At 57.2% G+C, this 57,671-nt stretch carries 46 protein-coding genes, 2 tRNA genes, 1 other RNA gene and 2 pseudogenes (1 of these 51 running past the window's edge); 27 read left to right on the top strand and 24 right to left on the bottom strand.

The genetic code is table 11. The annotated features are described in order from the left end of the window. The 4 genes from NW855_RS03165 to NW855_RS03150 form a co-directional block, all read right to left on the bottom strand. Positions 1-1,134 carry the 5' portion of an ATP-binding protein gene (locus NW855_RS03165; RefSeq protein ID WP_414508338.1) on the bottom strand. Its footprint begins 468 nt before the window's first position, so the window shows 1,134 of its 1,602 coding nt (coding positions 1-1,134); it begins with the start codon at positions 1,132-1,134; the stop codon falls past the left edge of the window. Positions 1,135-2,774: 1,640 nt separating this feature from the next. Further along, positions 2,775-3,470, bottom strand: coding sequence for a hypothetical protein (locus NW855_RS03160; RefSeq protein ID WP_414402658.1), 696 nt, complete (start codon positions 3,468-3,470; stop codon positions 2,775-2,777). Positions 3,471-3,492: 22 nt separating this feature from the next. Next, positions 3,493-4,512: an endonuclease domain-containing protein gene (locus NW855_RS03155; protein WP_414508337.1), complete on the bottom strand. Its 1,020-nt coding sequence runs from the start codon at positions 4,510-4,512 to the stop codon at positions 3,493-3,495. A 68-nt stretch (positions 4,513-4,580) separates the two neighbouring features. Further along, positions 4,581-4,652, bottom strand: a tRNA-Lys gene (locus tag NW855_RS03150). A gap of 104 nt (positions 4,653-4,756) precedes the next feature. On the opposite strand from NW855_RS03150, the gene ssrA reads away from it, so the two are divergent. The 5 genes from ssrA to NW855_RS03125 all read left to right on the top strand — a co-directional run bounded on the left by ssrA (position 4,757) and on the right by NW855_RS03125 (position 8,393). Continuing rightward, positions 4,757-5,152, top strand: a transfer-messenger RNA (tmRNA) gene (ssrA, locus tag NW855_RS03145). 114 nt (positions 5,153-5,266) lie between these two features. Next, on the top strand, positions 5,267-5,833 hold the full coding sequence (locus NW855_RS03140) for a DUF4330 domain-containing protein (protein WP_414508336.1): 567 nt from the start codon (positions 5,267-5,269) through the stop codon (positions 5,831-5,833). 15 nt (positions 5,834-5,848) lie between these two features. Beyond that, positions 5,849-6,880, top strand: a complete 1,032-nt coding sequence (gene lpxD, locus NW855_RS03135; protein ID WP_414508335.1) for a UDP-3-O-(3-hydroxymyristoyl)glucosamine N-acyltransferase — start codon at positions 5,849-5,851, stop codon at positions 6,878-6,880. Positions 6,881-6,930: 50 nt separating this feature from the next. After that, positions 6,931-7,644: a Uma2 family endonuclease gene (locus NW855_RS03130; RefSeq protein ID WP_414508334.1), complete on the top strand. Its 714-nt coding sequence runs from the start codon at positions 6,931-6,933 to the stop codon at positions 7,642-7,644. 23 nt (positions 7,645-7,667) lie between these two features. Next, on the top strand, positions 7,668-8,393 hold the full coding sequence (locus NW855_RS03125) for a Uma2 family endonuclease (RefSeq protein ID WP_414508333.1): 726 nt from the start codon (positions 7,668-7,670) through the stop codon (positions 8,391-8,393). A gap of 66 nt (positions 8,394-8,459) precedes the next feature. On the opposite strand, the gene NW855_RS03120 is transcribed toward NW855_RS03125, so the two are convergent. Beyond that, entirely contained in the window at positions 8,460-11,153 is a 2,694-nt protein-coding gene (locus NW855_RS03120; protein WP_414508332.1) for a class I SAM-dependent methyltransferase, read from the bottom strand. Between the two features lie 36 nt (positions 11,154-11,189). Further along, on the bottom strand, positions 11,190-13,217 hold the full coding sequence (locus tag NW855_RS03115) for a glycosyltransferase (protein ID WP_414508331.1): 2,028 nt from the start codon (positions 13,215-13,217) through the stop codon (positions 11,190-11,192). 390 nt (positions 13,218-13,607) lie between these two features. Here NW855_RS03115 and NW855_RS03110 point away from each other — a divergent pair, with 390 nt between their 5' ends. Further along, positions 13,608-14,927: a 2OG-Fe(II) oxygenase gene (locus NW855_RS03110; protein WP_414508330.1), complete on the top strand. Its 1,320-nt coding sequence runs from the start codon at positions 13,608-13,610 to the stop codon at positions 14,925-14,927. Between the two features lie 57 nt (positions 14,928-14,984). Then, positions 14,985-15,908 (top strand): glycosyltransferase family 2 protein, encoded by a 924-nt coding sequence (locus NW855_RS03105; protein ID WP_414343507.1) that lies wholly within the window; start codon positions 14,985-14,987, stop codon positions 15,906-15,908. A gap of 659 nt (positions 15,909-16,567) precedes the next feature. Here NW855_RS03105 and NW855_RS03100 read toward each other — a convergent pair. Continuing rightward, the gene (locus tag NW855_RS03100; protein WP_414508329.1) at positions 16,568-17,140 is read right to left on the bottom strand and encodes a type IV pilin protein; all 573 of its coding nucleotides are present in this window, start codon (positions 17,138-17,140) and stop codon (positions 16,568-16,570) included. Positions 17,141-17,343: 203 nt separating this feature from the next. Between NW855_RS03100 and NW855_RS03095 the strand changes: the two genes are divergently transcribed. Next, positions 17,344-21,120 (top strand): FkbM family methyltransferase, encoded by a 3,777-nt coding sequence (locus NW855_RS03095; RefSeq protein WP_414508328.1) that lies wholly within the window; start codon positions 17,344-17,346, stop codon positions 21,118-21,120. A gap of 43 nt (positions 21,121-21,163) precedes the next feature. On the opposite strand, the gene NW855_RS03090 is transcribed toward NW855_RS03095, so the two are convergent. Both NW855_RS03090 and NW855_RS03085 read right to left on the bottom strand, forming a co-directional pair. Then, positions 21,164-21,682 (bottom strand): phosphoribosyltransferase, encoded by a 519-nt coding sequence (locus tag NW855_RS03090; RefSeq protein ID WP_414402621.1) that lies wholly within the window; start codon positions 21,680-21,682, stop codon positions 21,164-21,166. 77 nt (positions 21,683-21,759) lie between these two features. Then, a complete protein-coding gene (locus NW855_RS03085; protein WP_414402622.1) occupies positions 21,760-22,680 on the bottom strand; it encodes a branched-chain amino acid transaminase in 921 nt (306 codons plus the stop codon). Positions 22,681-22,945: 265 nt separating this feature from the next. On the opposite strand from NW855_RS03085, the gene NW855_RS03080 reads away from it, so the two are divergent. Together NW855_RS03080 and NW855_RS03075 are read left to right on the top strand one after the other, a co-directional pair. Continuing rightward, complete coding sequence (locus NW855_RS03080; RefSeq protein WP_099812263.1) at positions 22,946-23,302, top strand: PepSY domain-containing protein; 357 nt, start codon at positions 22,946-22,948, stop codon at positions 23,300-23,302. Between the two features lie 202 nt (positions 23,303-23,504). After that, positions 23,505-24,938, top strand: a complete 1,434-nt coding sequence (locus NW855_RS03075; protein WP_414402623.1) for a hemolysin family protein — start codon at positions 23,505-23,507, stop codon at positions 24,936-24,938. Positions 24,939-24,942: 4 nt separating this feature from the next. On the opposite strand, the gene NW855_RS03070 is transcribed toward NW855_RS03075, so the two are convergent. Next, a complete protein-coding gene (locus NW855_RS03070; RefSeq protein WP_414402624.1) occupies positions 24,943-26,478 on the bottom strand; it encodes an aminotransferase class I/II-fold pyridoxal phosphate-dependent enzyme in 1,536 nt (511 codons plus the stop codon). 127 nt (positions 26,479-26,605) lie between these two features. Between NW855_RS03070 and NW855_RS03065 the strand changes: the two genes are divergently transcribed. Then, positions 26,606-27,172, top strand: coding sequence for a DUF2854 domain-containing protein (locus NW855_RS03065; protein WP_011429883.1), 567 nt, complete (start codon positions 26,606-26,608; stop codon positions 27,170-27,172). Positions 27,173-27,557: 385 nt separating this feature from the next. Here the strand turns inward: NW855_RS03065 and NW855_RS03060 are convergent, their stop codons facing one another. From NW855_RS03060 to pilM, 6 genes and pseudogenes are all read right to left on the bottom strand, one after another. Further along, positions 27,558-28,652 carry an Ig-like domain-containing protein gene (locus tag NW855_RS03060; protein WP_414508327.1) on the bottom strand — a complete coding sequence of 365 codons (1,095 nt, stop codon included), beginning with the start codon at positions 28,650-28,652 and terminating at the stop codon, positions 27,558-27,560. Positions 28,653-28,848: 196 nt separating this feature from the next. Further along, entirely contained in the window at positions 28,849-30,117 is a 1,269-nt protein-coding gene (locus NW855_RS03055; protein ID WP_414508347.1) for a type II secretion system protein GspD, read from the bottom strand. A 579-nt stretch (positions 30,118-30,696) separates the two neighbouring features. After that, a pseudogene (locus NW855_RS03050) lies at positions 30,697-30,852 on the bottom strand (AMIN domain-containing protein); the annotation flags it as partial. A gap of 470 nt (positions 30,853-31,322) precedes the next feature. Then, positions 31,323-32,006: a hypothetical protein gene (locus NW855_RS03045; RefSeq protein ID WP_414402627.1), complete on the bottom strand. Its 684-nt coding sequence runs from the start codon at positions 32,004-32,006 to the stop codon at positions 31,323-31,325. Next, a complete protein-coding gene (locus tag NW855_RS03040; protein WP_011429876.1) occupies positions 32,006-32,710 on the bottom strand; it encodes a PilN domain-containing protein in 705 nt (234 codons plus the stop codon). Before NW855_RS03040 ends, NW855_RS03045 begins: the two co-directional genes overlap by 1 nt. Before the next feature lie 63 nt (positions 32,711-32,773). Then, entirely contained in the window at positions 32,774-33,856 is a 1,083-nt protein-coding gene (gene pilM / locus NW855_RS03035) for a type IV pilus biogenesis protein PilM (protein ID WP_240530483.1), read from the bottom strand. 286 nt (positions 33,857-34,142) lie between these two features. On the opposite strand from pilM, the gene NW855_RS03030 reads away from it, so the two are divergent. Next, positions 34,143-35,264, top strand: a complete 1,122-nt coding sequence (locus NW855_RS03030; protein WP_414402628.1) for an iron-containing alcohol dehydrogenase family protein — start codon at positions 34,143-34,145, stop codon at positions 35,262-35,264. 20 nt (positions 35,265-35,284) lie between these two features. Here the strand turns inward: NW855_RS03030 and NW855_RS03025 are convergent, their stop codons facing one another. The 4 genes from NW855_RS03025 to NW855_RS03010 all read right to left on the bottom strand — a co-directional run bounded on the left by NW855_RS03025 (position 35,285) and on the right by NW855_RS03010 (position 38,476). Next, positions 35,285-36,010: a DMT family transporter gene (locus NW855_RS03025; RefSeq protein WP_414402629.1), complete on the bottom strand. Its 726-nt coding sequence runs from the start codon at positions 36,008-36,010 to the stop codon at positions 35,285-35,287. Further along, positions 35,971-36,222 (bottom strand): hypothetical protein, encoded by a 252-nt coding sequence (locus NW855_RS03020; RefSeq protein ID WP_414402630.1) that lies wholly within the window; start codon positions 36,220-36,222, stop codon positions 35,971-35,973. The genes NW855_RS03025 and NW855_RS03020 overlap by 40 nt, the downstream gene beginning before the upstream one ends. Before the next feature lie 249 nt (positions 36,223-36,471). Beyond that, positions 36,472-37,590: a glycosyltransferase family 9 protein gene (locus NW855_RS03015; protein ID WP_414402631.1), complete on the bottom strand. Its 1,119-nt coding sequence runs from the start codon at positions 37,588-37,590 to the stop codon at positions 36,472-36,474. Between the two features lie 112 nt (positions 37,591-37,702). Beyond that, positions 37,703-38,476, bottom strand: a complete 774-nt coding sequence (locus tag NW855_RS03010) for a hypothetical protein (RefSeq protein ID WP_228375449.1) — start codon at positions 38,474-38,476, stop codon at positions 37,703-37,705. A gap of 34 nt (positions 38,477-38,510) precedes the next feature. On the opposite strand from NW855_RS03010, the gene NW855_RS03005 reads away from it, so the two are divergent. Next, a complete protein-coding gene (locus NW855_RS03005) occupies positions 38,511-38,750 on the top strand; it encodes a hypothetical protein (RefSeq protein ID WP_011429871.1) in 240 nt (79 codons plus the stop codon). 203 nt (positions 38,751-38,953) lie between these two features. Beyond that, entirely contained in the window at positions 38,954-40,237 is a 1,284-nt protein-coding gene (locus NW855_RS03000) for a DUF4912 domain-containing protein (protein ID WP_099812268.1), read from the top strand. A 102-nt stretch (positions 40,238-40,339) separates the two neighbouring features. Here NW855_RS03000 and NW855_RS02995 read toward each other — a convergent pair whose 3' ends face one another. Both NW855_RS02995 and NW855_RS02990 read right to left on the bottom strand, forming a co-directional pair. Next, positions 40,340-41,371: an anthranilate phosphoribosyltransferase family protein gene (locus tag NW855_RS02995; protein WP_414402632.1), complete on the bottom strand. Its 1,032-nt coding sequence runs from the start codon at positions 41,369-41,371 to the stop codon at positions 40,340-40,342. 108 nt (positions 41,372-41,479) lie between these two features. Continuing rightward, positions 41,480-42,442, bottom strand: a complete 963-nt coding sequence (locus tag NW855_RS02990; protein ID WP_414387804.1) for a LysR family transcriptional regulator — start codon at positions 42,440-42,442, stop codon at positions 41,480-41,482. Between the two features lie 124 nt (positions 42,443-42,566). Here NW855_RS02990 and NW855_RS02985 point away from each other — a divergent pair, with 124 nt between their 5' ends. From NW855_RS02985 to NW855_RS02965, 5 genes and pseudogenes are all read left to right on the top strand, one after another. Then, a complete protein-coding gene (locus NW855_RS02985; protein WP_414402633.1) occupies positions 42,567-43,718 on the top strand; it encodes a serine hydrolase domain-containing protein in 1,152 nt (383 codons plus the stop codon). Between the two features lie 55 nt (positions 43,719-43,773). Beyond that, the gene (locus tag NW855_RS02980) at positions 43,774-44,670 is read left to right on the top strand and encodes an XdhC family protein (protein ID WP_414508326.1); all 897 of its coding nucleotides are present in this window, start codon (positions 43,774-43,776) and stop codon (positions 44,668-44,670) included. 70 nt (positions 44,671-44,740) lie between these two features. After that, positions 44,741-45,934, top strand: coding sequence for an RNA-guided endonuclease InsQ/TnpB family protein (locus NW855_RS02975; RefSeq protein WP_414508325.1), 1,194 nt, complete (start codon positions 44,741-44,743; stop codon positions 45,932-45,934). A gap of 15 nt (positions 45,935-45,949) precedes the next feature. Then, positions 45,950-46,075 (top strand): annotated as a pseudogene (locus NW855_RS02970) (hypothetical protein); the annotation flags it as partial. Between the two features lie 48 nt (positions 46,076-46,123). Then, positions 46,124-46,197: transfer RNA gene (locus NW855_RS02965), tRNA-Met, on the top strand. A 58-nt stretch (positions 46,198-46,255) separates the two neighbouring features. Here NW855_RS02965 and NW855_RS02960 read toward each other — a convergent pair. Beyond that, the gene (locus NW855_RS02960; protein ID WP_240527422.1) at positions 46,256-46,468 is read right to left on the bottom strand and encodes a hypothetical protein; all 213 of its coding nucleotides are present in this window, start codon (positions 46,466-46,468) and stop codon (positions 46,256-46,258) included. Between NW855_RS02960 and NW855_RS02955 the strand changes: the two genes are divergently transcribed. Continuing rightward, positions 46,406-46,540 carry a BolA/IbaG family iron-sulfur metabolism protein gene (locus NW855_RS02955; RefSeq protein ID WP_240527876.1) on the top strand — a complete coding sequence of 45 codons (135 nt, stop codon included), beginning with the start codon at positions 46,406-46,408 and terminating at the stop codon, positions 46,538-46,540. The two genes, NW855_RS02960 and NW855_RS02955, sit on opposite strands and share 63 nt — an antisense overlap. A gap of 11 nt (positions 46,541-46,551) precedes the next feature. Here NW855_RS02955 and NW855_RS02950 read toward each other — a convergent pair whose 3' ends face one another. After that, the gene (locus NW855_RS02950; protein ID WP_011429861.1) at positions 46,552-47,676 is read right to left on the bottom strand and encodes a PP2C family protein-serine/threonine phosphatase; all 1,125 of its coding nucleotides are present in this window, start codon (positions 47,674-47,676) and stop codon (positions 46,552-46,554) included. A gap of 371 nt (positions 47,677-48,047) precedes the next feature. Here NW855_RS02950 and NW855_RS02945 point away from each other — a divergent pair, with 371 nt between their 5' ends. The 7 genes from NW855_RS02945 to grpE all read left to right on the top strand — a co-directional run bounded on the left by NW855_RS02945 (position 48,048) and on the right by grpE (position 57,623). Then, on the top strand, positions 48,048-49,853 hold the full coding sequence (locus tag NW855_RS02945; protein ID WP_414402861.1) for a hypothetical protein: 1,806 nt from the start codon (positions 48,048-48,050) through the stop codon (positions 49,851-49,853). A gap of 81 nt (positions 49,854-49,934) precedes the next feature. After that, positions 49,935-50,975 (top strand): NADP(H)-dependent aldo-keto reductase, encoded by a 1,041-nt coding sequence (locus tag NW855_RS02940; RefSeq protein WP_011429859.1) that lies wholly within the window; start codon positions 49,935-49,937, stop codon positions 50,973-50,975. A 150-nt stretch (positions 50,976-51,125) separates the two neighbouring features. Beyond that, a complete protein-coding gene (locus NW855_RS02935) occupies positions 51,126-52,649 on the top strand; it encodes an S-layer homology domain-containing protein (RefSeq protein ID WP_414508324.1) in 1,524 nt (507 codons plus the stop codon). A 130-nt stretch (positions 52,650-52,779) separates the two neighbouring features. After that, positions 52,780-53,724: a hypothetical protein gene (locus NW855_RS02930; protein ID WP_168173639.1), complete on the top strand. Its 945-nt coding sequence runs from the start codon at positions 52,780-52,782 to the stop codon at positions 53,722-53,724. A gap of 63 nt (positions 53,725-53,787) precedes the next feature. After that, positions 53,788-55,008, top strand: a complete 1,221-nt coding sequence (locus NW855_RS02925; protein WP_011429856.1) for a DUF445 domain-containing protein — start codon at positions 53,788-53,790, stop codon at positions 55,006-55,008. 63 nt (positions 55,009-55,071) lie between these two features. Beyond that, complete coding sequence (locus NW855_RS02920; RefSeq protein ID WP_414402863.1) at positions 55,072-56,733, top strand: bifunctional metallophosphatase/5'-nucleotidase; 1,662 nt, start codon at positions 55,072-55,074, stop codon at positions 56,731-56,733. A 152-nt stretch (positions 56,734-56,885) separates the two neighbouring features. After that, on the top strand, positions 56,886-57,623 hold the full coding sequence (gene grpE / locus NW855_RS02915) for a nucleotide exchange factor GrpE (RefSeq protein ID WP_228375447.1): 738 nt from the start codon (positions 56,886-56,888) through the stop codon (positions 57,621-57,623). Positions 57,624-57,671 lie beyond the last annotated feature (48 nt).

The following is a 57,671-nucleotide window of genomic DNA, read 5'->3' as shown; positions in this document are numbered from 1 at the left end:
GGCCAGTTGATTGAGAAATTGCTGCTGTTCCCCCAGGGTGGGAAGGCCCACCAAGTTGACAACCGACACCCGGGTTTTGCCGTAGTCTGAGCCCAGCCCCAACAAGATGGCCGGATCCAACGCCATCCCCTGTTGATGGAGCAACTTGTTGTTAACCATGGCAGCCTTGAGGAGATTAGCCATCTGCAGCGCCAGTTGCGGCGCCTTGCTGATACCGGCTCCTGCTTCCGGAGGCAGGTCCGCAAGGAACTCGGCAAAGTCAGCTAGAGATCCCGGCTGGTGGGTGGCAAAGTATTTCAAAGCTGCCTTGAGAACCCCCCGCTTCAGCTCGTCGCTGACGGTCTTGCCGGGGGCCACGATCTCCTGGAGGGCGCCCCAGGCCATGTCGACGGCCTGATCCAGCTCTTCGGGATCACCGGCCAGCGCAGCAAAGTCCGGCAGGGGGGCGAGGGTGAGGGGGTTGCCCGCCGCCAGCCCAGGGGTCCAAACCACCACCTCGGTTTGGGCAAAGTAGCGCTCTGCCTTGGCTTGATCCTCCTCTGTCCAGCCTTCGGGAGCGGCAGGCCAGGGATCCCCCAGCCGGGCCAAGTCGTTGGCTGCATCGATGACGATGGAAGGGATCCCCTGCAAGGCTGCCTCTTCCACCATTCGCCTCAAGAGCACCGTTTTCCCCGAGCCGCTGCCAGCCAAAATCACAGTGTGCCGCACCAGCTCTGGGACGGGCAGAAAGACCGGATCCCCTTCTCGATTGGCCACCCAACGCCGCCCGACCAACAAACCCGTTAGGTGCAGATCCTGCTTGGCTTGAGGGGCCTTGCCGTTCTCTACCCTAGAAAGTGAGAAATCCCCTTTTTTGGCAGGCTCAACTTTTGGAGTTTCCTGCGCAGGGATCCCTTCCTTCAGCCAGGCGAGGAGCTTGGCCAGACCCGAATCCGGCTCGGCGGCTGCCAGTTGGGCAAGGGGCTGCCGCTCGGCCAGCCAGTCCGTAAAACCGGGCCTGGATTGGAGCTGCTCTAGGGCCAGCAGAACCCTGATTTCCTCCTCGCTGGGCCGCCAGTGGATCCCACCCTCCTCAAGGAACTTTTGCCACAGTTTCTGAGTACGTTCGCCTCCTGGTAGGGAGGTAGTGCGCACCACTACCAACTTGCGAAATCGCAGGGCCGCGTCGATCCCGGCTGCCGTTCTAGCAGCTACTAAGCGAGTTTGGAAAGATCTAGGATTAGTTGATTGAATAGCTGTAAAACAAAGGTGCCTTTCCCGCTCGTTTGCCTCGTAGAAGATTAGCCGCAAGCGAGAATGCAGAGGCAAGAAACCTCTGGATCCAGGGAAGTCAGTTTCCACTTGGCTGCCAATACTAGCCGGCAACTTTTCCTGCCCGACGAGAAATTTGCACAGAGAAGCTAGGGGCTCTTTCCATATCTCGTTCTCGTTTTCCTGTAAATACGGGGAAATATCAACCTTTTGCTTGGCCTCCTCAAAGATTCGATCTAGTTCCTTCAGTGGAGGGGGACTTGGAGTGATAGGAGCAGAACTTGGGACACCTAACTCGATAACTATCCCTTTCTGTAGGCATTGCTCCCTGTGCTCATGACATTTCTGGAGGAGCTGCCGAGGATTGTTCCTCTCCGGGAAGGACTGGAAGAACTCCGGCTTAAACGGGTAGGAAGGATAGGGAGGGATAAAGCCCACCTTGTGGTAGGCAGCCTGCAGGCGAGGAACAACAACTGCCTCAGCGACACTGGCCGAAAGAAGATGCGTCAAAGTTAAAGGCTGCTCAAAGCGTCCTGTAAAGGTTTGAACAGCTGTTTTCGTTAGAATTTCCCAAGACTGGTCTAGGCACGAGATGATGACAAGGGATCGGGAGAGGCAGTCCCGTAGCCCAATGAGGCCACCTGCGATGTTATGAATGATGTTTTGGGAAGCTTCTTTTTCTGTCTCTGGCGAGAGCTCCTGCAAGGATGACGAAGGACTAGGACTTGTATGAGATTGCACAACAATGGGATCCAACTGATCCAAAGCAACTACAGTGGGTCCCCTTAGGCTCATCAGCCAAGAAAGCCCTGCAACAACTTGACTAGGATTTAAGCTGGCGTTGGTAAAACCGAATTGTCGGGCAACCTCTGATTCCACACCTAGGCCCTGTATCCAGCTAGTACCTATTGACGCCAGTAAAAAATCATTCGAATTAGCTAGAATGGCAGCTCGTACACAATCTTGGTACTTGATGGTGTGCTTGCGATCTTGAGTGAATAGCCATTGCAGAGTTTGTCTAATGACGTCGAGCAAAGATTCGTGGGAAAAACTGGCGATCTCCTTCGCCTGCTTGGGAGTAGAGAGAGCTCTCAGAAAGACCAGATCGAGAATTTTTTGGAGCTGGCTAGTGCCATCAGGCTCTTCCTGAAGCAGAGAGGTGAGGTAGCCCTGGATTACGGTTTCCCAAAAGTCTTTCACATCGGTCATGTCCACTAGGACAAACCCCACCCTTTTTTCAAAGCAGTGCTGTCTTAAGACCCTGAGAAGGTGGGTTTTGCCAGAGCCACCATTGCCAAGCACAGGGATTCCAAAGGGTGTCTCCATCTGGGGAGATTGGATTAACTTCTCCAGCCGGCTGAATAGCTTCTCCCTGACATCCCGGTTAAGCTCAGGAACGTCAAAATCCGGAGGTTGCCAGATTTTTCTAAGATGAACTGTCCAATCAAAATCAACCTCCTTGAGGGCTTCTAGAGCTTTTTGTTGGTTGATTGAGAAAGAGGTACTTTCCTTGGAAGTCATGGCTAGTTCCTAACACGAAGAACGTGCTTTTTGTAGCCGTACAGGTCAATAGCGGCGGCTTCGATTTCAGGAGTAATGGACAGAGGATCGTCCAGGTTCATCAGCACTATCTTGGCTTGGCGGTTCAAAGTCAGGAGCGCCTGATCCAATAGCCAGGAGGGAACATCGGGAAATCTTTTACGCAAGTCGGATAAGTAGACTAGGTAGTAGCGCCCTCCCATCTCCTCGCAGGTGCGAAAGACCTTCTCGAGGAAGTTAGGATCAACCTCCCCTTCGCTAACTTCCCAGGGCTGCGTTTGCCCAGTAGGAACAGGGGCTGCTCCACCGAGAGAGGGTCTGTTCGCGTCAGCGGGCCGTAGGCCTAGAATCCGCGCCAAGGGAACGTTCTCCCGCTGTGCGTAATCCACTAGGGTTGCCAACGCCTTTTGCAAAACAACTGCTGCCTCTGGCGACTTGGAGCGGGCGATGGCTGTTGGAGGTGTGGTAGAAGCCCAGTCCCAGGCCTTGTCAGTCAGCACAAGCCGGGTTATCCTCCTTCCCTTTTCGACTACAGTCTTGCATTCAATGAGGCCCTTTTCCTCCAACAGCTTGAGCTCTTTGGCCCTATGCTTTGGCTTCACTTGCGACTTGGTCGGTTCTTCCCCTGTTAGCAGGAGCTTCCAGAGCAAAATTTCGCTTTTGGGCAACAAATCGCTCATTTCCTCAACCTCCAGCCCTGCCTCAAAGCCGGCTCTGTTGCAATTGAACCACCTTGCGGATCATCTCCACCGCCCGCTCGCAGTCGGACATCACCAGCTCATTGGGAATCCGCAACACCAAGTAGCCGGAGATGAGCAACTCGTAGTCCCGCAGGCGATCCTGGTAGTAGTGGTTTGGCTCGCGGTGCTCTGGCCCATCCACTTCCACCACCACCTTACCCTCCCGCCAAAGCAGATCCGCTCGGAAAGCGCGTCCGTTAACACTCTGTACAGTTTGGTTGAATTCCAGCAAATTCTTTAACTGCGCATCTGCTGCCACCCGGTCGGCCAGCTTTCTCTCGGCGGGACTGAAGGGGTGAGGGGATCCCTTGCAACCCACCACCACCTGTACCGAGCTGTCGAACTCCTTTAGCCTCTCAGGAAGCGGCAGTCGAATGGCACCGTAGCTCACGGAGGCCAATTCGGGGTGATCAGTCAAAGCGCTCGGCACCACCAGCACCAGCCGTGCCTGACTGTTGTCGGCCAACCAGATAGCTGCCTTGGCCAAGCCGAGTAAGTAGCTGGGCGCCGGCTCTGTCTCATTGGTTGCCAAAGCCAAGGTCAGCTCGCGAGGGGCAATGGCCTTGGCCAGTTGCTGCACCTGGATCGCCCGCTGGATCCCTGGCACCACAGGCAGGCGTTGCTGCTGGCACAAGTGCATTGCTGCCCTAAGCCAGGTACTGGAAATGGCGGGATCCCGTTTTGCGGACAGCTCTCGGGCGCGGAGACGATTGAGAACCTGGGCCTCTGCCGTTCTGCCCGGCTCAAACTTTTCTCCATACCAATAGGGCCAGAGGGATAGGGCTACCCTCGCCAGCACCTGCAGACACTCATCGAGGATGGCATCCTGGGCAGGAATTCGGTGCCAAAGCTTGGAGACAAAGACCGTCTCTCGAGTTTCAGCCTCCTCCGCCAGGCTCGCTAGCGCCTCCTCCACGCACGGCGCCAGTAATAGCTTGACCTCCCCCTCTTTGCCTAGGTCTTGCCACGAAAGAACGGCCACCTCGCCTTTCCCACCTGCCTCCTGGAATCCTAGCCTAGGCCAGGCCGGGGGGAGAGGATATCGCAAGCTGGGTCGGCAGGGATTCGAACCCTGGGCCAATCGGTTAAAAGCCGAGTGCTCTACCGCTGAGCTACCGACCCAAGTTTGCAGCTCTGACAGAATAGCACAACTTCTGTCATATTAGCAGAAGGAAGCTCTAGCCAGATCCCCAAGGATTTTGCTATTCTAGGTTTAGCCAAACCCTGGGGCTGTAACGGTTTCGACGGGGTGGCGAACAAGGGTTCATGATGCAGGTCGGGATTGAGCTTATCCCGTTACCACCAGGCTCAACACAGTACGTGCGAACAACGTCGTACCTTTTGCTCGTAAAGCGGCCGCTCTGGCTGCCTAAGGCTCAGTAAGAGAAGTCTGAGCTCGAGGATCCTCCCACGACCCCGTTAAGTGGGCGGGTCACAACCCCAACGGGTGCAGCTCTCTTCTCCGGCTCCGTCGAGGGAGAGCCTAAGCTTAGGCGGAGAACTCCCATCGCCGGGATCTAAACGGCGATCCCTGCCTTGAGGGTTAGAGAGGCTAAGCCTGTGAAGGAGTGAACCCCCAGTACCCATCTCGGACACGGGTTCGACTCCCGTCAGCTCCATCTCCAGGTCAACCTGAGGTTATTGGCCCAGACCATCCTCGGTCAGGAGGGAGACGGGGCCTTTGAGTCCCTCTAGAGGTGAGTTCCTCAAGCGGCTTTACGGGCGGGGAAGCTGCCATGGCTGTGCCCTACAATCAGGGACAGTGGGTTGGAGAAAAGAGGGCCATGCGGCTCGTCGACCAACAGGGGCGTCTCCTGGGCAAAGTCAGTCTCCTGGATCTGGGGGCGCTGGCAATTGTGGTGGCGGCGATTGTGGCTGTCCTGTTTTTGCCAGGGCGGCAAGCGGGCAGCGTCGTCCAGGTGGGGGGTGGCCCTACCCTGCCGGTGGAAGTAGATATGATCGTGCGGGGGGTTAGCAGCCGATCCCTAGAACCTTTTCAAGCAGGTCAGAAGGCCGATTTGATCATCCGCAACCAACCCTACGGCCAGGTGGAGGTGGTGCGGGTGGAAAACGTCAGCCGCACTGTGCCGGTGGTTTTTCCCGATGGACGGGTTGAGAACTTGCCTGATCCAGAGCCCTACCGCTTTGATCTGGTGTTTACCTTGCGGGGACGGGGCCAGCAGACAGAAAATGGCATTGTCCTAGGCAACAACCGCGTCAAAGTCGGCGTTCCCCTGGAGCTCGAGACCTTTAGCTACAACTTGCGTGGAACCGTGATGGATGTGCGGCTGCTGCAATCGTAGAGGATCTCGAGCCTGATGCAGCTACAGGAGATCGCCCAAAAATTGGGATGCCCCTACGAGGGAGATCCCACCCTCGAGATCCACGGCGTAGCCAGCCTGGCGGAAGCTCGCCCAGGCGAGTTGAGCTTCCTCAGCGAAGACCGCTACCTGCCCCTCCTGGAGCAGACCCAAGCCAGCGCCGTCATTGTGGAGGAATCGCTGGTTCTGCCCCGCCCCATTGCTTGCTTGCGAGGGAAGGATCCCCGTCTGCTCTTTGCCCAGGCCATCGAGCTGTTTTACCAGCCCTATCGCTTGCCTGTTGGGATCCATCCCACCGCTGTGATTGATCCCAGCGTTGAGTTGGGAGAAGGTGTGGCCATTGGGCCGCATGTAGTGGTGATGGAAGGGGTGAAAATTGGCGACTACACCCAAATCCACCCCAACGTAACCATCTACCCCCACGTGCGGATTGGATCCCGCTGTCAGCTTTTCGCCAACTGCGTCATTCACGAGCGCACGGAGATTGGGGATGATTGCCTCATCCACAGCGGTGCTGTCATCGGCGACGACGGCTTTGGCCACATTCCTCTTCCCGACGGCTCCTGGCGGCGCATGCTGCAGGCAGGCCGGGTGGTGCTGGAAGACGGCGTAGAGGTGGGCAGCAACACCACCATCGACCGGGCCGCTGTTGGCGAGACCCGCATTGGCCGCGGCACCAAGATCGACAACCTAGTGCAGATTGGCCACGGCGTGAAGACGGGATCCCACTGCTTGATCGTGGCTCAGGTGGGCATTGCCGGCAGCACCCAATTGGGCCACCACGTCATCTTGGCTGGGCAATGCGGCCTGGCCGGGCACCTGCACATTGGCGATGGCGTACGCGTGGCCGCCCAGACAGGTGTAACCAGCGATATCCCCGCTGGTCAAACCGTGGCCGGCTACCCCCATCAGCCTATTGCCGAATGGCGCAAGAGCATGGCCGTCCAGCGGCACTTGCCTGAGCTGCAACGTACCTTGCGCAAGCTGGAAGCTCGTGTGGCCAAGCTGGAACAGAGCAGTGGGACATAGATGGGGATCCCTGCCGATGGCTAATTCACTTGCTTGCCCCCAACGCAAAGATGCTAGCCCAAGAGAAACTGCAGGAAATCACTCCCCTCACCCGCGAGCAACTGGCAGAGCTCATGCCTTCGGCCCAGGGGCTGCTCAGCGATGAGCCCGAAATGGAACACTCCCTGCATGCTCTGCAGCTTTTGATTCTGGTCAGCTGCCTCGCCCGCCTCTGGCAAGACCGCAACGACTACTTCCTCGCCTGGAACCTCACCGTCTACTACAGCCGAGAGCAACTCAAAAATAAAGACTTCCGCGGGCCAGATCTGTTTTTGGTCAAAGGGGTAGAAAACCGCCCCCGCCCTTCTTGGGTGGTGTGGGAAGAAGGTGGCAAATACCCGGACTTGATCATCGAGCTGCTTTCGGAATCGACTGCCAAAGTGGATCGGGGTGAGAAGCGGGAGCTTTACGAAAGGATTTTCAGGACACCGGAGTACTTTTACTATTCTCCGGAGACGCAGGAGTTTATGGGTTTGCGACTGAGGGGGGAGAAGTACGAGGAGATTGAGCCAACGGAGCAGGGCTGGCGCTGGAGCGAGATGCTGGAGCTGTATCTGGGGATCCATAACCAACAACTGCGCTACTTTTTCCCCAATGGGGAGCTGGTGCCTACTCCTGAAGAAGCTGAGAGAATCGAGCGCCAACGTGCTGAGCAAGAGCGACAGCGAGCAGAGCGCCTGGCCCAGAAGCTGCGGGAGCTGGGGGTGGATCCCGATACCTTGTAAGGGTAAAGAGAGGAGAACTGGCAATGACTAACCCGAACCCAATTACTGAGGTGCCGGATCCGATTTATCTAACCGAATGGCCCCCTACCCAAGACGAGCTCCCCTACGACGACGGCGTACCTATGGAAAGCTGGCGACATAAATGCCAGATGGACTTGCTCATCTCCGTCACCCAAACCTGGCTGCAGCAGCGCCCCGATGGCTTTGTCAGCGGCAACATGTTCCTCTACTACAGCTTGGAGCAGGCCCGCAGCCGCAATTTCCCAGGGCCCGACTATTTCGTGGTGCTGGGAGTGCCCAAGGGCGAGCGCAAAAGCTGGGTGATTTGGGAGCGGGGCAAAGGGCCGGACGTGGTGATTGAGCTTCTTTCTCCCAGCACTGCCCAGGAGGACAAGACAAGCAAAAAGCAACTTTATGAGCAGATTATCCGGGTGCCGGAGTACTTTTGGTTTGACCCGTTTGAGCCAGAGGACTGGGCGGGGTTTCGGCTAAGGGGCGGCCGCTATGAGCCAATTGAATTCGATGCAGAAGGTCGCCTGCCGAGCGAGGTTTTGGGACTGTACCTGGTGAAATGGAAGGGCAGGTTTCGGGACATCGAGACCACATGGATTCGGTGGGCCACTTCTTCTGGTGAACTAGTGCCCACCGAGGCTGAGCTGGAGCGGCAAAGGGCTGAGCAGGAACGGCAACGCGCCGAGCGCCTGGCCCAAAAGCTACGAGAACTAGGGGTGGATCCCGATGCCCTTTAAAAGTAGAGACCTTTCCCCCCAATTAGGTTGGGGATAAAGGGCAGGCAAAGGCAGAGAATGGGGCTCTCACTGGGCAATTAACAAAACGGGCAGCTTCTGCACAGCAGGCCGCAGTCCTTGAGGAAAACGCTCCCGCTTCAGCGGATAGCGATAGTTCATGTGCTGAATCAGCCTCTCCCACTGCCAGGCGTTTAAACCGGAGACCAGAGAACAGAATGGCTCCTCAGATATCTCGCGCCCCTCTTCCATCAACTTGAGAGTTACGTTCCCCGCCGCAATTTCCAGTGTCTCATTAGCTAGCTGTGGGCTTGGATCCCCTAGCAAAATAAGAGCATAATCTTTTGGATTGGGGCTAATCAGGATTTGCTGCAGTAGCTGCTCCAACTCTTGAATAAGTTGCTCTGTCTCCATCTCCCAGTAAGGGAAAAGAACGACGTTAAACTTGCTCAGGCGGATCCCGGCTTGGGGCAAAGTCACTGTTGAGCTATCTCTCACTATTGGCAGGTTCTCAGACAGGCTTACCCAGACCCCTGAGTAGTCAATGCTGTGTAACCGAAAGAAAGCCTGAATTTCTTGCTCAAAGTCGTGAACAGCGTCTCGGCATCCCTGCCAATGTCCATAGTCGTCAATTTGGATAAATCCTTGAGAGTTAACCTGACTGTAGAGATGATGAAAGATATCGACTGTGGACTGATACCAGTCTGCATCTGCATGTAGCAAAGCAATTTCGCCTACCTGGTCGCGGTAAGCTGGCAATGTGTCAGCAAACAATCCCTGCACAGGAACAATGAGATCCCAAACTCCTAGTTCCTTACTGATTACCTCCAAGTTCTCCGAGATAGGAGCACCCAAAGCTCCAGCTCCGTAGGGAGTATTATTGGCGAAAACTCCTCGATAATCTCGGTCTACTTCTGTTGGCTGAGGCATCCCGGCGAAAGTGTCAAAAGCGTAAACTTTCCGCGGTCGGCGGCTGTAGTTTTTGATCACCCAAGCCAGCAATGTAGAGCTGCCTCCTTTGTAAACACCACACTCAACAAAGTTTCCAGGGATGTCCTCTTGGCAGACTCGCTTGGCCAAAAGGTAGAGATTCCAAAGACGCTCAAAGCCCAGCAAGGTAAAAGCCTTAACCTTTTCCAAGACTCTCGATAGCTCGAGGTTGCATACCGGGTACTCCTTCAAATGCTCTGGCAGAGTCCAATCCATATTGGGATCCGGAATATGCTCCACAGGCTGGACGTTGCCTCGCCAAGCCACGCCCATAATCTGCATGGTTTGGTAGATCATCGTGTTCCAGCCTCGATCCCTTAGGTAGTTTAAGCCCTCAGCTACATCTGGTGAGGCAAGGTCGTGAAAGAGAACTAGTGCATCTTCAGCAGCGTAACGCTCTGCCACCTGAGCATCGCGAAGAGGAGCTGGCGCGTCATGATTTCCATCGATGTAGATCAAAGACCAGCGGCGGTCATTTTCCTGAGCAATCTCTTCTACTTTCTCTGGACTGTAGCCGGGATATAGGTTGACATTGGAGCGAACTCCCGCTGAGCGAAGAGACTGATCCACACTTTCATAAATTTGAGGATTAGTTAAAGCAGGATCCACCACATCAAGAACAACTCCTCCTGCAGCAAGGTGAGCAGTTGACCAGCCTAGCCAACACCCAATCTCTAAAGCAGGTTTTCCTTGAAACTTAAGCGCAGTATTGTACAAGATGTGTGCTTCATCTCGGCTAACAAAACCAATAGTTGGCTGACGTAAGTCTGTGTGCCAAAGATGGGGAACCTCTTTCCGCAAGTAGGGCCAGGGGTGACAGTTGGGATCCACTGCAGTCATTAAAGGGAAGCTATAGTCAAGATGTATTCTCCTCTGGTAAGGCGATACATAATCGTATCTTTTGATCGGTAGAGAGTTCTTGTCTGGATATCGCAAGCTAGCTTCAACCTTGAAACCTTCAGTCGTAAGTACAATATGAGTTAGCCTTGTCTTAACATCAGCCGTAAGATGTATAACTCCTATTGGATCATGAGGTGGAAAAGGATCTACCCAGAGCTTCCTTTGAGGATCCCACAAAGGTAGCTGGTAGTGAGCTAACCAGTTGCAACTCAATGGCAGAAGCTCAACTCTATCCAGACCTAAATCTTTATAGATAGAAACATTTAAAGCGAACTGATCTGTCCATAAATCAAGGTGTCTGGACATAGCTTGCTCTATCCTTCTTGCCCATGTTGACCAGTGAATAGACTGTCTAGCCCCGGAGAATACACCAGCGTTCAACAAAGGCTCTATTTCTAGGCGATTAAACTCGGTGTGATGGAAATATTTGTGGTAGTGCCAAGTTATCCAGGTTTGCATCCAGAATCTGTTGACATGCTTAGCTACTAACTCGGGAACTATTGAAAACCCTTTTCTTCTTGCTCCTAGAGTGAGCAGTTCAATTGCAAACCAATCTTGGAGCCAAGCGTCTGCATCAATCCAAATATAAACCTCATAGCCCGGAAAATACTTAGGTAGAAATGGTCTAGATACCAGAGCTTTAAGATAACTGGGTTGGCTACTACTATTTGGAACGTTATAATTCCAACTTGGCTCAACGATATGGTCAACGTACTGACTTATCCACTGCAACTGCTCTGGCGTGCAGCCTGTATCGAGGAATCCAATGTCCAGATAGTATCCCTGCGGCTTCTCTCGGATAGAGAGGATAGTCCCTTGGACTAATTCAAAAAACTTGCTGTCAGCACTCGTAACGATGATAGTTGAGTTCATGACTTTCGCATCTCCTCTCTTTTCAAGATTCTACTTCTAAGCTCTGCGCAGATAGCAGAGGGATCCTTTTTGACCAGCTATGATCTCCCCCTGCCAGATCATGTGAGAGGGATCCAACATCTGGTCAATCTGCTTGCGGTCTTGCTCCGAGCAAAACTCCACATAGATGACCTTGATGTCTTTGAGCCATGGCTCCAAACTGGCCAACACCTCCACCTCCTGCCCACCTGTTGCCACCCGGAGCACATCGATGCGCTCTAGACCTAGATCCCGTAGGGCTGTCCTGGCTTCCCGGAAAACCAGCACCCGCTCCACTCCCCACTCTGTCTGAGAGTCTTCCGGCCACAGACGACGAGTCTTGGAGCTATTCTGCCCCGCTAGGCCCACTGGATGCACATGGCAGTTGCCCAAACTAAGAGCATTCTGCTGCAGCAGGTGCAAAGCCAAGGGATCCGCCTCAAAACAGTGAATAACTGCATCCGGGCAAAATCCGCGAAAACAGACACTGGCAAGTCCTATGCCAGATCCAACGTCAATGACAGTCTTCACTTCGGAAATATCGGAAATAAATGAAGGAAAGTTAAGATAAGTCGCCCCATAAAAAAACGTCTCCTCGTAGAGGCGTATCACACACATAAACTGATTTATGGTAAAACGCTGCAGCCGCGTTTCCATCACCCGACTTGCCTCGGTAAAGAGAAGCTGATGATCTTCTCCCAAGACGAAGGCAAAGTTGGCCTTCACAGGTTGCCCCAGCCTCTGCAGGTCTTCAACCATGCACACAGCTGCATCAAACACAGGCCAGCTTGCTGGCTCCCCTGTTAGCTCGTGCACCCGCTCGGCCACACCCCGCTGCTGCAGCAAAGCACAGGGATCCGCAAAGCCCCCTTCCACATACAGCTCCAGCCGCGGCAAGTCCAGCAAGTCAGCAGCAATCACCCCAGGGCAGTTCCGGCTGAGAAACACCTTCAGCCGCTCTTGCACCCGATGCAGCTCCTGAATCGGCTCGTAAATCCCCAGGCGACTGTCCAGCAGCTCGGCGCTGGAGGTGCTGACAAAATGGCGCACCTCGGAACGGGGCGAGTAGCAAAAGGGCTCCGGCAGCTCTCCGCCAAATACCCAGTCCAGCAGATTCTGGATGCGGTGGCGGGGGTGCCACTGTTCATCGAAGGCGTGGTAGGCGCGGCGGGCAATTTCGATGGCCTCTTGCGGATGGTCGAGGTAGTAGCGAACCTTTTCCAAAAGTTCCCCTTCCGAGTCGTAGGTGTCGCAGTAAACTCCTGGTACCAGCAGCTCGTCGAAGCCGGAGGCAAAAGAAAGACGGTCTGTCAGCAAAAAGCCGCCTACCGAAATCACTTCCAAATTCCGAAGATTCAGATCTCCATTTTGGCTACAGTTAAACGAAATCAGCGAGCTGGCAAAGCGGTCGGCTGCTTCTATGCGATTGGCAGTTTTGATAAGGATAGGGAAATCAGCTTCCTTCAAAGCCTGAACAAGGCGAGAGCGTCTGGGGTGTCGAGAACCTTGCTGGCCAATGAAGACGATTTGGTTTTCTCTCACTTCTACCCACTCGTGGGCAATAGGGCGCATGGATATAAGGGGCAACCAGGCCAGGTTTTCCGCACCCGCTGTGGCAAACCAGTGCAGGTGCTGGCGGTTGTAGGCAGTGGCCACATAATCAAAGCCTTCGGTAGCCCAGTAGGCTAGCAGGTGATTGACGGGAAACTTCCAATGATGGGTATCACCCGCCAGTAAAACAGTTGGGCAGCCAAACTTCTTACTGTTTAAGGGAGTACTCTGGTCAAAGCTAGAAGTCCAAATGATTACTAGATCAAACTCCTTATCAGGAATCTTCTCAGAGTTGCCGACAAAGTCAAACAGGTCATAGTCTCCTTCGGGGCATTCCACCAAGTCTTCGGGGAGGTTGGCAAAGCCAAGGCCAAAACCTTTAGCTCTTGGACAAAGAGTAACCTGCTGGTCTGAAAGCAGAGGGGGCGGGATGTAGTCTGGCGGAGCTGGCCAGTTGAGAAGAACGCGCGGAGCTGTGGTCTTGGTATCCTTCATTTTTTAACCCTCTGCCTGGGCAGTCAGCTCTGGCAACCTCCGTAGGAGCTTAGCAGTCTTAGGTTATGAAACGGTTATAAGACCAACTCTACTCCTCCGGGATCCGTCAAAACCCTTGTTTAGCCTGCCCCTGCAGCTTTCTAGGCCTTGATCGGTAGCCAGCAATCTCAGCTTGCCCTGGAAGTCAGGCCAAATGAGAAGGGATCCTTTGACCCTATATCTAGAACAGGCCGTAGGCAGCCCTGCCGTTGATAGTCGGATCCCGCCTACCTTCCTAGCTGCCGAGGTTGAGCAGGAGCAACGGCGAGCGGAGCGCCTGGCCCAAAAGCTGCGGGAACTAGGGGTGGCTCCGGGTACATTAAGCTAGAGAGAACACCAGGGATCCCTTCCATGCAGTGCCAAAACCTTCAAGGAGATTTTGCCTCGGAACTGGAGCAAGTCCAGAGTCTTGCTCAGCTATTGGATTGGGCTCTGGAGTGCCTGCCTGAGCAGCAGATCTTCTGTCAAATTGGCTGGGAAGACTCAGGGGCCGTGCTAGAAGCAATGCTTCGCCATCCTGGAAAATTGACGATGATTCTACGGGATCCGCTCCAGAATCCGTCCAAAAAATTGGCCAGCACGGAGGATCTCCAAGCGCAAATTGTTCGGCTAGGACTGGAAGGACGGGTTCTACTGCTAGAAGGATCGATCCCTGCTCTTTTGGCAGATTTGGGGGAAGGGTTTCCCGATACCCAGATTGGCGTTTGCTTCTGGGCTGAGCTTGTGGACTATCGTACCCATTTGCTCCAGTCCCTGCTACTGCGGGATTATCTGGCTGAGCCGGCTCTGTACTTGGTCGATCACTGCCGCTACGGATCCCTTGCCCAATCGACCTTAGACTTGATGGGTGTGGATCCCGCTTTTCACCTGCAGAAAGCTTTTCCCAATCTCAGCCAAGGGATCCATCTCTTGAGGTGGGATCCTCAAAACAGAGCCCTAACCGAGCAAGATTTGGCTTATATTCGAGAACTAGGCCCAGGCTTGTTGCTGAATGCCAACCCGGTATCCCTGACCTTTTCGCAGCCGGATCCACGAGAGCCGACACGATTTTATCCGTGCAAGTACGTTAAGCTGGATAATTTCCTGCCTGCTGAGATCAACCAAGCTATCCTTCAGCATGCCATCGCCCATCAAGATAAGTTTATCCCTTCCAGAAGCTACAGCCCAAGCAACACTGAAGCTGAGTCTCTCAAGTTTCGCCGCTCTTTGCGTCTAGATTATGCGTACTTTCAAGAGTATGGATCCCTGTTGAGGGAAAAAATTGCAGCAGTGGCTCCCACAATCTTTGCTGAACTTGGAATTGAAAACTTTGATATCCAGATCTTTGAGATGGAGATGATCGCCAGCTATGATGGCTGCTATTTCGCTCCCCACACTGATAATTCTTATCCCCAAACTGCCTTTCGCCAGGTAAGTTGTGTGTACTACTTCCACAAGGAGCCCAAGCTCTACCGAGGAGGCGAGCTGCGCATCTATGACACGCAGAGGCAAAAGCCGCATCCACCAATCCTGTATGGAACCTACGACGAAGTGATCCCGACCAACAACAGCATTGTCTTCTTCTCCAGCAGTTGTCTACACGAGATCCTGCCGGTGTTCGGCCCCAGCCAAGCCTTTGCCGACAGCCGCTTTACCATCAACACTTGGTTAGGAACCAAGCGACTTGCCTAAAGGCTCGAATTCAACATGGCCAGAGTCTGTATTGCTACTACGGTTCGGGATCCAGGGGTGTGCTTGGAGTCGTTCATTCGCTATCACCTTGCTCTCGGAATCGCCCATATCTATATCTTCTTTGACGATCCGGAGGATCTCGCTGTTCAGGTAGCACTTAAGTTTTCCAATGTAACGGCTATTCCCAACGATGAAGCTTTGCAAGTCCAACAAGCACTGGGAAATGTTCTCTACCCAAAGTATGGCCCTCATGCTGGCTATGAGGTCATGGCTCGCCAGATTCTTAATGTAGAAACCGCCATACAACTCGCTCTTGAGCAAGGTATGGATTGGATTATTCATATTGATGGGGATGAGCTCTTCTATCTCGGCGAGGCGCTTACTTTAGACTGGTTTGACCAACTAGATAACGATATACTGCAAGTTCACTTCTTAAACTACGAGGCAGCTCCTGAAGCGTTTGAGATCGAAGACTACTTCCGCGAGGTCACTTTATTTAAGAAAAACCCTGCTATTTTGGATCCCGGATTCTATGCTGAGTTTCAGAGCATCTCCGGTAAGAGCCAATACTTTTTGGCTTATCAAAATGGAAAGTCAGCAGCTCGGATCCATCTCACTCTTTTGCCCAATAGCGTACACAGCTTTGATATTCCAGAAGATCATACCTTAGTAACATCATCCCCTTCTATTTTGCACTACTTAAACTGCGGATTTCAGAACTACTACAAAAAATACGCCCAACTGGGAAACTTTCCTGACTATTGGTGGCGCTCAAAATCTAATCCCATTCGAGTTCCCTTTCATCTGCTCTCAAGAGATGCCTACTGCTTAGGAAATACAAACGAGCTGGTAGACATTTATCAAAAGTTTATACTTTATGACGATTTCACAATCAACCAAAACCTCACAGAGAAGGGGATCCTCACTCGCATTCACTATCCTTCACAGTTGCTAGCGACTGTATCCACTCTGTCCAGTTGACCTATGGCTTAATCTACTCGTCCTGAGTGCAAAAATGCTGGCCCAAGAGAAAGTCCAAGAAAAGATCTCTTCCCTCACCAGCGAGCAACTAGCAGAGATCATGCTCTCTGCACAGGGGCTGCTCAGCAATGAACTCGAAGCGAGTAGCAATCCTTGCCCAAAGACTGCGAAACTGGGGGTGGATCCGGGTACATTAGAACGAGTAGTTTTGGGCACTAGGAATGAACTTCTCAACCTTGACTAGGTGAGAAGTCAAGCGGTCAGTAATGATACTTTCTACGATGGTCACACTTCCAAAAGAAATCCCTCTGCCTATGCCGGCTTTATGCGTCTCCAGGCTTCTTGATAGCTGTAGTATTTGAGAGCGTTTCTGTTGATCAGTTTAAGGTTTGGTTGATCGACCTCCATCCCTGAACTTCCCAAAGCAGTTTAAAGTTTCCCCTTAATCCGCCCACATCCTGGGTCGAGGTTGTCTGGAGAGGCAATAACTCAAGCCCGCCAACCGCTAGATCATCTTGCGTCAAAACTACAGAGCTGGGAATCTCTCCCGACATCATAGAACACTAAAAAAGCTCCCCGGTATGGGGAGCCAAATAGATGACCAAGTCATATAAAGTTAGCCAAGCAGGCCGCAGAAGCGATCTGCAACAAGGTATTGACTAGTCAGCGTCAAACACGTTGCAGGAGCGACCCACAAAGTATGGACTTTTCTGCTGAACTTCGGTGGCTTGATCCCCAAGACCAATCTCACACTTAATAGGTTTGTTGCCAAGGTTGACGTAGGCAGGCCCTTTACCAGTGTCAGCCTCCGTTGTGATCCTCACACCCGTCTGGCTTCCAGGTTTGTCCGTAAACACAGGCTCTTTGTAGATAGGGGTAATTGCAACCCACGGGTCATTCAGGAACTTGTCACCCTTTACCCCGCAGTAGTCAGGTTTAGCCCTGTCAGTGCTATTGCATTGTTCGGGGTCGATGTTTTTCCAGTCAGGGTAGACACTCGTGTCAAGGCGGTAAGCCTCGGAAGCACGGGAGACAGCCGTCAAGGCTGTTTGACCCTCAGCAGCGCGTGAACGACGGACTTGGTTCAAGAACTGCGGAATAGCGATCGCAGACAGCACGCCCACGATCACAATCACCACCAACAGCTCGATCAGAGTAAAGCCCTTGGCTTTGGAGAGAATTTGCTGAGCCAGTTTGGCCCGAAACAGAGACTGACGAGACTTCGCACTCATGGTACTCGATCCTTTGACAACCTAGAGAGTTAACCGTGCAGGTTACCTGCCGCTATTAACTTACCCCGCTGGCGGGCAGTTCATAACAGTCCCCTCCCACGGAGTGCAATTGCGGATCTCTGCTAGGGGCAGCCCAAAAACCGGTGGTCTAGCTGAGCTGGCTGCAGCGGGGCAAACTAGGACTAGTGATCTCCTTCCCACCCATGAACCCTACACTGCAAGCCCAGATCCTGGAAGCTAGGCAACTGCTTCAGCAGGCTCCCAATGCCTTTGCAGAGTGGCTGGTGGCTTTCTACCGAGAGCAAGACGCAAAGGGTTGGCGGGAGTTTTTGCGGGGCTTCTGTGACCTCCCCTCATCTTCATTGGCTGATGAGTCGGCTTCTCCCTCTGAGCCAGAGGCAATCACCCTATCGGCGCTGGAGCAGGCCCTGGTTGCCAACCGGCTGAACCTTGCCTACCAGCTCTACACACCTTTGGTAGAAGCAGGAATCCTGCCGGCGGAGAAGGTAGTAGAGGTGTTGCTATCCTTGGCAGAAAGCCTGGAAAAAAGCTCCACTGAAGATTCGCAGCAACAACGTTTCCAGGTTTGCCTGAAGCTGCGCGAGCTGGCTTTTGAGCTGGATCCATTCCGGCGGGATAACACCCAAGTTTTGCTGATGCGGGCTCTGCAAGCTCAAGACGAGCTGGCCGTAGGCTTTTACGGGCAGGCTTTGCTAGAGAGCCTGGCCAGTCTGGAAGACGACGAGACCTTGGACATCACCCAAGAGCCACTCCTGACCCAGTTGCTCACCCGACTCTGGGATGACGGCTACTTGGATTTGTTTTTTGAGCTGGCCACAGCCTTACAAGCTCATCTGCCGGGGAGTCAAAAATCAGGATTTGCTGCTTTGCTAGCCCAACTGGCTCATGCGGCAGATCCCGAGCAGGCGGGGCGCTATGAAGGTTTGTGGACGATAGAGAACCTGGTCGACGACTTCTTCCAAAAAGTAGCTTTTGCTCTTTTCGAGCACTCTACCAGCGATGGCTATTCCACCTTGGGGGAAGCTCTTCTCACAGCAGCCGAGAGCCCCCAGGTGCAAGAGAACTTTACCCTACGCCTAGCTCTTCTAGCAGAATCTTTAGGAAAGCTGATCTACGCCGCCCGATCCGAACGTGTAAACTTTGCTATCCAGAAGATCATGGATCTTCTTTCATCGACATTGATTGACTTGAATTCTCTAGAAGTAAGTGACGAAAATCTTCCTGAGAGCTTGACTGCGGCTAAGGTTGTTCTCTTCCGGGTTTGCGTTTGTTGGGGCTACCTAACTGATGATCGATCCCTAATTCGTTATTACCAGCAGCTTGCCGGTAGGATCTTTAGTGATTGTCTAAGCCTAATGGCTTCCCAGCGAGATTTTCTCTGGTCAGAGTATTGGCAGAAGAACCAGAAAGCCTATCAAAGAGCTAACCCAAGCAGTCGCAAACTGCGAGTCGGCTTTCTTGGCAAATGCTTCCAACGACACTCAGTAGGCTTTCTCAGCGAAGCCATTTTGCGAAACTTATCTCGTGAACTGTTAGATGTTGCTTACTACTGCTACCAAGGCCGAGAGAATGAAGAAGTGGCTAGCTATGACAACATGTATCAAAAGTTTCGCTCACATCAAAACCTTTACTTCCGCTTCTTTACTGAAGAAGTTAAACCTCCCCAGGTGGCTGCAAAAGCTCGTGAGGATCGCATCGATATTATGGTTTTCATGGACTCCATTACCAGTCAGGATGCCAACGTTATAGCGGCTTTGCGAACTGCCCCTATACAGATTGGTTGGCTGGGAGGAGATGCTGTTGGTCTGCCGGAGTTTGATTACTTCTTTGCCGACCCCTATATTCTTCCCGGAGATGCTCAGGCCGATTACCATGAGAAAATTATCCGTTTGCCTAGCTACTGCGCTGTCGAGCATCTGGACGTTATCCCTGCCGATGAGATAAACTTCGAAACCGAGCTTAGAATAAGCACGCGAGACGTCGTCTTTCTTACTGCGGCCAGCTCCTATAAGCGCACTGACGATTCTATCAATGCTCACTTGCAAATTCTAAAGGCTGTTCCCAATGGAGTCCTCATTGTCAAAGGCGCAGGGGAAATTGCTACGATTATCAGACACTATCAAGAAAGAGCTAAAGAATTAGGTGTTTTAGATCGCGTCCGGTTCCTGGCTAGAACCAGAAGAGCAGAAGAGCATCGCGGCCAACTGGCTCTGGTGGATCTGGTTTTAGATACCTTCCCCTACACAGGCGCAACCCACACTATGGAAGCTCTCTACATGGGCGTGCCAGTTCTCACCTTGGTAGGTCGCCATTACTACGGCCGCATGAGCTACAGTCTGCTCAAAAATATTGGTCTTGAAGACTGCATTACTTGGTCGGTAGAAGAGTTTATCCAGCGCGGGATCCAACTGGGTAATGATCCAGAGTGGATTAATCGGATCAAAAGGCAAATTAAGGATTCTCGCCGTTGGTCAGTAATTTGGGATCCAAGAGAACATGCTCGCAGCATGGAAGCTGCCTTCTTCCACATTCTAGAAGGTAAATCCCACGAAACTTATACGTTTCACCCCAACGACTTGTACTCAACTCCAGATGAATGGAACCAAGCTGGGATCGAGCTCATTCGATCCCTAAGTGCTGATGCTTCAGTCTCAACACGTCAATCTGCTTGGGAAGAGGCACTATCCCTGTGGCGAAGAAGTTTGGCTAAGGATCCCCGCCATGTTCCCTGCTGGCTAAATCGAATACATGCTCTACTGGTACTGGGCGATCGTCCTCGCGCCTTTGAAGATGCCTACGCTCTCCTGGAGTTTTTGTGCACCGAAGCGCAGGATCTACAACCTTCCCGGTTGACAGATGTTCCCATTTGGGTTCAAAGCAAAGGTTTTGCAAAACACACTTACCTATACTATCTAGCCAAGTGGATGGCCACCCACATTGGGGTTGTATATAGCCCCGAAGCCATGAGATTTTGGAACCTGACTTATTCTATAAACCCAGATGATATCCAAGCTGCCTTGGCAGTAGGAGTTGAGCTCCTCTCGCAGAGAAAGATAGAAGGGCTGATACCTATTAACCGTGTACTTACTCTTGACCCAGATCATCAACTAGCAAGTCTGGCCAAACAAATTGCGATGTGGGAAGTTGTGCCCCAAGTGCGTACAGCTTCTCTGCCTGGCCAACCGGAGCTCTATCTCGACTACGAAGGTTGTAGACTTTCACTGGAACCTTCCTTCTCAAGTATCGTGACCCGCGTCTTGCTGACTCAAGGGGAGTGGTTTGAGGAAGAAATGGATTTCTGCCGTCACTTCCTCAAGGCAGGCATGAATGTTATCGATGTGGGAGCTAACGTTGGGGTGTACACTTTCCTTGCTGCCCGCCGAGTTGGCCCTACAGGCAGTGTGATCGCAGTTGAGCCGACAACTTCCTGTATTCAACACCTGCAAAAGACAATCAGTGCTAGCTCCCTAGAAAATGTTGTTTCCCCTGTCGAGTCTGCCGCTGGAGACCATGAGGGCACCGTGCAGTTTCAGGAAGAAAGGGCTACCGTATTTAACTCCATCAGTGATCCAGGGCCGGTGCCAGAACAGAAATCGAGAGATGAGAAAGTAGTGAATCTTACCACTTTGGATTCTATCTGGCGCTCGAAGGGAAAGCCGCAAATCGATCTCATCAAGATCGATGCAGAAGGTGCCGAAGAGCAGGTCATATCCGGCGCGCTAGAATTGCTCGCTGCCACCCAGTCTATTGTTATCTTTGAGAATATAAGCGGTTCTAAAGTTACGGGATCCGCTACCGCGAAGGTATTGGAGCCGTTGGGATATGGGTTTTACACCTACAACCGTTTCCTGAATAAACTCACCAAGGTCAAGCCGCAGCAATATCCCGTTTCTGCCCTAAATATCATCGCAATCCACCCCTCAAACTTGGAAAAAGTTGCAGATATGATATCGGCTTAGACTTACCAAATTCCTTGATGAAGCAAGCCCTGAGCAAAATTAACTAACCTGAAGAGCGCAGCGCTTGCATCAACTGCTGGGGCGTCATCTGCTCGTAGGGCTCGAAGGGCTGATGGATCCAGGGATTATCCGGCAGGTAGTCCACGTAGTAGTCGGGCTGGTAGACAGAGGCCGCTTTGTACCAAAGTACGCCGGTGCGGATTTCCTCGATGTAGAAGCCGTAGTGGTGTTTGAGCCAGTGGACGGCCCGCTTCAGGGTCATGCCGGAGTCGACTAAGTCGTCCACCAACAACACATGGCTGCCCAGGTTGGCAGTGGTCATGGCCAAATCCCGCGAGAAAATTAGCTGCCCTCGCTGGCGATTGCCAGGGCCGGAGTAGGAAGAAGCGGCAAGAATTGCTAGAGGGAGATCGAATAGGCGGGCCAGAGTGTCGCCAATGCGCAGCCCCCCTTTGGCGATGCAGACAATTTGGTTAAACTCCCAGCCGCTTTCGTAAACTTTGACGGCCAGCTCCTCGATTTTGCGGTGGTAGTCGGCCCAGGTAATGGAAATCTCGTGCAAGGGATCCCTCTCCCGCAGTCTGGATTGGTCAATTCTAATTCTCCCCTTCGGCAGCCTGCCGATGGCAAGCTGAGGGTCTAGCTTTCTTTTAGCGGGATCACCTTCACCCAGTGGGAATAGGCGGGATCCCGATTTTCGGTGATGGCCGTCAGCTTCTGCCGCAGTTGCTCAGTGATGGGGCGAGAGGTGGGCAAGACGTACTGTTCGATCTGGCGGATGGGCGTGATCTTGGCCGCGGTGCCGGTCAGGAAGGCTTCCTCGGCAATGAACAGCTCCGACTTGTCGACGGGCCGCTCTTGGGTGGGGATCCCTAGGTCGCGGGCCAAGGTGAGGACGCTGTCGCGGGTGATCCCTTCTAGGATGTCCTGGTCGAAGCTGGGGGTAATCAGCACGCCGTTGCGCACGATGAAGATGTTCATGCCCGAGGCTTCGCTCACTTTGCCCTGGGAGCTGATTAAGATAGCTTCGTCGAAGCCAGACTGTACTGCCTCGGTCTTGGCCAGGGAGGAGGTAATGTAGGCACCAGTGATCTTGCCCCGCAGCGGTAGGCTGCGATCCTCCTGGCGGGCCCAGGAGCTGATGCGGCAACTTACCCCTTCCGGCGAGAGGTAGTCTCCCAATTCCAACCCGTACACGAAGAAGTCTTTCTCGATGTTGTGCAGCCGCGGTGAGATGCCCAGGTCGGAGGTGTACACCAGGGGGCGGATATAGAAAGAGGTGGAAGGGCGATTTTTCCGGATCAGCTCCACAATGACCTGCTCGATCTTCTCGGCGGGCAGATCGAAGCAGAGCAGGCGAGCACTCTGACTCAGCCGTCGGCAGTGGCGATCGAGGCGAAACACCAGCACCTGATCTGGGTTTTGCGGATCGGGGATCCCGCGTAGGCCGCCGAAGGCTGCCGTCCCGTAGTGCAGAGCATGGGTGGCAATGGAGATCTTCGCCTCGGCAAAGGGGACGATCTGGCCCTGAAAGTAGGCGTAGGGCAGAAAATCGGGCATGGTCGGCACCTACTGCGGTGGGAAAAGATGTAGGAGTAGGAATATTATCACCGATGGAGGCAGCGCCGGCAGCACTCGGGAAGATATATGCACCGCAGGGTTTTTTAGCCAGTCCATTTCTGCGAGGGCTGCGGCGGCAAATAGCTTCTAATCTACGAGGGGCTGACGAACTACACCCTATGACGCAAGGAGCCCACTCCCCTTGCGAAGGCAACAATGCTCTTTTTGGCAAGGCTTCTTTCACCCCGAGGGTGGTAGGGTAAGAATGTGGTTACTCAAACAGTTGGAAATGAAGCTTTCAAAACCTTCTGTTGCTTCCTTGCTTTTGCTGGGCGTTTTGCCCCTCAGCAGCCCGATGCTAGGGGTAGGCGAAAGCACAGAGGCAGCTTTTGCTCAATCTCCTGCTCCAGCCGTCCGCATTGAAGAAGCGATTCAGATTGCTCGATCTGCTGTTCCCAATGCTGTGATCAAAGAAGTTGAGTTGGAGCGCGAAGATGGGCGCTTAGTTTGGGAAGTAAAATTCACCAACGATGTTGAAGTCAAGATCGACGCCACTAGCGGCGATGTTGTCGATATCGATGACTGCACGAACTGGGGTAAGCGTTGCCGGAAAAAGCGGTAGTTGCCACTGCTTGATGAATGCTTGATGAAAAAGTAGCAATCTTGAGAACTGCAAAAGCTGGGGATCCCGTTCATTTGGGCAGGGGGAAGGTGTTCGCATAATAGCCGCCCGATGGCTGAGGCCAGTTTAACTGCTGGCCAGGGGCAGGTGGTCGAGTCGGTCTGGGCTAAAATGCTCTCTATCCGTCTTGCTGCTCCCCCTGATGGACGACCCTCCTTTAGCCTCGGCCCCCAGCCCTGAGTTCTCTTGGGGAGAGGCGTCTCTCAGTCTCCTCTGGGTTATCGCTCTTCTCCTCATCAACGCTTTTTTTGTGGCGGTGGAGTTTTCCTTGGTGTCGGCGCGGCGCTCCCGCATGGTGCAGCTGGCCAGCGAAGGGAACCGCCAGGCGGGGATTGTGCAAAAGGCCCAGGAACAGTTGGAGTATGCCCTCTCCACCACCCAGTTGGGCATTACCCTAGCCAGCGTGCTGCTGGGCTGGATTGGGGCCACCCAGGTTGCGCCGACGCTGTTTTTGGCCTTGAGGCAGTTGGCTTGGCTTCAGAATGTGGATCCCGCCCTTATCCGGGGAGTGGCAGTGGTGGTGGTGTTTTCGCTGCTCACCTATTTCCAAATTGTGGTGGGAGAGCTGATCCCGAAAACTCTGGCCATTCTCTACTCGGAGCCGATTGCGCTGCAACTGGCCTGGCTTAACCGCTTGGTGAGCCGCTTTTTGCACCCTTTCGTGGAGCTGCTCCGGTTCTCCTCCCGCTGCTTGTTGCAGCTTTTTGGCGTCCGCATCCCGGAGGCCACTTCTTTTTACAGCACCATGACAGTGGAGGAGCTGCAACTGCTGATTGCCTCGTCGGTGGAGTCGGGCAACATCGAGGCGGAGGAGCGGGAGCTGTTGAGCAATATTTTCGAGTTCGGCGAGACGGTGGCCAGCGAGGTGATGATCCCGCGCACCAGCATCGATGCGGTGCCGGAGACGGCCACGGTGCAAGAGGTGCTGGCCGAGGTGGCCGAATCGGGGCATTCCCGTTACCCGGTCTATGGCGAGTCTTTGGACGACATCCGGGGGCTGATTCACGTCAAGGAGCTCATTGGCGAGCTGGCCAAGGGATCCTTGGATTTGCACAGCCCCATTGCTCCCTTCATTCGGGAGGTTCACTTTGAGCCGGAAAACAAGCTGATCGCAGAGCTCTTGCCGGAGATGCAGCGGCACCACTGGCCGATGGTGGTGCTAGTGGATGAGTTTGGCGGCACGGCGGGCCTGATTACCATCCAAGACCTGGTGGAGGAGATCGTCGGCAAGCTCTCCGATGGCCCAGATCCCAAGGCGAAGGAGCCGGATATTCAGGAGCTGGACGAAAATACCCTCCTCATCCAGGCCCAGTTGGACATTGAAGAGGTCAACGAGCGCTGCCACCTCAACTTGCCCCTCCACGAGGACTACCAGACCCTGGGGGGCTTTTTGATCTACCACCTGCAGAAGATCCCGCGCGTGGGGGAAAAGTTTACCTACCAAGACATGGAGTTCCAGGTGGTGCGCATGGAAGGGCCGCGGGTGGATCGGGTGAAGGTCGTCCGCCACCGCCGCAGCTCTCCCAACCCCCTGCCTTCCCTGCCCCCTGCTCAGACGGCGCAGCCGGGCACTTGAGGAGCTAGGTTTTGACGACCTTGAGGGTCTGCAGCCGCACGTCTTCGGGGCCGTTGATGAAGCCGCCCGCCTCGTGCACCAGCAGCAGATAGTCCACTGCCTCTTGGGTCACCTCTTCGCCAGGCACCAAAATGGGGATCCCAGGCGGGTAGGGGGAAATGATTTCGGCACAGATGCGGCCCACAGCTTCTTGAAAAGGGATCCGCTCGATGGGGGCAAAAAAGGCCTGCCGCGGCGAGAGCCGTTGGGGCGGGAGGGGGGGGCGTTTCAATTCGGCCAGGCGCCGCAGTTTCTCGGCCATTGCCAGGGAAGGCGGGGATCCCTGGGCATACTTCGACAAAGCCGCAAAGCTCTCCACCAGCCGGTCGATATCCCGCTGGGTGTTGCCGAGGCTAACAATAAAGACCACGTTGTGCAGGGTGGACATCTCCGGCTGCACGTGGAAGTGCTCGTTGACCCAGTCGTGGGCGTCGAAGCCAAAGAGGCCCAGCCCCGACACCGTCACGGTCAAGCGGGTGCGATCCAAATCGAAAAAGCCGGGAGTGGAGCCAATGCGTTCCGGGCCAAAACAGAAGATCCCGGAAATACGGTTGAGGCGGGCGCGGGCCTGATCCGCCAAAGCCAGGGCTTGGCCCAGGAGAACTTCCCCTTCCAGGGCCATCTGCCGCCGCGCCACGTCCAGCGACATCATGAGCACGTAGTTAGGGCTGGTGGACTGCAGCAGCTGCAGGATGTTGCGGACTCGGTTGGGATCGACTCGGGATCCCTTGAGGTGCAGCATCGACGCCTGGGTCATGCCGGAGATGACTTTATGGGTGGACTGCACCACCAGGTCGGCGCCGGCTTCCAAGGCGGAGAGGGGCAGTTCTGGATGAAAGCCCAAGTGGGGCCCGTGGGCTTCGTCCACTAGCAGAGGCAGGTTGTGGGCATGGGCAATGGCTGCCAGCGCTTCTAAGTCGCAGCAAACCCCGTAGTAGGTGGGGCTGACCACCAACACGCCCTTGGCGTCGGGGTGCTGGGCCAGGGCCTGCTCCAGGCCGGCAGGAGTGATGCCGTGGGCAATGCCCAGCTCCGAGTCAAAATCCGGCTCAATGTAGACGGGCACGGCCCCAGAGAGGATCACGCCGGCGATGGCCGACTTGTGACAGTTGCGCGGTAGTAGGATCTTGTCCCCTGGGTCGCACACCGCCATCACCAGGGTTTCTACGCCACAAGTGGAGCCGTTGACCAAAAACCAACTGCGATCGGCGCCGTAGGCCGCTGCCGCCAGCTCTTGCGCTTCCCGGATCACGCCGTCGGGATCGTGGAGGTTGTCCACCTCCGGCAACTCGGTGAGATCGGCCCGGAAGACGTTTTCTCCCAAAAACTCCCGCAAGTCGGCGGCGATCCCGCGTCCCTGCTTATGGCCTGGCGTGTGAAAGGGAGCCTTGTCCAAGCTGCAATAGTGGCGGATGGCCTCAAAAAGAGGGGCCCGCTCTTGGGCTTTGCGGTCCAGCAGGCGCAGACGACGGGACGCTTTGGACAGATGCGACAGAACCATGGACCACTCCCCAACACACCAGCGTCCAGCCATTATCCATCCCCAGCCTAGCCAAGTCCACCCTCAAGGTCGCCTCAGGAAGTGTCTTTCCTGCTAGCCTGGGTTTCAGGTTGCCTTTTCTTCCTGTATGTTTGAAAAACTGCCTCTTCCCCTGAGCACGCTCGTGTTGCTGGCGGGCGTTGCCGCCACAGCTTGGGGCTTTGCCCAGTACAGCGATCCCACCCTCAATCTCATCGGCCTGTTTGTCGGGATCCCTCTGCTGCTGGGGGGGGTGACCATGAAGGTGGTGGAGCTCAAGCCAGTGCCTGCCCTGACGTCCCCTTCGCCAGAAGTGCTCCAAGCCCGCGCTCAGCAGGCCACGGAAATTCAAAAACAAGTCCGCGCCGACATCACCAAATATAGCTATGGGGCCAACGCCCACCTGGAAGAGGCCCTGGAGTTTCTCGGCCTGCGCGGCCCTCTGGAAGCAGACCTACCCAAAATCAAAGGCTACAGAGAAGAATTGCGGGATGGCCGCTACACCCTGGTGCTCCTGTTTGATTCGCCAGCCGTTTCCTTCCAGCAATGGCAGGAAAGCTACCAAAAAAAAATGCAGGGCTTCTTTGGCCGCGACGTGGAGGTGCAACTGGAGCAGCCCCGAGAACATCAGGTGGAGCTGGCGCTCATCGCCCGTCCCGGATCCCAGGCCACCTGAGCAAGACGGCGGGGCTTAGGTCCTTTGATTTCACAGTTTTGTTCTTAAGATTAGAACGACTCACACAGGTGTGTTCAGAACTGAAACACTAGAGGAAGGAGACTTGGGGATCCCTATTTTTTGAATGGTAAAAAGTTAGCAGGATTCCTCTCTGAGCGACACGAAAACAGCGCCAGCAATGACGCTAAGCTCTCGTCCTCAAGCTGGTTGCCAGTCGCTTGCCAAAAGCTTCTACAACCCACCTCATGCAATCCAAGGGATCCCTGGCAGCAGTTGTCACCAGTTGGTCTCGTAGGGTTTTGGTTCCAAGATAAGCAGTTGGTCAAGAAACTTAACATCTAGGTCAACTCATCTTAACTCAATAAAGACTCCCCGAGCCATCGGGTTAACTTTTGTGGGTCTCAGCAGCCCAATCCTGAATAATCCAGGTACGCAAGATCTGGATTTCCTCAGGGCTCAAGTGGCCCAAGCGATCGGTGCCGGTGCCGTTGCGGCGAATATAGGCCAATTCGGGAGATCCGCTGCGTCCAATAAAAGAGCCGGGAAATTCTCCTTGGGGATCACTCACGGGGGGTCTCGGCGTCGGCATGGCTCCTGTCCCAAGCTCCAACAAGGAACCGGGGGCGTCGGCCTCTTTTCCTTCCCCATTCAAGGGGATCCCTGCCGCCCGCTGAATAACAGCATGGCGAGCCAACCAGCGCGGTTTCAGCAACTCGCTATTTTCTGATCCGGGCGTTACGTAACGCATCACCGCGGCATAGCTATCCAAAGGGCTGCGCCGCATCCGACCGGCCTGCTGATGACAACCTACACAACTGGCTTCTAGCAAGGGCTTAATATCTCGCTGGTAGGTGTATTGAGGCTCGGTGCGGAAGGTCAACTCTATGGGATTTTGTAAATCGAGCTCTTTGGCAGCAGGTAAGAACACTCTGTAATCAGTGCTGTAGCTGAGTGGCTGTAAAGGCTGTACAATTAGCTCGTTGCCCTGGATATCAAAGGCTACTTCCAAAGGAGGCTGGATCCCAAAAGCCAAACTCGTTATTCCTGTCGGAAGCTCTCGGTCGAAACGCAGGCGAATGCTTTGACCAACTGGGATCCCTCTTTGGCCATTGGAAGGATTGCTAGAGACCAATGCGACTCCACCTTGAGGAAGAGGAGTAAATTCTACCTGAGCTTTTCGGGCCGGCACTCTTGGTTGTAAAAGAGTCAACGCATTGGGATAGAAAGTGGCATATCGTTCCAGTTGGGTTGGCAATGGGTTTTGCTGCCAAACACTGCGAGGCATTCGCACTGTGAATAGGGGCACCTGTTGTTCGCCGGCTTGCCCCCGTACTTCTAAAGTAAGCTGCTCCGCTTGCGGCTGTGCCTGAAATTGTTGTGCCAAGGTCTGCCAAACCAAAGAGCGCGATTGCTCGACAAGCTGTGAATAGCTCTGCCCCTGCACCCGTAGAGAGAGATGGTAGGTTTGCGGCCAGCCCACCTCACCCAAAGCTAGCACCCAGGCCAGCCCGAAGGCGAGCAACAGGGATCCCAGCTTTAGCCAAAGTCGGCGGCAAGAGTTCGATATCAGCATTAAGCAGCAACGTATCTTAGGTTTTAGCAGTTTCTATGAGTGTCTTCCATCTTTGACAAAGCAACTGATTTGGGAAAATGACAGTCATTGGTGGGGCACTCTTCTAGTCCTCTAGAATAGTTGGGGTAATCAAGGCAACGACTTCACTTCTAGTGTTCGTCGTGTTTTGCCTACGAAAGAGAGAGCCTAGCAGAGGGATCTCAGCAAGAAGTGGAACTTTATCAACAGACACTCGATCCTCCTCTTGTATCAATCCTGCCAAAAATAGTGTTTCCCTGTCTTTAAGTCTGATTTGCAAAGAGCCAACAGAACGCTGATTGAGTAAGCTAATTACGGTTCCGTCTGCTAAAGTAATTTGGCTACCAATAGATGAAACCTGGGGAAGAAGATTCAACGTAACGTAGCCATTGTCATCAATCCTGACGTTTTGAATAATTAAGTTGACTCCTGCGTTTCCTTTTTCAAAAACGACTGTTGACGTACCCGTTGCAGGGTCTGTTACCAACCTCCTATTGGTGATAACTTCTTGACCAACTACAATAGCCGCACCCGTGTTGTTAGCGACGACCACTTTTGGGTCAGCCAGTATCTTGGCTGTTCCTGAAGCAATAGCTGCATCTATGCGGGCCGCAAGAGATTGCTGGAGTCGGTTTAAGGTGTTGAACACAAGTGAGCCTCCAGTTCCTACGGAAGGAACTACGCCAACGTCAGGAACCGAAGACCCTGCGGGCTGGTTGAGGGGAGTTCCACCAAAGTTGGTATTATCTCCAGAGCCCAGTGCAAAGTTTCCGGAAGCACCGCCTAATGCAACTCCTAGATTAGAGTTATTATCGAGGTTAATCTCAATAAACCTAGCACTAACTAAGACCTGACGACTTCTAAGATCAATTTGGGCAAGGTAGGCTGCAATCACATCATGCTGGGCAGGTGTGGCAACAATAGTTAGTGAGTTCGTTCTTGGATCTGCTTGAATGGCTGACTCTTGAGCGAGAGGGATATTCGATGCTTCCAGAATAGCTAAAATTCTACTTCTGATTTCACTTGGAGTGATACTTAGTTGTCTAGCATTGATTTCGACTGTTGCTTGCCCGCCTCCGGCCCCAGCAGCAGTAAGGTTAAAAGTCTGTTCTGTCTCTTCAATTCTCAATTGATTAAGTCTATATGTTTTGACGATCCGCTGGCCGACTCCAGGGAGTGTAGTACCAATAAAAACTGTTTGCCCTACACGGGTTGCTTGCAGTTCCTTCAGGCGCAAGATAAAGTTAAATGTCTCTTGCAAAGGTGAGTCAGCTACATCCAAGGAAATCGTTAAGTCTGGAGGAACATCATTAAGGACTACATTTAGTCCAGCTCGACGCACCAAGAGACTCAACACGTCACCTACGGGAGCATCCCTCAGGGTTAAGGTGATCTTGGCATTTGAGCCCAAGTCAACTGGAGGGGGAGCAGGAATGATGCTGCCGACTGCAAGATCCCCTGCCGGAGGAGCTACTGCTCGACCCTGGAACGGAGAAGTGCTGAGATCAACAGATCCCGGTGGCAGTTGGGGTTGGTTGAGCTGTCCTACAGAGGGCACCTGAGAAATGACCGGCCTAGGAGAAGCTGGCTGAGGAGTAGGAGCTGTCTGAGCTGGCGGGGAAGAGGGGGAGTTTTGGGCAAGAGGCTGAGGAGTAGGAGCTGCCACGCGGGGAGAAGGAGAGTTTTGAGCAGCCGGAGAAGAGGCAGGGGTTGCCGGTGGGGCACCAGGCTGAGCTCGAGTTGGCGAGGCTGGTTGATTGGGCACTACTTCTTGGCTGGGCGCTGCAGCTACAGGAGCTGGCAGGGCAGAGGGCAAGCCCTCAAACTCGAAGACCAACTGCGTTGGGCTACGCTGGGCCAGCAAGCCTTGGGGAGCTGCCGCAACGCCGGCAATTTCTACCCGCACGCTGTCACTACCTATTTGCTTGGCTTCGATGAAGCGCACTCCCGGCAGGGGAGAATCCTGACGATAGCGGCCTTGACCTCTATCCAGTTGGGCATTGGCGATATCCCCAATCCAAGACCGGCCCTGCTGGGTAAAGAACACCTGAGGACGGGCGCCCCCCGTGGTTTGGATCTCCAGTCTCATGCGGTTGCCGTGGGGCACTAGCCGAATATCGGTGATACGGCTGAGGCTTTGCGGATGGGTGGAGGTCAATTGTTGGGCAGCAGCCTCATCAGGCCGGCTTTCTACGGCCAACAGGGGCAGAGAAAGGATCAAGCTCAATGCCCATCCCCAAGCAACTCGACGGCTCATTATCCTCACACCTCACTCCCTTGTCCAAGCGTGTTCCTGCTTGACCTTCAGCACAGGTCTAGGCCGTGCTTCCCTAATCAAAGCCGAAATTTTAGCTTTTGCCACTACCTGTAGAGGCTTTTTTCTCCAATCTTCCCTACAGTCACACCAGATAGATGTCCCTCACCTCTGGGTTGCCCCCTGCGACAGAGCCCGCTGTCAGCCACCAGAGCCTAAGCAGGGTTCAGGCTGACCTATTGACCGGGTGCTGGCTGCTCTGGTTCAGATTGAGTAGGGGCGGGCTGTTCTGGTGCAGGGGAGGGTTATCCTTCGGGCGCAGGGGCAGTACCCAAGGGAATGTCTTTGTTGTAGTAATAGGCGGTCAAGTCGAAGGCGACGTTCAGCTCCCCCCTCCCTTGAACGGGATTGAGGGAGAGGTTGCCCACGCGGAACAGAGCCCGAAAACGCTCGATGTCTCTCATGAGGTTGATGATGTCGGTGTAGGGACCCCGCAGGGTGACGCGGGTTGTCTGCAGTTGGATGGCTGGGGCGATGATGGCAGGCACTTCTGGGTTGTTCGAGGAAGCTGGCGTCAGAGGGGAAGGGCTGAAACTGAGCAACTGAGCATTGGGTTGTCCCCGCACCAGTCGGTTGAGATCGATCAGTTGCGTGTCGGCATTCTCGGGGGTGGCGAGCAAGGCGCTGATCTGTTGCTGCTGCACGCGAGCCCTCTCGATTTGGTTGGGCAGATCCTGTAAGCCGGCAATCTGGCCCTGTACCTCCTGCAACTGGCTGGTTTTTTGGGCTACCTCTCTTTCTAAGGCTTGCACCTCTCTAATCAGAGGACGGAGTTGGGTGAAGGCCAAAAAGCTCGCCGCGCCCAGGCCCAGGATCCCGATCAACAGGCCAATGCGAATAGGGGTCAGCTCGACCCCCAACAATACCGGCGGCCCTGCCGGAGGTGCCACCAGTTGTTCGTCGTGAAAACTTTCCACCGAGCCGGTCATCAGTTCCCCTCCACTTGACGCAAAATGCGGATCTTTTCCACCAAGCCTATCGCTCCCCGCTGCTCCAGCTCGCGGGTCAACTCCGGGTCGGGATCCCCTATGGTTCGAATAGTAACCGTTAGGCCGTAGGTGACGCTGGGTTCAGTTTCAGGGGTGCCCTCCACTCGAGAGGCACTGTTGAGAACGGCACTGGTTACGAAGTTGGAATCCAGCAGAGTGAGCAAAAAGTCGTTCACCAAGGGAAAATCCAGCGCCCCGCCTTGGATGTTCACAGTATCGCCAGAGGCGCTGATGTTGGTTATCCATACCCCTTGCCCAGGGATCCTGCGCCGCAGTTCTTCTAGAATGGCCGACCAGGGCTGGACGGATCCGAGAAAAGAGCGAAACCCTTCCGTCTGGGTGCGAATGGTTTGCAGTTCTTGGCTGAGGCCCTGGAGTCGGGTCAACTCGGCATTGGCTGTGCTGAGTTCACCGTCGAGGCGGGTTCGCTCTGCCCTCAGAGTATTCCGCTGACGGGAAAAGCTGTCTTGGAAATACAAGAAAGCCCCCATGGCCACAGCAGCCACGGCAACCCCCAGACCAATGGCCAAAGCCCAGCTCTCAGCTCCGGCGGCAGTTTCCGGGCCAGCCACCACTCCCCCTGTCTGAACTGTGGTGGGAACCTCCGGTCTTTCTTTCAGAAAGTTGATCTCTGGTGTGTACATCTCACCGCCTCGCTCATGGTTGGGTATTGCGCTTAGGGGATCCTCTTGGGCGGATCCCGAAGACTACTTGCTGGCTTCCCGCATGGCCAGCCCCAGGGCCACTCCCATCGCCGGTCGCTCCTCCAAGGGCACCTCGATTGAATCCGGTATCAGGATGCTGCCGAAGGGATCCGCTAACTCTACGGCCAGGCTCAGCGACTGCGACAAGAAACCATCCATTTGGCCAATAGCCGCCCCCGGCCCAGCCAACAATACCTTCACCACAGGGGAGTTACTCTCTGCGCTGGTAAAGAAATCAATGGAGCGCCTCAGCTCGTCCGCCAAATCGGAAACGACCCGCGCCACGGCTGCCACGCCCGGGTTACTGGGAACCGGTTGCTCTCCCGTGGCCAAAACATCGGCGGGGTTGATCAAGGGTAACCTTAGAGTTCGCAACAGGTCGCCGGTGCGGCTAACCGGCAAATTCAGGGCCTGGGCTAGCACCTGCCGCATGTGAATGGTGCCGATGTTGACGGTGCGGGTAAACTGCGGGATGCCGTTGACCAAGATGCTGATCTCGCTGCTGTCGTAGCCGATGGAGCTGAGCAACACCGCCTCTTGGGGGCTGTACTGGATGAGTTGGTCACGGATGGTGCGAATGAGGGAGAAGCTGGCCAGCTCCACACAGCGCGCCTTCAAGTTGGCCGCCTGCAGCACGGCCAGGTAATTGTCCACCACCTCTTTGGGGATGGCTGCTAGCAGCACCTCGATGCGCTCAATGCCATCCTGGGAAAGGTCTAGGCCCAGGGGCTGGTAGTCCACATCCGCCTGATCCCGGGGGTAGGGGATGTAGAGCTCCGCCTCCTGTTCTAGAACCACCCGCCGCAACTCATCGGCAGGCAGGTCAGCAGGCAGGCGAATGAGACGGACGATCGCCTCTCGCACCGGCACCGCGGTCGCCACTGGCAAGCTGGTGGGCACCTTGTATTCGTTTAGTAAGTTGGCCAATGTCAAGCCAACTGTGCTCGGATCAAGAATGCGCCCCTCGATCACTGCCCCCTCTGGCATTTCCACGCTGTGGTAGTGAACCAGACGATAGCGACCATTGCCCTGCTTCTTGACTTGGGCAACAGCAAGGCGCTCGGGATTGATATCTACCCCAAGCATGGTTTGAGTTTTGGAGCCACCAAGAAAGCCGAACACGCCCTGCCCTCTGCGCCACTGCTAGACGCATACTACCCAATTTGTCTGGGGGTTACCACCATTTGCAGTTGACTGCTGGCAAAGATTTGTGCTAGCTGACCCTCCCCTGCCAGGGATCCCAACCCGTTCCAAGCAAGCGAGGCTTGCCTGTAGCTACACCCTAGATGGGAAAGGCAGAACTTGCGGCTAGAATCGTAGTCTGTATCTATAATATATGGACACTGGGCTGACCCTATCGCCCCTCTTTGAAATGCTGAGAACTTGTGAATTCGACCTGGCCATTCCGGCCCCAGGCCGGCTATACCGCGGCAGCGGCATCCTCGAGGCTGTCCCCCTGACAGCTCTGGGATCCCGCGTGTTGGTGATCGGGGGGGAGCGCTCCCTGGCCGTGGCCGAGCTGCCCCTGAAGCGCAATCTGGGGCGGGATCCCGCCGTTCAGGTTTACTGGAGCACCTATGGTGTCGACTGCAGCGAGTCGGAGCTGGCTCGCCTACAGGCCCTGGCCACGGCAGAGTCCGTAACCGGCATTGTAGGGGTGGGGGGCGGCAAGGCCCTAGACACGGCCAAGTTGGTGGCCCATCGCTTGGGGATCCCGGTGGCGACGGTGCCCACCTCCGCCGCCACCTGTGCCGCCTGGAGCGCCCTGTCCAACATCTACTCTGACACAGGTGCCTTTCAGCGGGATGTGGCTTTGGATCGGGCACCTGCCGCTTTGATTCTGGACTATGAGCTCATCCTGCAGGCCCCGGCGCGCACCCTGGTGGCCGGGATTGGAGATGCCTTGGCCAAGTGGTACGAGTCTTCTGTCAGCAGCGGCGCCTCGGAAGATGCCCTGGTGATCGGAGCTGTGCAGCAGGCCCGCGTTTTGCGGGATTTGCTCTTGCAACAATCGGTGGCGGCCCTGCGGGAGCCGGGTGGCACGGCTTGGAAGCAGGTGGTGGATGCCTGCATTTGCCTGGCGGGGATCGTCGGCGGCATGGGAGGGGCCAAGTGTCGCACCGTGGCCGCCCACGCCGTTCACAACGGCCTAACCCATTTGCCGGGACACCGGGCCACCCTGCACGGGGAGAAAGTGGCCTTTGGCATTTTGGCCCAGCTCCGCCTAGAGGAGATCCTGCAGGGAAGCCAGTTGGCGCTAGCGGCCCGCACTCAGTTGCTGGCGTTCTACCGCCAGGTGGGACTGCCCCTGAACCTGCGGGATCTGCACCTAGGCCACCTGGGATCCGCCGAGCTGCTGCAAGCAGCCCAGGTGGCCTGCCAGCCAGGCTCCGATATCCACCACCTGCCCTTCCCCGTCAGCCCGGAAGCCCTGCTGGTGGCTCTTACCACCACCGACCTGACCAGCTCCAGCCCCGCCTTGCTGCGGCTTTAGGCCCGCCAGCCTCTGCCACCTTAAACTTTGCCGGTACGGGCCTGAGTTTTCCTCACCCGCCGCCGCGCCTCGCCGTAGGCCCCGGAGGTGGCGCCTGCCAAGATCAGGGCTCCGCCCAGCCAGGTCCACCCATCTGGGAGCTCGGCAAATGCCCAGAAACCGATTAGACTGGCCCAGAGCAAGCGGGAAAAATCCAGAGGCAGCAGCATCGTCACCTCAGCCAGCTTGTAGGCTTGGGTGAGGGCCACCTGGCCCAGGCTGCCCAACAGCCCCATCGCTGCCATCCACAGCCACTGCTCCGGCGAAGGCCAGGTCCAAACCCAAACAGCAGCCAAGAAGGAAAGGGGGGTCTGCAACAGGCCCATGTAGGCCGTGATCGTGAGGCTGGACTCGGTGCGGGCGAGGATCTTGAGCACAATGGTTACCCAGGCAAAGAGCGCTGCCGCCGCCAAGGCCAGCCCCGTTCCCAAAGAGAACTCCCGCAAGCCCGGCCTCAACACCACCAAAGCCCCGACAAACCCCAGGCCCAACCCCAGCCAGCGGGAGGGGCGCATCTGTTCGCCCAATACCCAGACCGCCATCATGCCGGCAAACAAAAGCTGGACAAAGCTCAGCGCCGTGGCCTCTGCCAAAGGCAAGAGGCTGGCCGCCCAGAAGGAAAGCAGCATCCCCACCGTGCTGATTGCCGAGCGCAGGAGGTAGAAGCTCATCTTGGCGGTGCGCAGCGAGTGGATCCCTGCTCGCAAAAGCAGCGGTACCAGGGCAAGAAACCCGAATAGGTTGCGAAAAACACAATCTCAAAAGGGTGCAGGGCAGGCGTGTTGAGGCGGATGATCGCCCCCAGGCAGGCAAAGCAGAAGGTGGCCAGCAGCTTCAGGGCAACCCCTTGCCAAGCCCTCTTGTTTCTCCGCTCGGCAAGGTGATCCACCTGGTGGCGATACCCCGTCCCCAAAGTCACAGCTCACACCCAAATGGTTTAGGCACAGAGTTTTCAGCCTCGGGCTCTCAGCTTAACCAGGCTCCTAGGGATCCGGCTGCGCTTCTGGGCACTCCCTGCCGTCCACTGGCCCATCTGATCGGCGGGGCGGGGATCCCTGGGAGCTATGGCCATCTCAAATAGCCATGAACAAGTTGTTCCCTCGCTCCACAGCTCCCCTCTCCCAGAGGGAGAGGGGCTGGGGGTGAGGGGAGAGACGGGCTGGAAGGTCTAGGTCTTCTTCAGGATCTGTCGGAGGTAGGCAATCACTGTCTCTGGCTTGAGGTGGGCCATGCAGGGGTGGCCTTCCACCAGGCAGGCTTCGTTTTTGAACTTGTTTTCTGCACAGACCCGACATTTATAGGGAGTCTGGGTAACGTAAACATGGGGCAAGCGAGGTGCCCACAGTCGCACGGGGCTAGCTCCATCGCCGTCGGCATCGTTGCCAAACAGGGCAATGGTGGGGCAGCCCACGGCCGCCGCAATGTGCATCGGCCCCGCGTCCACGGAAATACAAACCCGCGCCCGCTTCAGGGCCCCGGCCAACTCGAGGAGGCCGGTCTTGCCCCGCAGGTCGATCATCCCCGTCTGGATCAGGAGTTGGTCTTCGCCGTCGCCGTGGTAGAGGGATCGCTGTAGCTCGGGGGCGCTGCCAATGAGCCCCACCTGCAAGCCCTGCCCCTGGCACCATTCGATCACCTGGCGCCAGTACTGCAAGGGCCACATCTTGGCACGGCGGGTGGTGGTGATGTGCACCAAGACTTCCGGTACTGCAAAGTCGGGATCCCGGCTGGGCAGCTCCAGGCGGAAAAAGTCGGTCTCTACGTAAGCCAGGCGGCAGAAGATCTCGGCGATGTAGTTGCTAGTGAGGATATCTTTGTAGCGCTGCAAAAACGCCAGGCTGTTCCAGTCGTCGTCCTGGAGCATGCGCTGCACCGGGTCGGAGCCGGGATCCAACTTGCGGCGAAAATCCAGGGTCAAGCCGGCCCCGGCAATGTACCGGGGTCGCAGGGCCGTCACCGCCACCAGGTTGAGCTCGCTGAACTCGTCGCAGTTGATGGCCAGATCGTAGGGCCCGGCCTGGGCCACCCGATCCCGCACTGCCGCCGTCAGGGCCTCGAGGTAATCGGGGCGGCGGCTGTAGAGGGGGAAGCTGAAGTCGATATAGGGACAGTGGAGCTCAAAGTCGCGGGTGGTCTCGCTGCCGAAAAAATCCAAGACACAGCCGGGGTATTTCTCCTTGAGGCCGCGCAAGAGGGGGACGGTGACCACGAAGTTGCCCACCTTGCTGGAAGAAAATACCGCTAGGTGGGGCCGTTCCCGCAGAGGCTGGTTGGCAAACCGTTGCATAGGGTTGGGATCCCCAAAAAAAGCCGTTTGCGTCGGCGGTGCGGAGCACGTTTGCTAGGCTAGCATCCCCAGATCCCCTTCGCGGCCAGCGCCGGGATCCCTGGGCCAGACTTTAAGGCCGGCTGGCTTGGCTGCCATCCCAGATGACCACCACGGCAAAGCGATCCAGAAAGCCGCTGCTGGCGTTCATCTGGCGCAGGTTGAAGGCGTCTTCGGCGGAGATCACCAGGTCGTAACCCAGCGTGCGCATGGCGCGAAGGCGGTGGGGCCGTTCTCCAATCCGGTTGACCAGCGAGCGGGCCTGCTCTTCCGAGGTGGTGTAGGCGGCGGTGCCCTCGCTGCCCACAAAGGCGGCGTTGAGGTCTTGGCCAAGGTTGATAGGCGGGTAAACTGGGTTGCCGTCGGGATCCAAAAGGCGCATCGACTGGCTGGGCAAAAAGTCCAGGCCCCGCGCATCGACAATTAACCCAGTTACCTGGGGCTCTCGCCGCCGGGATCCCGCCTCTAGGCCAGTTCCACCCCCTGGGCCCATCCCTGAGCCAGGGCTGGAGCCGCGCACCCCGCTCTGGCCGCTGCCGGGCCCGATCACGTCTCCCTGTCCAGAGCCAGAGCCGCCGCCGGGGCTGGTGCCCAACTGCCGCAACAAGTCCAGATCGAAAATCGGCCCTTCCGACCCTGCGTCCTCGACAGGAAACGCCGACTCTACGTTTTCTACCTGGTCGGGAGTGACCGGACGCCAAGGCGTTTCTTCCGGGAGGGGTTGTTTCTCAACCGCTGGGGCAGGGGATCCCCCCTGGAGGCGGTAGAGGGGAGGAAACAGGGTTTGCGCTTCAACAGCTTCCCCCGGCCAGACCAGGATCCCCAGCGCTGCCCAGATCGCTCGCATCCCTGCACCGTGAGTCCTATCTTTCCACCACCTCATGCCCACACCTCTTGGCCTGATAACCTGCGGCTCACCCTTCCCCCATGCTACCCAGGCAAGGCCGGTGCGGCAGGGGATCCCGCGCAGTCCTCTTTTGGACTGGAGAGCAGCGGCTGATGCTTGGCCGCCCATCCGCCGGCAAGGGCGGGCCGCAAGCCCATTTTGGGGATCCCTGACTCGAGATGGCGGGGAAAACGAGGCTTTGATCCCCAGCGATCCCCAAGCTCTTGACCAATAGGCAAAAATACGTGAACATAAGTTCATCATTCCTTTGATCCCCGTTGATCCCGACCTATGGTCATCAGCGGTTGGAAAACGCCAAGCAGGCTGTTACCCCAGTGGGCCAGGGGTTGCCCTTAGCCACAAGCTGGGATCGGCCTTTGGGTTAGCCAGTGGAGTGTGCGCACAAGCCCGATCTGTTGAGGACAGGAGACCCCGACCATGCCACAAGAGCGGATCCCGTTGGAAGAGATGACCATCCGGCAGTTGCGAGAAGAAGCTGCCCGCTACCAGATCCCCAAGTACAGCCGCATGACCAAGGATCAGCTCATCCAGGCTGTCCGGGAGGCCCAGGCCAAAGCTGGCCGCCCCGCCGATACAATGCCGGAGCCGAGCGGCCAAGAAGCGGTGACTGGCACCAAGTTTGTCGGCCCAGGGCGTAGCAATCCCGATCTGGTCGATGTGGACAAGCCGCTGGGGGATTTGCCGGATGGCTATGGCGAAAGCCGCATCGTTTTGCTGCCGCGGGATCCCCAGTGGGCCTACGCCTATTGGGATGTGCCCAACGAGGCCAAAGAAAGCAAGCGCCGCGAGGGAGGGCAGCAGTTGGCGCTGCGCCTCTACGACGTAACCGATATCGATTTCGAACGCCAGCCGGCCCACAGCATGCAGGAGTACCCCTGTGACGAGCTGGCCCGCGAGTGGTACTTGCCGATCCCGGTGAGCGACCGCTCCTATTTGGTGGAGATCGGCTACCGGACCGCAGATGGCCGCTGGCTGATGTTGGCCCGCTCGGCGGCGGTGATGGTGCCGCCGGTCTTCCCCTCCGACTGGTTTGAAGAGCACTTCCTGACGGTGCCCTTTGACATGCCCCTCCAGGGCCGCACCCTCTACCAGCTCACCGAGCCCTACAAGCGCAGCGCCACCGGCATGGGCGTGGTGGCCTACAAAGGCGACGAGCCGCAGCGGCAGAGGACGGCGGATCCCTTCCTGGAGATGGTGGGCGGCTTCGAGGCGATGCGGGTGGCGGGATCCCTGTTTGGCAGCCACCAGATGGGCAGCCGTCAACTGGTGCCCGAGCAGGCCATCAGCTCGTTTATTATCCCGTCGGGCGTGGGCATGATGGGAATGGCTATGGCCATGGCCGAAGTGCCTGCTGCTCCCTGGATGGCTTCCGGGTCGGGACTAGGGCTGTTCTCCGGCGCTTCCGAAGTCCTGCCGCGGCGCTCCCGCAAGTTCTGGCTGGTGGCCGATGCCGAGCTGATTGTCTATGGGGCCACGGAGCCCGATGCCACCGTCACCATCGGCGGGCGCAAGATCCAGCTCAACCCCGATGGCACCTTCCGCTTCCACATGGCTTTCCCGGATGGCAACATCGACTTCCCCATCTTTGCTGTGGCTGCCGACGGCGAGCAAAACCGGGAGATCCACATGACCTTCGACCGCCGCACCCTCTCCCGCCGCACCAACACCAAGGAAGAGGCTATCGAGGAGCTGTTGCCCTAAAGGATCCAACCTTCGGCTTCTCGCCCCCTGGAGCTGGCCGGGGGGCTTTTTTCCCTGGGCTGGAGAGCTTGACTCTAGTCATCGAAACAGGGGATCCCAGCCCTAGGAGAGGTCGATCACCCGGATCAGTTGTTTCAGCTTCTCCATCACCCGTCCAGAGCGAAGCAGGTCTTCCGCCTGTTGGATCCCTTCTGGCAAGGATGGGGCGTGGCCGAGGAGCCACAGATAGCTACCCCCATTCCAGAGAGCGGCTGGGGTGAGTTCACAGGGATCCCCGCTGAGCACCTGCTGCATCTGCCGGAGCAGCTCTTTCTCTCCGGAGAAGGGGATCTCCGGGCCTGCCAAGTGGCAATCTCTGGCCTTCAAGAGCAGCCGTTTGCCGCCCTGGTTGAGAATGGCCGCTCGCTCCCGTGGCAGGTCGCAACTGCCTTCCAGACCTTTGACGGTGGTGAATTGTCGAATCTCCCGCAGGGCAAACAGCTCCAGCATCGTGGCCTCGGTGGGAGGATGCACATAGCCGGCCACCAGGTGAAAGGGGCCTTGGTAGGGCGTCCAGACCAGTTCCAAGGTGGCCAAGGGGGGGCGCTTGCCGATTTGATCCCGGTAGTCCATCAGAGCCTGAGCCTGGGGAAAACAGGTGGGCAAATACAAAAATCCCAGCCCGGTTTGTTCCAGCAGTTGCCCCACCCGCTCCAGGGATAGCCCTCGCCAATCCACCCCCAAGCTCCGCCACACCGCTTCCAAGGGCAGCCCATACTTGGTGGGACAGAAGCCAGAGCCATGCAGCAAAACGGCTGACCCTGCCGCTGCTAGCAGCAAAGCCACCAGCACCCCCAGCGGTGCCGTCCGCGAGCGGCCATCGTAGGGATGGCCAAAGATGATCAAGGGATGGGGCAAATCCCGTTGGGGCAGAAGAGGGCCGTCTTCTGCATAGGCATCCAACATACCGGCCAGCTCCTCGGCAGTGGGGCGCTTGATGCGGTGGGCAATTAAAAAAGCCCCGATCTGGGCGGGAGTGGCCTCCCCCCGCAGGAGCATTCGAGCAGCGCTGGCGGCCTCTGCCCGGCTGAGATCCTGGTGGGTGTGGGTGCCGCTGCCGATTTTTTTCAACAGCTCGCGAAACTCTTGGCTCATAGCATCGGCGGTCGGGAGCGCTGGGCTACTCAGGATAGGGGGAGATAAGGGCGGAACACTTGAAACTACCGATATGGGTATTTGACCAGAAATTTCTACAAAAGGTCTCTACAAAACCGACAACAGCCCAGCAGAGGGCCAATGGGGATCTGCGCCGGAAGCAGGCTCAGCATTACCAGACTGCCTAATCAGCTGGGCGGCCAACTGCAAAAACCGGCGAATGGGAGGGATCCGATAGCGATCGCTGGTGGTAACCATAACCACCTGTCGCCTCAAGAGGGGGGGCTCGGTGGGTCGCACCTGCAAATCCGGATCGGCGCAGCAGTCCACCAGGGCCGACTCCGGCAGGAGGGCAATGAGCTGCCCCTGTCGCACCACCCCCCGAAAGGCATCCAAGGTGTTCAGTTCCAGGGCTGCTTTGAGGGGAAGCCCCTGCCGGGCCAGATGGGATCCCACCAAGGAGCGCATAGCATAGCCATCCTTGAACACAGCCTGGGGATACTCCGCCAGCACCTTCCAGGGGATCCGCTCGTAGCGGCTGAGGGGATGGTTGGCGGGCATCAACACTTGAATCGGCTCGGAGTACAGTGGCTCCACCACCAGCTCTGCCCCCCGGGTCATCAGGGGGTTCTCCATTACCAGGGCCACATCCACCAGCCCATCCCTGAGCACCTTTAAGGCGCGGTCGCTGCCCAGAGCGGTAACCCGCAACTGCACCTCTGGGTACTCCCGGCAAAACTGTTGCAGCACCGGCGGCAGTTGATGGGCGATCAGAGAATGGATCCCGGCAATGCAGAGCTCGGTTTGCTGGCCCTGCAGCCATTCTCGAATGCTTTCCTGAGCCCGCTGCCATTCTTGACAGATGCGACGGGCATGGGGCAAAAGCCGTTCCCCGGCCACAGTTAGGGCCACCGGGCTTTTGCGATGCAACAGCGGAGCGCCCACTGCTTCTTCCAGGGCCTGGATCTGGCGGCTAATGGCCGATTGGGTCAGACCGCTGAGGCGAGCAGCGGCCAAAAAGCTGCCCGTTTCCACCACGTTCAAAAAAGCTTGCAACAACTCCAGCCGCACTCGGGATCCCTTGATGATGTAGCCTGCCGTGGTGGCATCCTAGCTGGGGAAGCGGTAGGCTTTTGTAAACACCGTTACAAGTTGTTTGTTGGACTGGGGATCCCCAAGCCAGGAGGAGAAGCAGATGGGTTGGGATCCAGCCTTGCTGGAGGGGCTGCTCAACTCTGCCATTCCGCACCTTTTCCCCGCTGCCCAGGTGGTCATCCGCCACAAGGGAAGGTGTATCTACTCAAGGGCGGCAGGCCATCTCGACCCTGAGACCCGGCGCCAACCAACAACCTCGGCCACCCGTTTTGACCTGGCCTCGCTGACCAAGCTCTACACCGCCACCGCCTGCATGGCCCTGGTGGAAGCCGGAGCGTTGCTGTTGGATCAACCGGTGAGTCTCCTGTTGCCGGAGTTTCAGGGATCCCGCCCCATTGCCCCCTATGAAGATCCTCTGCAGCCGGGGAAATGGATTGCTGTGGAACCGGAATCCTTAGGCCAGCTTGTTGCAACAGAACAGGTGACGGTGCGACAGTTGCTGGCCCACACCGCCGGTTTGCCCGCCTGGCGGCCCCTGTTTCGACAGCCCGATGCCGAATCGGCCCGGCACATGGCCCTGCACACCTTTTTTGCCTACAGGCCGGGATCCCGCACAGTCTACAGCGATCTTGGATTGATCCTGCTGGGGCTGGCTTTGGAACGTCTGAGCGGAACCCCTCTGGATCAGATCTTGCATGCCCGGATCTTGCAGCCTCTGGGCCTGAGCCAAACTCAGTTTTATCCAGGGGATCCCTTTGACCCATCCTCTGTCTCTGGCTCTTGTGCCCCCACCGAGCTGTGTCCTTGGCGAAAGCGCCGCCTACAGGGGCAGGTTCACGACGAAAATGCCGCCCGCCTGGGCGGGATCGCCGGCCATGCCGGACTATTCGCCACGGCAGAGGAAGTAGCCGCTTTCGGAGAGAGTTTTTTGACGGGATCCCTGTTGCAGCCACAGACGGTGAGGGAAATGACCCGCGAGCAGTTGCCTCAGCAAGGGGATGCCCACCGCTGTCACGAGCGCCGGGGTTTGGGGTTTGCCTTGCGCTCTCCGGATCCCTTGGCCAGCAGCTCCCCGTTCAGCCCCAGCGCCTTCGGCCACACCGGCTTCACCGGAACCTCCCTGTGGATCGATCCAGAGCGGGAGCTGGTGGTGACGCTGCTCACCAACGCCGTCTACCACGGTCGGCAGGAGAACGGATTCCAGGCTTTCCGGGTTGCCTTCCATCAGGCCATCCTAGAGGGGCTTTCTTGATCATTGAGTCCCTGACCGTTCCCGCTAGGGTGCCGTAGGCATAACCGAGGCTGAGGTGGACGAGACCTTTTACCGACAGTTGGCAGACATGCTCTCCCGCGGGCCGCTGGTGGTGGCCACGGTGGTCCGCACCCAGGGATCTGTGCCTCGCCAGGCAGGGGCAAAACTGGCTGTGGGATCCGATGGCACCCTGTTGGGCACCATTGGCGGTGGAGCTGCCGAAGCGGAAGTCATTGCCCGAGCGCAAACCCTTTTGCAGGCTGCCGTTCCCGTTGGCGATGGCGATGGGGAGTCCTCGCCGGCTGGGATGCAAGTTTCCCTTGACCTCAACAGCCCTCCCCTGGGCGTTTGCGGGGGACGGATGCACATTTGGCTACAGCGATGGCAGGGATCCCTTGCCCAAACGTTGGTGGCCCAGATCCTCCAGGCTCTGACCCAAGGGCAAAGGGCTTGGCTGATCACTCCCCTCCATCCTCAGGGGTTCCCCTACCTCAGCCTTAGCGACAGCGGTGCGGAGCACTTTGCCCCCCTGCCATCCCGCCCACAGCTCCTCGCGGGATCCTGGGTCGAGCCCCTCCTCCCTTCCCCCACCCTGCTGATCGTCGGAGCGGGCCACTGCGGCCTGTCCCCGGCCCAGATCGCCCATTTGGCCGGCTTTCGCATTTGGGTTCAGGACGATCGCCCGGACTGGGTAACCCCTCAGCGCTTTCCCGTTGCCGAGCGGCTGTGCTCAGAACCCTTTGCCCAACTTATCCCCCATCTGCACAGGATCCCGCAGCTCTACATCGCTCTTGTGACCCGCAGCTACAGCCTCGATTGCCAAATCCTGCGGGCCATCTACCACTCCGGCCTGACCCCCCACTACCTGGGGATGATCGGCAGCCGCAAGCGGGTACAAACCGTACTGCGAACCCTGGCCCAGGAAGGGATCCCGGAGACCGCCTTCAGCTAGAAATCGCAGGAGCCCCGCACTGTACCCGTAGGGTCAGTGTCGGGAGGAATGCGGAAGTTACGATAGAACCATGACCCAAGTCCTGACCGTCTCCTGTAAGCTCAAGGTGTCCCAGTCGCAGGCCGCAAAGTTGGACGCGACCTTGGATGCCTTTGTGCAGGCGTTGAACTGGGTCAACCAAAACACGCCCGAGAAAGTCACCAACGCCGTTAAACTTCAATCTCTGTGCTACCGCGAAATCCGTGCCCGGTTCGGCTTGTCCAGTAACTTGGCTCAGCAGGTCTGCAGACGGCTGGCCGGTGCCCGCAAGGTTGCCCGACAGAAAAACCGCCCCGTCAAAGCGTTCAAGGGGGGCTTCGCGACCTATGACGCTCGTATCTTTTCGTTCCGCGAGAAAGACTGGACGGTGTCGCTGACCACGGTTGAAGGGAGAGAACGCTTTGAACTGGCCATTGGCCGTTACCAGAGAGAACAGTTGGCGGGCTCCAATCCCAAATCGGCCACTCTGGTCAAGCGCAGAGACGGCTCCTACTACATCCAGATTTGCGTAGAGAAAAACCCGCCCAAGCAACAAGATACCGACAGGGTGATCGGGGTGGACTTGGGCAGGACGGATATCGCCCATACGTCAGAGGGGGACAATTGGAATGGACAGCAGTTGAACCGAGTCCGCGACCACTACTCCAAGCTGAGGGCGGCACTCCAACGTAAAGCCAGTAAGGGCACACGCAGTTCGCGGCGCAGATGCAGAGAACTGTTGCAACGGCTGTCTGGCAAGGAAAGACGCTTTCAAACGTGGGTCAATCATCGCATCTCCAAAGCTATTGTCTCTAGGGCAAAAGCCACAAACAGCGCTCTTGCTCTGGAAGACTTGACAGGGATTCGGGAAAGGGTCAATCAACAGCCACGCAGCAAAGCCGAACGGCGCAGGGCCAACAGTTGGGCGTTTTATCAACTCCGTCAATTTTTGGAGTACAAGGCTCTGCGTGCGGGGGTTGCTCTGATTCTTGTTCCGCCTGCCTACACGTCGCAGACCTGCCACCGGTGTTTGCACATCCATCCCGACCCTGCGCAATCCTATCGCAGTGGGAAGCAGTTCAAGTGTGGGCACTGTGGATGGGAAGGGGATGCGGACTGGAATGGGGCCAACATGATTGCCAAGCTTGGGGCTGTCGTAAACCAGCCTAGAGGCCCGTGGTTGGCTTGCCAACTGCAGGGCTACCGAAAGCCCGCCCTGTACTGCGAAGCAGTCAGGGCCGGGTAGTTTACTCGGCTCTTTGCCCCCATTGGCCTGGAGATCCACGCCGAAACCCCCGCCGAGATTGCCATCAGCATCACCGCCCAGCTCATCCAGGTGCGACGGGGATCCTCGAAGACAATACCCACACAAAAGGGCGAAACTTAGGCGTAGGCTTGCCGGTTAGCCGGAGGACAAGCTAGGCTAGAAAAGCGCCGCGGGGTAGAGCAGCCTGGTAGCTCGTCGGGCTCATAACCCGAAGGTCACTGGTTCAAATCCAGTCCCCGCTATAGGAACTCAACATCTGCAGGCATTGGGAGAGCTTCTCTAAGTTGTCTTGAGCCGAAGCTAGGAAGACGGTGCATGGATCCGCGGGAAATCGAGGCGTTGATACAGGCTGCCCTGCCCGGAGCCAAGGTGCAGGTAGAAGATACAGTTGGCGATGGCAACCATTTTCAGGCTGTCGTCGTAGCTGAGCAATTCCAAGGCCTCCCCCTCATCAAACAGCACCGGCTGGTGAACGAGGCCTTGAAGCCCTACCTTCAGGATGGCCGTCTCCACGCCCTAGCCCTCCGTACCTTTACCCCTAGCCAGTGGGAGCAGCTTCGGAGAGCAGCCCCCGGCTCAGCTTGAGCGGGCTTGCACTAGCCAAAGCTAATACGGAGCAGAGAAAAATCATCCTCAAGATCGGCCTTGCCGCGGAAAGACTGAATGTGCTGCAGAACGTGATCGAGGCCAACGCAGGCATGCTTGCTTAGGAAGGACTTCCAGTTCTCTATCCCCCAGATCCCTTCCGAGCTGGACACTTCGTAAACCCCGTCGCTGAACACGTAGAGACAACTGTTGGCCGGGATCCGGACTTCGTCCCTAGCAAAGTCCTGATCGGGCAAAATGCCAATGGGCAAATTGGGGGTCTTCAGCTCTAGGGGGATGGGGTCTGATTGCGCAACCAACAGAGCGGGGGGGTGGCCAGCGCTGGCAAAAGAAAGCAAGCGAGATCCCGGCTGATAGACCCCATACCAAAGGGTGAAGTACATTTCATGGTGGGATCCCATTGGGAAGGATTGGTTGAGGGCGCGCAACACCGCATCCGGCTGCCGCAGGTCTGTATCGGGCAGGCTCTGGGAACGCAACTGGTTCATCACCGACACCGACAACAACGCGGATCCCACCCCGTGCCCTGACACATCTAGCAGGTAGATGGCCAGGTGATCCTCGTCTAGCCAGTGGTAGTTAAACGAATCCCCCCCCAGCTCCTGGGAGGGCAAAAAGCACCACTCAATCGCTATTTGGTGAGGTGGGAAGTCGGCCGGCTTGGGCAAAAGCGAACGCACATAGCTGGCTGCTTCGGCCAACTCCGCCCGCAGTCGGGCCGTTTGCTGCTGCAGGTCATAGCTGAGCTGGTGCAAGCGCAGCCCAGCCCGCACCCGCGCCCGCAATTCATTGGGATCGATGGGCTTGCTGAGGAACTCATCTGCCCCGGCATCCAGGCCCTGGATGCGGTCTTCGACTTCGGTGCGAGCGGTAAGCAAAATAAAGAAGGTGGTGGAAAACTTGGGATCCGCCTTGATGCGCCGGCAGACCTCCAGCCCATCCATATCCGGCATCATCCAGTCACAGATAATCAGCCCCGGGGTTAGGAGATGAGCTTTCTCCAGCCCTTCCAAGCCACCGCTGGCCATCTCGACGGTGTAGCCCTGCCGCTCCAGGGATCGCTTCAACACCAGCCGAATCGTGGGATCGTCGTCCACAATCAAAATGGCCGTCATGACCACTGCACCTCAATCCCGAATCAACCCGAATTAAAACGCAACTCTAGCCCGTACTGGTAGGCAGACCGTTTATCCTAGCCCAGGAGTTGCGGCAGAAAAACCGGCTTGGAGGGCGGTTAGCGGAAAAGCCTCAGCAACCTCATCCCCCAGAGCTAAAGTTGCGTATCCCTTAGTGGATCCCTAAAACCGTGGTTGCACGCTACCCAAAAGCTGACCGTTTCAAGATACTGGTGGGAATAGATAACAGCGGGGGGGTTTTTGGGCAGATTCTGCTTTAGAGACTTCCATTGGACAAAGAGATACGGATCACATCTTATCCATCCTTTGCCGGTCTAGAGTGAACTTTGAGGTTAAACGGCCTTGGCTGCATGAGCGCGTCTCCTCTACCGTTATCTCCTCCGTCCGTTCGGGATTTGCAGGCGGCTTCAGCCGCGGCACCCCGCCAAGCTCCCAGGGGAGAAATCCGGCTGGAGGATCTGGACGAGAAGCAATTGCTGGCCGGCCTGTCGTCGGTGGTGCTCAACCCGGCAGCTTGGAGTTGCTTTAGCATCAGTGAAACCAGCCGCTTGCTACGCCCCCTGCAAATTTGCCCCGACTTGACCGGAACTCCCGTTCTCTCCCCAGGCGCCACTGCTGAAGTTGTCTATAAGTTCCTGCTGAGCGACGGTCGGATTGGAACCATGAAGGGGCTGATCTCGATCGAAGACTTTCGCAGCAAGCGGCTGCATTCTATTTACGAGGAACTGCGTATTGAAAAAATCATACCGGTTTTTAACGAAGCGGTTGTCGAGCAGATCATCGATCAGTTGAAGCCGATTTTTGCCCGCGACCTGGACGAGCTGCTTTGGCAAGAAAGTTTTTACTTCACCCCTCAAGATCTACGCCAGCCGGAGTTCTTGTTGCGCGGCCTGCGGCCCGAGGCGATCCCACGCCGCTTTCGGCCGCACCTGCAAAGGGTGTACTCCCACATCATAGGGGTGTGTCGCAGCTTGCCCAACATCGCTTTCCAACTGTGTCTGCGGGCCTACCTGGAGTACAACGAGGTCAAAAACAAGCATCTGTTGGCAATTCTGCTCAGCAAGTATTTTTACACGCTCTATCGCATCGGTGGACTGGACGGTTGGAAAAGTCGGGATCCGGTGGAAGTGGGATCCCTCTACTCTTCCAATCGACGGGCTCGGCTGCAGGCTCTTTCTCACCTGCTGACGCTGGACAACGACAGCGACGAACCGCTGGCAAGCCTTGGGGATCCAGGGCCGCGCGGCAGCTATTTCAGTGGAGAGGGGGAGCCTGCTGCTGGCGAGGTGCCGAGCGCAGAAGAGATCGAAAAGCTGCGGCAAGATGTGGAGGCAGCGCGCAGCCAGGCCGCCGAGGCCCAGCAGCTGGTAGCCCAATATCAAGAAGAGAAAAAACAAGAGCTGCTCAACCGCCTGCAGGATCCCAATAAGTTTCTCCTTTTCAGCCTCCATCAATTTTTCGACACTCTCCTCACATCCCTGCCGGTGGAGGTGAAAAGCGAGTACGGAGCCGTCTGGGTGCCCCGCACTTCCCACTTGGACGAAAAAGAGCGGGACAAGCTGACCGAACATTTGCACCAGATTACCAGCGAGGCCTATTTGCTGAGCATCCCCTTTGCCGAGGCGACGATCATTGGCTATTGGCGGGTTTTGGCCGATTCGTTCTACAACCAATGGGTTTTGAATCAGTACAAGCAGTTGCAAAGCTACGGAGTGGATCTAGAGCAGCAGGGCATCCAAATCCTGGAGCGCGAACGATTTTTAGATGAAGTGCAACTGCGCTTTGCTGGCCGCCACCGCGAGATCGTGACTCAAAATGTGGAGAAGATCAGCCAAATTGTGGTAGACAGCCTGGCCAAGCGGGTGGCCCTCAACACCAGCCAACAGAGCTTTCAAGCCATGCGAGCCAAATTGGCCACCGTTTTGGATATGGAGATCTCCCGCAAGGACATGGCGCAGGTACGGCGGCTGATCGACTACTTCACGGATGTGTTTTTGGGCAAGCGGGAGGAGCTGCGCTCGCCCTATCCGGTGGGCACCATCTTGCAAGTAAGGGCAGCCATCGAGCTGCGTCCCCCCGACAGTCGCACCCGCATTGGCCTGGAAATCCTAAACCAGATCTACCGCGAGTACATGCCTGTGCTGCAGCAAGAGTAGGGGCAGGGATCCCAGGGGCTGGCAAGTTTTGGGCACAATGGGGACTGGTGTGCTGTTTAGGGTTGGAGACGGCAAGTTCCCATGCGCTACCGCCAGCTTGGCCACAGTCCTCTGCAGGTTTCGGAGATCTGCCTCGGCACCATGACGTTTGGTGAGCAGAATACCCAGACTGAGGCTTGGGAACAGCTCGATTACGCAGTAGAACACGGGATCAACTTCATCGATACGGCTGAGATGTACCCGGTGCCGGCGCGGGCGGAAACCCAGGGAGCCACAGAACGCTACATCGGCGAGTGGCTGCAGCACCAGCCGCGGGAGCGCCTTGTCATCGCCACCAAGATCACCGGCCCGGGGCGGCCCTGGCACTGGATCCGCGGCGGGTCTCTCTCGATTAGCCGCAACAACCTCAAACAGGCGGTGGCCGGCAGCCTCAAGCGCCTGAAAACCGACTACATCGACCTCTACCAAATCCACTGGCCGGATCGCTATGTGCCCCTGTTTGGGGGCGTGGCCTACGATCCCTCTCAAGAGCGGCCCACGGTTCCCATTGCCGAGCAACTGCAGGGTCTGGCGGAACTGGTGCAGGAGGGCCTGGTGCGCTACATCGGCCTGAGCAACGAAACCCCTTGGGGAGTCTGCGAGTTCTGCCACGTGGCCGAGCAGTTGGGCTTGCCCAGGGTAGTCTCGATTCAAAACGCCTATAGCCTCCTCAACCGCACCTTTGAGATGGGGCTGGCGGAGGTCTGTCGCCACGAACAGGTAGGGCTGCTGGCCTACAGCCCCCTGGCCTTTGGGCTGCTGACGGGCAAATACCTGGGGGGCGCCAAGCCGCCGGGATCCCGTTTGGCCCTGTTCGAGGGCTTTGGCCAGCGCTACCGCAAGCCCAATGTGGAAGAGGCCGTGGCTGCCTACGTGCGCATTGCCCGCCAGCACGGCCTGACCCCTGCCCAGTTGGCTTTGGCCTTTGTGCGCAGCCGTTGGTTTGTCACCAGCACCATCATCGGGGCCACCAACCTGGCCCAGCTCAAGGAAAACCTCAGTTGCCTCGAGGTGGAGCTGTCGCCTGCGATCCTGGCAGAAATTGAGGCGGTGCACCAGCGCTACCCCAATCCCGCCCCGTGAAACTTCGGAAACCGATAGAACTTTTCAGGAGATTTTTTCGTCTAGGGTTACGGAGTGGGTAACTCCATCCGGCTCTTCTTCGATTGTTGATTGTTTGGGCCGATGTCTTTTCTTAGAGCCTTTCTAGCAGGTAGCGAGGAGTTGTAGGGGATGCGTGAGTTTTCTCTTTGGCAAAGTTGGAAGGCGGCAGCCGTGATAGCGAGCTGGGGCAGTTTGTTGCTGGTTGCGGATCCCGTTTGGGCGCAACTTTCCGATATCAGCACCTACTGGGGCGCCCAGTACATCGCCGGGCTCAATGAGCGGCAGATCATCGGCGGCTTCCCAGACGGCACCTTTCGCCCCAACGAGTCGATTACGCGGGCCCAGTTTGCCGTTATCGTCACCAAAGCTTTTGGGCTAGATACCAACGTCCCTGTGCGCCCCTTTGCCGATCCCATTCCCAGTTGGGCAGCTCCCTCCATCGGCGCGGCGGCAGCAGCGGGGTTAGTTTCCGGCTTTCCCGACGGCACCTTCCGTCCCAACGATGTCCTCACCCGCGCCCAGGCCATCACCGTTCTGACCCGCGCCGCCACCAACGGCAGGCTCCTCGAGGATCCCGGTCAAATTGAAGCCATTCTGTCCGGCTTTACCGATGCCAATTTGGTTCCCAATTTTGCCCGCGCCCCCATCGCGACAGCAGTTCAAGAAGGTCTGTTGGTGCTCTACCCTGATCCCACCCGACTGAATGCCCAGGCGGTGGCCACGCGGGGGGAAGTGGCGGCTCTCACCTACCAAGCGCTGGCCAAGGTGGGCCGGGTGCCCAGCCTAGACCCGCCTGTGGGAGCTGCCATCCCCGGGCCAGGGATCCGCACCGAGCTTCTGGCTCAGGTCCCCCCCACGCCTGAGCCCCTGGCCACGCCGGATATCCCCGTGGAGCCGCTGGTGGAAACGCTGCCCGCCGCCCCAGAGGTGAGAACTTTCTTTGCCCGCGAGGAGCTGGGATCCGTCAAGCCGGGAGATACCTTGACGGTGTATTTGCTGGGATCGCCAGGGGCGCAGGCGTCTTTCTCCATTCCCGGCATTGCCTACAACCTGCCCCTGCAGGAAACCCGCCCCGGCCAATACGAGGGCAGCTACACCTTCCGCAGCCAAGACCGGGCCTCGGAAGCGCCAGTATTTGCCCGTCTGGAGGGGAATGGGCTGGTGACCCTGGTGCGATTGCCGGACAAAACCATCAGCATCGGTCGGGTGACCGACACCACCTTCCCCACCATCAGCGACCTGGCGCCGCCCAACGGAGCGGTGACCGACAACCCGCGCCCATCCATCTCCGCTCGCTTTCAAGATGACCAGGGAATCGACCTCAATAGCTTTACCCTGCTGGTGAACAACGTGGACGTTACCGCCCAAGCTCAGCTCAGCCGCACCGGCTTCGCCTACACCCCAGCCGAGCCGCTGCCCACCGATCGACCGACCTTGATTGCCGTCCAAATTGGCGATACCAGCGGCAACACCGCCATCCAGCAGTGGTCTTTCCAGGTGCAGGCCGCCCAGCCCACACCCACTCCAACACCCACGCCGACTCCCACACCCACGCCCACACCGGAAGCGACTCCGACCGCAACAGCAACGCCTACCCCCACCCCAGAGCCTGTAGTGGAGCCTTTGCCTTCTCCCTCTCCCAGCCCTTCTTAGGCAAGAGGGATCCCATGAACAGGCTTTAGTGGTGTTTTAAAGGCCAATGGGTTGCCCCTAGATACTACATCTAGTGGGCACGAGCTGGTCAGGATGCTAAGCTACTGCCAGTTGTGACTGGACGGGATCCATGAGCTCAGCGTTGCAGCCGTTTTTGCCGTCGTGGCAAAGGGTTGGCTTTGGGTGGCTGGTGAGTGGGGTGTTGTGGGCTGCGGCGGTCGCTCCCATCACTGCCCAGCAGTTCGAGTTCACGCCCCAAGCCCCTCAGCCAAATCCCGTCCCTACCCTGCCTCTGCTCAGCAACCCGCCCGGCTCCACGGCTCCGCAAGCCCTGCCGCCTGTGCCTCAGGTGCCGCAAATGCCCCTTACGGGGGATCCCCTCCCCCCACCGGGGGATCCGAGCCCGGCCCCAATTCCGGTGGTGCCCGTTCAAGCGGCCCCAGGTGGACCAGCTCCGCCAGGCGAAGCCTACTCCTATCAACGGCGGCCCGACCTCAGCCCAGGGGGGAACCTGGCTGGGGCCGCGCGGGGCGAGCTGCCTGCCGGCACCCGTATTCCTCTTACGGTCTACCGACCCATCACCTTCCAGCCCTACCAGGCCATCAGCGCCAACCTGGAAGTCTCCGAGCCAGTGCTGGATCGCTTTGGCCAGGTGGTGATCCCGCCAGGGAGTGTGGTGTGGGGCACCTTTGAGCCGGTTTACAGGCCCAGGGATCCCCTCAGTCGTGGCGAAGACAATGCCGACCTGCGGAAACAGATCCTCGGCAACCGCTTTGTGGCCAACCGCCTCACCATCGGCCCTTCTACCTATCTCATTAGAGGCCAGTCTGCACTGCTCCCGGTTGGGTTGGATCGCAACGCCGATGTGGGCACCACCGTCGCCCGTGGGGCGGGCTATGGGGCGGCGGGCGGGTTGGCCTTGGGGGTGCTCACAGGGGGATGGGGCTTTTTGCCCATCCTGGCCGGCGGCCTGGCGGGTGCTGCTGCAGGTAGTACCAACATCGACCGGGTGGTGACGCTGCAGCCCAACACCCTGGTGGAACTGGAACTGAGCGAGAGCCTGATCATCCAATAGCCTTGACAAGAAGCGAGCAGGAGCGGGTCGGTAGAGTAGAGAAGATCCCCCCAAGTTTGCTCCATGGCCCTTTGGATCTACGTCGTGCCCCCCCTGGCCGGGCTGGTGATCGGCTATTTCACCAACGACATCGCCATCAAGATGCTCTTCCGGCCCTACCGGGCCTATCGGATTTTCGGCTGGCGCATCCCCTTCACGCCCGGCCTGATCCCGCAGAACCAGCCCCGCCTGGCCAAGCAGATTGCCAAGACCATCATGGGATCCCTGCTCACGCCAGAGGAGCTGCACAATCTGGCCCGCAAGCTGCTGCGAACTGAGCGCATGCAGGCAGGGATCCGCTGGCTGCTGGGGGTGGCGCTGGATCGGCTGCAAAACCCCGAGCAACAGCAGCAAACCGCTCAGGTGCTGGCGCGCATCTTGGCCGATCTGTTCAACGAGTCGTTGCCCCGCCTGGTGAAGGTGCTCGCCCGCCAGGAGACTTTTTTGGAGGGGCCGATTAACCAACTGTTCGACCAGGTGCTGCTAGAGCTGCGCCTCAACGCCGAGCAAGCCCGGCAGCTTTCGGAGTGGATCCTGAAGCAGGCGCTGCCCCCCAAGGTGTTGCGGCAGAACCTGGTGGATTTTCTCACCGATCGCAACATCGAAGCTTTGGATGAAGAATTTCGCGAGCGGGCCACCGGCTCCTACTGGCTGGTGGCCAACTTGTTTGGCCTCAAAAACGCCCTGCTGCGCCTGCGCACCTATTGCCTGGAGGAGCCGGAAGGGGCAGAGGCCATCTTGGAAGATCTGCTCAAAGACATCAACGCCCCCCGCCGCCTGACCGAGATCCTGCAGAACCTCTCCCTGCAAAACCTGCCGGTTTCCGCCGTACGTCAGTTGCGCCGTGCCCTGCGCGATGGGATCCAAGATTACCTGCGCAGCCAAGGGCCAGAGGTTATCAAGGGGCTGGGGGAGAGCATCGATTGGGAAAAAGTGGCCAGCCTGGTGTTGGGTCGCCTGCGCAACTCCAAGGCGCTGATCGCCTCCATCGATCAGATCAGCGCCGACCTGGCTTTGATCCTGGAGCGCTACCTAGAGCGGGATCTGGAATCGCTGATGATGCAGGTGATCCCCGTGTTGAACTTAGATCAGGTGATTGCCGACAAAGTCAACGCCACCTCCCCTGCTGAGCTGGAGCAGGCCATTCAGCAAATTGTGCGCCAGGAACTGCAGGCCATCGTCAACTTGGGGGGGCTGTTGGGTTTTTTGGTGGGCTGCGTGCAGGTGCTGTTTTTGCTGAGGTGACGGCCCCCTTCCCCAGAAAACGGGAGCTTGGATTGCGGCTTTTGCTTCAGTTATGATATTGGAATGCGGTTAACAATTCTCCACACTTCCGATCTCCACGCCAACCTGCATCCCTGGAACTACTTTGCCGGGATCCCTGCAGAACATGGCTTGGCCAAGCTGGCCACCCTGATCAAGCGTGTGCGAGCAGCCAGCGAGGATCCAGTGTTGCTCATCGACAGCGGCGACACGATCCAGGGATCCCCCTTGGGCACCTACTATGCCCAGGTGGAGCGGGTCTCCCCCCATCCCATGGCCCACGCCCTCAACGCCCTCGGCTACGACGCCTTTACCCCCGGCAACCACGACTTTAACTTTGGGCTGCAGGTGCTGCAGGATTTCACCGCCGATCTCCGCTGTCCCACCCTGTGCGCCAATATTCTCCGCCACAACGGGGATCCGCTGTTTCGCCCTTACCTCATCCGAGAAGAGGCCGGGATCCGCGTCGGCCTGCTGGGGCTGACCACCCCCCGCATCGACACCTGGGAGCGGCCCGACTACATTGCGGGGCTGCGCTTTGCCCCCCTGCTGGAAACTGCCCAGCACTACCTGTCGCTGCTACGGCCCCAGGTGGACGTGTTGGTGCTGATCCTGCACAGCGGTTCCAGCCAACTGCCTCCCCTGCGCAGCCCTGAGGGCTGGCGCAGCCCGGATCGCCGCGGCTGGGCCAGCAACAAAAGCTTGGTGGGGGAAAACGAGCTGCTGGCCCTGGCCGAGCTCGAGGGCATCGACGTCATCCTCTCCGGCCACACCCATCAGACCATTGCCGGCCTGGGGGGGGCCAAGGCCCTGGTGGTGCAGCCCGGCTACTGGGGCAGCCACCTTTCCCACGTGTCTTTGGAGCTGGAGCGCCACGGCGGACGCTGGCAAGTTGTCGGGAAAACTGCCCAGTTGCTGGCTGCGGAAGGGATCCCTGCCGATCCCGAACTCCTGGCCCTGACAGAGCCCTACCACCAGGCCACCTTGCGCTACATCCGCCAGCCCATTGGGCAGGCCCGTTGTGCCTATCGCGGCGGGCTGGCAGCCCGTTTTGGGGCCAACCCCCTAGCAGAGCTGCTCCATCAGGCCCAACTGCAGGCGGTACGGGAGGCCGGCCTTTCGGCGGAGCTCTCCCTGGTCAACATCTGCAGCAGTGCCGGCCTGGCAGCGGGCCCCATCTTTCTGCAAGACGCCTACAGCCTCACCGTTTACGACAACACCCTCTGCGTCTTGGAGATCACCGGCGACATCTTGCGACGCGCCCTCGAGCAGACCGCTGGCTATTTTCGCCAGTTGGATCCCGAGCATCTCCCGGCAGATCCCGCCTCTGTCGTCGCCCCCGAAGCCCGCGGCTACACCTTCGACCTCTACCACGGCATCGACTACTGCTTCGATCTCACCCGCCCTGTAGGCGAGCGCTTGGTGACCCTACAATTTCGCGGCCAGCCGGTGCAGCCGGATCAGACCTTTCGCCTGGCCATCAACCACTACCGCGCCGGCGGTGGGGGGGGCTACAGTATGTTCCAAGAAGCCCAAACCCTCTGGATCTCCGCCGACAGCATCCGCGACTTTCTCGCCCGCCACATTCACACCCATTCCCCCATCCAGCCCATCTACCGCCACAACTGGCACCTCATTCCCAACTTGGCCGAGATCTACTTTTCCCAGAGCTTGGGCCAGCTCCAGGACAGCCTGCTGGTAGGCTAGAACAACTAGGGATCTCAACTGGCTGGCAGAGGAGTCGGTAGAATACGATCAGCACAGAGCCCAGTTTGGCTGATTGCGACGCTGGTTTTGAGACTGCCAAACTGTCGGCACCCGACGTTACTGCTCCTTAATCACGCTTGTCGACATAACCCATGACTGCTGAAGAAAAGCAACCGATGCCCACAGAAGATGCCTATCCTGAACTCCAGGAAGAGGAAATCGACGTAGAAGCAGAGCTGGAGAAGCTGATTTTGGAAGACCGTGAAGCGGAAGCCAGCACCTCCTCTGGCGAAGCCAGCGCTGAGGCTTCTCAGGATCTCAGCGAAACCTTAAAGCAGCTCCAGCAGGAGTTGGAAATAACGCGCCAGCAACTGAAAGAGAAGGAAGAGTCCTACATCCGCCTCTATGCCGATTTTGAGAACTACCGACGGCGTACCCAGCGGGAAAAAGAGGAGTTCAGCCAAAAAGAACGGCAGAAATTTGTGCTGGAGATCCTGCCTGTGGTGGATAGCTTTGAGCGGGCGCAGCAGCAGTTAAAGCTGGAGACCGACCGCGAGCGGGAGGTGCACAACAGCTACCAAAGCGTCTATCGCTTGCTGGTGGAATGCTTGAAAAAGATGGGCGTATCCCGCATGAAATCGGTAGGCCAGCCCTTCGATCCTAACCTGCACGAGGCCATAGCCCGCCAGCCCAGCAGCGAGTACCCCGAAGATGTGGTGGCCGTCGAATATCAACCGGGCTACAAGCTGGGGGACTTGGTGATTCGCCACGCCATGGTGGCTGTCTCGTCGGGCAGCCCAACCTCTGAACCGTCTCCCTCAGACCCAGCCACCCCCAAACCCGAGCCGGAAAGCACGCCTGCCTCTCCCCAAAACCCCCAACATTCGTGACGTACTCCCGCACTCATGCTGACGCATAGAGTGCGGGCTTCCCAGTGA

It is taken from the genome of Synechococcus sp. RC10B2 (genome assembly GCF_047502635.1).
This window is presented reverse-complemented; position numbering and strand designations above follow the sequence as displayed.

Bases quoted from the DNA above. Each gene is read 5' to 3' on its own strand.
- pilM (WP_240530483.1), bottom strand. From the start codon at position 33,856: ATGCTTGGGGTAGATATCAATCCCGAGCGCCTTGCTGTTGCCCAAGTC.
- NW855_RS03115 (WP_414508331.1), bottom strand. From the start codon at position 13,217: ATGAAGGATACCAAGACCACAGCTCCGCGCGTTCTTCTCAACTGGCCA.
- NW855_RS03120 (WP_414508332.1), bottom strand. From the start codon at position 11,153: ATGAACTCAACTATCATCGTTACGAGTGCTGACAGCAAGTTTTTTGAA.
- grpE (WP_228375447.1), top strand. From the start codon at position 56,886: ATGACTGCTGAAGAAAAGCAACCGATGCCCACAGAAGATGCCTATCCT.
- NW855_RS03085 (WP_414402622.1), bottom strand. From the start codon at position 22,680: ATGCCCGATTTTCTGCCCTACGCCTACTTTCAGGGCCAGATCGTCCCC.
- NW855_RS02925 (WP_011429856.1), top strand. From the start codon at position 53,788: ATGGCCCTTTGGATCTACGTCGTGCCCCCCCTGGCCGGGCTGGTGATC.
- NW855_RS03015 (WP_414402631.1), bottom strand. From the start codon at position 37,590: ATGCAACGGTTTGCCAACCAGCCTCTGCGGGAACGGCCCCACCTAGCG.
- NW855_RS03065 (WP_011429883.1), top strand. From the start codon at position 26,606: ATGTTTGAAAAACTGCCTCTTCCCCTGAGCACGCTCGTGTTGCTGGCG.
- NW855_RS03005 (WP_011429871.1), top strand. From the start codon at position 38,511: ATGCCCACACCTCTTGGCCTGATAACCTGCGGCTCACCCTTCCCCCAT.
- NW855_RS03095 (WP_414508328.1), top strand. From the start codon at position 17,344: ATGAACCCTACACTGCAAGCCCAGATCCTGGAAGCTAGGCAACTGCTT.
- NW855_RS03000 (WP_099812268.1), top strand. From the start codon at position 38,954: ATGCCACAAGAGCGGATCCCGTTGGAAGAGATGACCATCCGGCAGTTG.
- NW855_RS03070 (WP_414402624.1), bottom strand. From the start codon at position 26,478: ATGGTTCTGTCGCATCTGTCCAAAGCGTCCCGTCGTCTGCGCCTGCTG.
- NW855_RS02985 (WP_414402633.1), top strand. From the start codon at position 42,567: ATGGGTTGGGATCCAGCCTTGCTGGAGGGGCTGCTCAACTCTGCCATT.
- NW855_RS02945 (WP_414402861.1), top strand. From the start codon at position 48,048: ATGAGCGCGTCTCCTCTACCGTTATCTCCTCCGTCCGTTCGGGATTTG.
- lpxD (WP_414508335.1), top strand. From the start codon at position 5,849: ATGCAGCTACAGGAGATCGCCCAAAAATTGGGATGCCCCTACGAGGGA.
- NW855_RS02935 (WP_414508324.1), top strand. From the start codon at position 51,126: ATGCGTGAGTTTTCTCTTTGGCAAAGTTGGAAGGCGGCAGCCGTGATA.
- NW855_RS03075 (WP_414402623.1), top strand. From the start codon at position 23,505: ATGGACGACCCTCCTTTAGCCTCGGCCCCCAGCCCTGAGTTCTCTTGG.
- NW855_RS02930 (WP_168173639.1), top strand. From the start codon at position 52,780: ATGAGCTCAGCGTTGCAGCCGTTTTTGCCGTCGTGGCAAAGGGTTGGC.
- NW855_RS02950 (WP_011429861.1), bottom strand. From the start codon at position 47,676: ATGACGGCCATTTTGATTGTGGACGACGATCCCACGATTCGGCTGGTG.
- NW855_RS02920 (WP_414402863.1), top strand. From the start codon at position 55,072: ATGCGGTTAACAATTCTCCACACTTCCGATCTCCACGCCAACCTGCAT.
- NW855_RS03080 (WP_099812263.1), top strand. From the start codon at position 22,946: ATGTGGTTACTCAAACAGTTGGAAATGAAGCTTTCAAAACCTTCTGTT.
- NW855_RS03100 (WP_414508329.1), bottom strand. From the start codon at position 17,140: ATGAGTGCGAAGTCTCGTCAGTCTCTGTTTCGGGCCAAACTGGCTCAG.
- NW855_RS02940 (WP_011429859.1), top strand. From the start codon at position 49,935: ATGCGCTACCGCCAGCTTGGCCACAGTCCTCTGCAGGTTTCGGAGATC.
- NW855_RS03160 (WP_414402658.1), bottom strand. From the start codon at position 3,470: ATGAGCGATTTGTTGCCCAAAAGCGAAATTTTGCTCTGGAAGCTCCTG.
- NW855_RS03040 (WP_011429876.1), bottom strand. From the start codon at position 32,710: ATGTACACACCAGAGATCAACTTTCTGAAAGAAAGACCGGAGGTTCCC.
- NW855_RS03045 (WP_414402627.1), bottom strand. From the start codon at position 32,006: ATGACCGGCTCGGTGGAAAGTTTTCACGACGAACAACTGGTGGCACCT.
- NW855_RS03140 (WP_414508336.1), top strand. From the start codon at position 5,267: ATGGCTGTGCCCTACAATCAGGGACAGTGGGTTGGAGAAAAGAGGGCC.
- NW855_RS03010 (WP_228375449.1), bottom strand. From the start codon at position 38,476: ATGCGAGCGATCTGGGCAGCGCTGGGGATCCTGGTCTGGCCGGGGGAA.
- NW855_RS02975 (WP_414508325.1), top strand. From the start codon at position 44,741: ATGACCCAAGTCCTGACCGTCTCCTGTAAGCTCAAGGTGTCCCAGTCG.
- NW855_RS03130 (WP_414508334.1), top strand. From the start codon at position 6,931: ATGCTAGCCCAAGAGAAACTGCAGGAAATCACTCCCCTCACCCGCGAG.
- NW855_RS03125 (WP_414508333.1), top strand. From the start codon at position 7,668: ATGACTAACCCGAACCCAATTACTGAGGTGCCGGATCCGATTTATCTA.
- NW855_RS03110 (WP_414508330.1), top strand. From the start codon at position 13,608: ATGCAGTGCCAAAACCTTCAAGGAGATTTTGCCTCGGAACTGGAGCAA.
- NW855_RS02995 (WP_414402632.1), bottom strand. From the start codon at position 41,371: ATGAGCCAAGAGTTTCGCGAGCTGTTGAAAAAAATCGGCAGCGGCACC.
- NW855_RS03030 (WP_414402628.1), top strand. From the start codon at position 34,143: ATGCTGAGAACTTGTGAATTCGACCTGGCCATTCCGGCCCCAGGCCGG.